Origin of the sequence: Lentzea sp. NPDC051213 (assembly GCF_044455585.1) — a bacterium.
GTDB lineage: Bacteria > Actinomycetota > Actinomycetes > Mycobacteriales > Pseudonocardiaceae > Lentzea.
This window is the reverse complement of the sequence record NZ_JBITEX010000006.1, coordinates 511712-569382: the sequence shown is the minus strand read 5'-3', so window position 1 is coordinate 569382 and position 57671 is coordinate 511712. Positions and strand designations below refer to the sequence as shown.

General features: G+C 70.1%; 10 protein-coding genes and 1 pseudogene (2 of these 11 running past the window's edge). 5 read left to right on the top strand and 6 right to left on the bottom strand.

The features are described 5' to 3' along the window. Positions 1-1056, bottom strand: partial view of an AAA family ATPase gene (locus tag ACIA8G_RS28230; protein ID WP_396421691.1) — the start only. Its footprint begins 1695 nt before the window's first position; the window shows 1056 of its 2751 coding nt (coding positions 1-1056); the start codon lies at positions 1054-1056; its stop codon lies beyond the left edge, outside the window. Between the two features lie 282 nt (positions 1057-1338). Between ACIA8G_RS28230 and ACIA8G_RS28225 the strand changes: the two genes are divergently transcribed. Genes ACIA8G_RS28225 through ACIA8G_RS28210 form a run of 4 tightly spaced genes read left to right on the top strand, consistent with a single transcriptional unit; the run spans position 1339 to position 5181 of the window. Next, the gene (locus ACIA8G_RS28225; protein WP_396421690.1) at positions 1339-2727 is read left to right on the top strand and encodes a glycosyltransferase; all 1389 of its coding nucleotides are present in this window, start codon (positions 1339-1341) and stop codon (positions 2725-2727) included. 7 nt (positions 2728-2734) lie between these two features. Next, positions 2735-3790 (top strand): DegT/DnrJ/EryC1/StrS family aminotransferase, encoded by a 1056-nt coding sequence (locus tag ACIA8G_RS28220; RefSeq protein WP_396421689.1) that lies wholly within the window; start codon positions 2735-2737, stop codon positions 3788-3790. A 1-nt stretch (position 3791) separates the two neighbouring features. Beyond that, positions 3792-4967: a cytochrome P450 gene (locus tag ACIA8G_RS28215; RefSeq protein WP_396421688.1), complete on the top strand. Its 1176-nt coding sequence runs from the start codon at positions 3792-3794 to the stop codon at positions 4965-4967. 19 nt (positions 4968-4986) lie between these two features. After that, positions 4987-5181 carry a ferredoxin gene (locus ACIA8G_RS28210; protein WP_396421687.1) on the top strand — a complete coding sequence of 65 codons (195 nt, stop codon included), beginning with the start codon at positions 4987-4989 and terminating at the stop codon, positions 5179-5181. On the opposite strand, the gene ACIA8G_RS28205 is transcribed toward ACIA8G_RS28210, so the two are convergent. Then, entirely contained in the window at positions 5178-5888 is a 711-nt protein-coding gene (locus ACIA8G_RS28205) for a LysR family transcriptional regulator substrate-binding protein (RefSeq protein ID WP_396421686.1), read from the bottom strand. The genes ACIA8G_RS28210 and ACIA8G_RS28205 overlap by 4 nt on opposite strands. Positions 5889-5945: 57 nt before the next feature. Here ACIA8G_RS28205 and ACIA8G_RS28200 point away from each other — a divergent pair, with 57 nt between their 5' ends. After that, the gene (locus ACIA8G_RS28200) at positions 5946-6305 is read left to right on the top strand and encodes a DUF5997 family protein (RefSeq protein ID WP_396421769.1); all 360 of its coding nucleotides are present in this window, start codon (positions 5946-5948) and stop codon (positions 6303-6305) included. 9 nt (positions 6306-6314) lie between these two features. On the opposite strand, the gene ACIA8G_RS28195 is transcribed toward ACIA8G_RS28200, so the two are convergent. The 4 genes and pseudogenes from ACIA8G_RS28195 to ACIA8G_RS28180 form a co-directional block, all read right to left on the bottom strand. Next, positions 6315-7499, bottom strand: coding sequence for a cytochrome P450 (locus ACIA8G_RS28195; RefSeq protein ID WP_396421685.1), 1185 nt, complete (start codon positions 7497-7499; stop codon positions 6315-6317). 46 nt (positions 7500-7545) lie between these two features. Continuing rightward, positions 7546-12636: pseudogene (locus ACIA8G_RS28190) on the bottom strand (SDR family NAD(P)-dependent oxidoreductase); the annotation flags it as partial. A gap of 40 nt (positions 12637-12676) precedes the next feature. Beyond that, the gene (locus ACIA8G_RS28185; protein ID WP_396421684.1) at positions 12677-32560 is read right to left on the bottom strand and encodes a type I polyketide synthase; all 19884 of its coding nucleotides are present in this window, start codon (positions 32558-32560) and stop codon (positions 12677-12679) included. Between the two features lie 141 nt (positions 32561-32701). Beyond that, on the bottom strand, positions 32702-57671 hold the 3' portion of the coding sequence (locus tag ACIA8G_RS28180; protein ID WP_396421683.1) for a type I polyketide synthase. 1790 nt of this gene lie beyond the right edge of the window; the window shows 24970 of its 26760 coding nt (coding positions 1791-26760); its start codon lies beyond the right edge, outside the window; the stop codon is at positions 32702-32704.

Genomic DNA, 57671 nt, shown 5'->3' with positions numbered 1-57671 from the left:
CGGGGCGACCTCGGTCGCGGGCGCGCCCTCGTCGTGCAGCAGCAGGGCCGCGCCGAGGTACATCTCCTTGCGGTCCTGAGTGGACAGATCGTCCAGCACGGCGCCGCGGGCCGCCGGGTCGCGGAACCAGCCGTCCGAGAGCAGGCCGGCCTCGTTCATCACGTCGAGCGCGGACACGACGGTGTCGGAATCGGCGCGGGCCAGGCGGCCCAGCGACTCGTGCGTCGCGTTCTCGCCTGTGACGGCCAGCGCCCGTGCGACGGGGAGGACGTGGTGATCGCTGCGATGCAGGCAGCTCACCAGGGCGCGGCGGTAGCTGGGGCCGATGACCAGGCCGCCGTCGTCGCGCGGCTTGCACAGCCGCTGGTCGTCGAGCAGTGATCGGATGAGCAGAGGATTACCACCGGTGAGCGCCATCGCGCCCTCGGCGTGCAGGGGTGTGTCGAACAGGTCGTCGACAGAAGTCATTGGTGCCAAAGAGATGTCGCGGCAATGCGGGTGCCGCAGCAGTTCGGTGTGCAGGGCGGTGTGGGCGGCGCGCGGGGAGGCGGTCTCGGTGAGCATCAGCAGCACCTTCGCCTGACCTAGCCGGCGGATCAGGTAGAGCAGCCAGTGCAACGACGACGAGTCGGCGTGCTGCACGTCGTCGATGCCTATCACCAGCGGCGTTTCCGCCGTCAGGTCCAGCAGCGCGATGCACAGGGCGTGCAGCTGGCGTGCCGTCGGCCCGTCCGCGGAGCGCGCGGCGGCGTCCAGCAGTTCGCCCACCTCGGCCGGGGCGTCCAGCGGGTGGAAGATCTGGCCCAGCACACCGAAAGGCAGGTCGCGTTCGAACGCCGAGCAGGTGGCCTTGACGAAGCCGACGCCGCAGGCCTCACCGAACGCGTGCAGCAGCTCTGTCTTCCCGCTGGCGACCGGACCGGTGAGCAGAGCGACCCTTCCGGATCCTGACAGGGAATCCGTCAACAGTGTCTCCAAGGTGACCCATTGGTCGTCTCGCTCGATCAGGCCCGCGAGCCTCGCCTTGGTCATGCTGTTGTCGTACGTCCCGGTCATGATGATGTACCTCTCGCCAGGAAGCCGACGTGCCGCAGCGCGGTGAGTGGTGTTGAGGCACCACCGCGTCCCCCGAGGTTCACGGGCACGACGAATCGAAATCGAGGGTGGCAGGCCGACGCATCCCCATGAAATCGATACGGCCCAGTTCTAAGTTTTCTTCTGGACTTGCGGTGCTTCCAACACTAGGGCTTCTTCTGGAGAACGCTCACACACCGGGACACACCCCTGAACCGTCCGGCAGGCTGCCCGTCATTGGCGTGGTGCAGAAGGGTGAAGTCCATGAGCGAGCGGCCGATCCTGTTCGTCAGTCTGCCGGAGAGCGGCCTGCTGAACCCGATGCTCGTGCTCGCGGAGGAACTGTCGCGCCGCGGGGTCGAGAACCTGTGGTTCGCCACGGACGACAAGGGCCGCGAGGAGGTGGAGGCGGCGGCGGTCGGTTCGCCGATCCGGTTCTTCTCGCTGGGGGACGTGATCGAGGAGATGTCGTCGGTCACCTGGGACGACGAGACCTACGCGAAAGTGACGCAGCGGTCGCGGTTCAAGGCGCGCAAGGCCGTCATCGACCAGACCCACCGGCCTTCGCTGCGAATTCCCAAGTACCGCAAGCTGGAAGAGGCGGTCGAGAAGATCCAGCCGGCATTGATGGTCGTCGAGTCGATGTGCATGTTCGGCTACGAGGTCGCCATCACCAAAGGCATCCCATACGTGATCAGCAACCCGTTCGTGGCGTCGAACCTCGTCACGTCCGCGGTGCCGATCGGTCCGTCGTACACGCCGAAGGACTTCCCGCGCCCGCACACCGGTCTGCCCGCGGGCATGTCGTGGACCCAGCGCTGGACCAACAGGATCTTCGGTCTGCGCACCCTCGCGACGGCGTTCTCCACGCGGAACAAGGAACGCAACGCCGAGAACGCGAAGGTGGTCGCCGAGCTCGGCATCTCCCCGGAGGCGGCCGGCCAGTTCGCGCGGGTCGAGAAGTCCGAGCTGGTGCTGTGCTACTCGATCCCGGAGATGGACTACCCGTTCGACATCCCGGAGAAGATCCGCACGGTCGGCGCGCTGGTGCCGCCGCTCCCCCAGGCGGAACCGGGGGAGCTGGGCGAGTGGCTCGACGCGCAGAAGTCCGTGGTGTACATGGGTTTCGGCACGATCACGCGGCTGACCCGCGACCAGGTCGAGGCGTTCGTGCAGGTCGCCTACTCCCTGGAGAAGGACCATTCGATCCTCTGGAAGCTGCCGCGCGACCAGCAGAAGTACCTGCCGGACAAGCTTCCCGGCAACCTGCGCATCGAGACGTGGGTGCCGTCGCAGCTGGACGTGCTGGCGCATCCGAACGTCAAGCTGTTCTTCACGCACGCGGGCGGAAACGCCTACACCGAAAGCATCTACTTCGGCAAACCGATGGTGTCCCGGCCGCTCTGGGTCGACTGCTACGACCAGGCCGTGCGCGCCACGAGCTTCGGTGTCGGGCTGACGCTGGACAAGCCGCACACCGTCGACCCGCGTGACGTCGTGGACAAGCTCACCCGCGTCCTGGACGACCCGCGGTACACCGAGAACGCCGAACGTCTCGCCGCGCTGCAGCACGCCGCCGGTGGCCGCAAGACCGCCGCCGACCTGATCCTCTCCCTGCCGGCGCTCGCCCAGATCTCCACAGCCTCGAAGTGAGTTGACGATGAGCTACCGATTCCCCGTGTCGATGCCGTCGTTGAGCGGCAACGAACTCGAATACACGACAAAGGCCATCACAGACGGCTGGATCTCCTCGCAGGGCCCGTACGTGCCGCGGTTCGAGGAGGCCTTCGCCGCCTACAACGACGTGAAGTACGGCGTCGCCTGTTCGTCCGGCACCACAGCGTTGACGCTCGCGTTGCGCGCGCTGGGCATCGGCCCGGGCGACGAGGTGATCGTGCCCGAGTTCACCATGATCGCCAGCGCGTGGGCGGTGACCTACACGGGCGCCACGCCGGTCTTCGTCGACTGCGGCGACGACCTGAACATCGACGTCACGAAGATCGAGGAGAAGATCACCCCGCGCACCAAGGTGATCATGCCGGTGCACATCTACGGCCGGCAGTGCGACATGGAGCCGATCCTCGAACTGGCCTACGAGTACAACCTGAGAGTCGTCGAGGACTCCGCGGAGGCGCACGGCGTCAAGCCGACCGGTGACATCGCGGCGTTCTCGCTGTTCGCCAACAAGATCATCACCTCGGGCGAAGGTGGTATTTGCGTCACGAACGACCCGCACCTGGCGCGGCAGATGGCGCACCTGCGCGGCATGGCGTTCACCCGCGACCACAGCTTCCTGCACAAGAAGCTCGCCTACAACTTCCGGATGACCAACCTGCAGGCCGCGGTCGCGCTCGCGCAGACCGAACGCCTCGACGAGATCATCGCAACGCGCGCACAGATCGAGAAGCGGTACGACGAGGGCCTCCGGGGCATCGGGGGCATCACCCTCATGCCGCCGCGTGACGTGTTGTGGATGTACGACCTGCGCGCGGAGCGCCGTGAGGAGCTCATGAGGTTCCTCGCGGAGAAGGGGATCGAGACCCGCCTCTTCTTCAAACCGATGAGCAGGCAGCCCGGCTATCTCGACCCGGTGTGGCCGACGCTGAACGCGAACCGGTTCGCCGAGGACGGCTTGTACCTCCCCACCCACGCCGAGCTGTCCGAAGACGACCAGGACTACATCGTGGGGCAAGTCCGCCAGTTCTACGAGGTATGACATGACGAGCACTGACGCCGACCTAGTCCCGTTCATGATGCGCCGCCCGGGCGTGTCCTTCCCTCCCCCCGAATATGAGGACTTCCGCACGAAACCCGGCCTGACGAAGGCCGCGTTGCCGTCCGGCGAGACGGTGTGGCTGGTCACGAGGCACGAAGAGGTGCGGTCGGTCCTGACCGATCCGCGCATCAGTTCCAACCCGACGCACGAGGGCTTTCCACGGCCATCGCGCACCGTGGGTGCGCCGTCCGCAGACGACGTGCCGGGCTGGTTCGTGTCGCTGGACCCGCCGGACCACAACAGGTTCCGCAAAGCGCTGATCCCCGAGTTCACCGTGCGCCGCATCCGAGCATTGCGGCCTGCGGTCGAGGAGATCGTCGACCGCGCGATCGACCAGATGCTGGCCAAGGGCAACACCGCAGAGCTCGTCGAGGACTTCTCGCTCACGGTGCCGTCACTGGTGATCTCGTCCCTGCTGGGTGTACCGAAGGTGGACCGCGACTTCTTCGAGGAGAAGACCAAGGTCCTGGTGACGCTGACGTCGACCGACGAGCAACGGGACAAGGCGTCAGAACACCTGCTGCGCTACATCAACCGGCTGATCACGATCAAGTCGAAGCGACCCGGCGACGACCTGATCAGCAAGCTGCTCCAGGGCGGTCTGCTGACGCCGCAAGAGCTTTCCGGTGTCTCGATGCTGCTGCTGATCGCGGGGCACGAGACTACGGCGAACAACATCTCGCTCGGCGTGGTGACGCTGCTGCAGCAGAAGCAGTGGATCGACGACGAGCGCACGATCGAGGAGATCCTGCGCTACCACTCGGTCGCGGACCTGGTGGCACTGCGCGTGGCGATCGAGGACCTGGAGATCGGCGGGCAGCTGGTCCGCGCCGGTGAGGGGGTCGTGCCGCTGGTGGCGGGTGCGAACCACGACCCGGAGATGTTCGAGCGGCCGCACGAGTTCGACCCGTCGCGATCGGCGACCGGGCACGTCGCGTTCGGCTACGGCGTGCACCAGTGCCTCGGGCAGAACCTGGTGCGGCTGGAGATGGACGTCGCCTACCGCGGCCTGTTCAAGCGGATCCCGACGCTCGAGGTCGCGGTCCCGCTCGAGGAACTGCAGTTCAAGTACGACGGAGTCCTCTTCGGACTCCACGCGCTACCAGTGCGCTGGTAACACTTCTGGAAGGAACGTCATGGCACGGATCAGTGTGGACACCGGCAAGTGCATCGGCTCGGCGCAGTGCGTGCTGGCCGCGCCGGACGTGTTCGACCAGGACGACGACGGGTTCGTCACCGTGCTGGACGACAACCCGTCCGGTGAGGCGGAGACGTCCGCGCGCACGGCCCGTGGCATCTGCCCCGCGCAGGCGATCACCGTGCAGGACTAGCGGCCGCGGCGGGGTTTCGCGCGCTTGGCCGGCTGCTTCTGCTGCCGGGGTGCGGGACTCCGCCGCTGTTGCTGCTGTTTGGGCGCCTGCTTCTTGGCGGGTTCCGGCGCGGGACCGCGCGTGCTGTTGACCGTCCGGCCGCGGACGATGCCGATCATGTGCTCGATCAGCTCGGGGTTCTCGTCGCGGATCGGGAACGACAGCGCCACGCGGGACTGCGGCGCGTCGCTCACCGGCACGTACTTGAGGTCTTTGCGGTGGTGCAGCCGGGCCAGCGACTGCGGCACGACCAGCATGCCGACGCCGGCGGCCACGATCTGGATGGCGTCCGCGGTGGTCTCCGGGCGTTCGACCGGCGGCTGGCCCGGGGCCGAGTCCCACTCCAGCGCGTCGTCCAGCGGCTGCCACAGGACGTGCGGCTTCAGGTCCTCAAGGGACAGTTCGTCGGCCGCGGCGAACTCGTGGTCCTTGGGGAACACGACGACGCTGATCTCGGTGTAGAGCGGGATCGCGTGCAGGTCCTCGCGGTCGCCGGGCAGCCTGAGCAACGCCGCGTCCGCCTCACCGGCCCGCACCTTCGCGGCGGCTTCGGCGACGGTCACCTGGACGAGGTGCAGCGGGGTCTCCGGCAGGCGCTCCTCCCAGACCCGTGCCCACTTGCCGGGCGTCACACCTGGGACGTACGCGAGCGTGAAAGAGCCGGTCACGTGCTGAGGCTACCGGACGAGACGGTTACTCTCTTCGGCATGAAGTCGCAGCAGACGATGAAGCCCGCCACCGCCGCGAAGAAGCTGGGCGTGTACCTCGAGGCCACCCCCGAGGAGTTCCAGGCCGGTGTCGTCTCGCGCGACGAGCTGAACGAGCTGCAGGCGAACCCGCCGGAGTGGCTGCGCGACCTGCGCCGCAACGGCCCCCACCCCAAGCAGCTGATCGCGCAGAAGCTGGGCATCTCGTCGTCGGGCCTGCTGCGGGCGGGCATCACCGACGCGCTGACCACGGACCAGATCAACGCGATCAAGGACGAGAACCCGGACTGGCTGGTCCGCGAACGCCAGGTCTACGTCGACTTCAAGGCCGAGGAAGCGCGCCTCGCGGAGAAGGCGCGCCTCGAAGAGGAGGAGTGACCCGGCCTTTCACCAGGTGAGCGGGAACTTCTCCAGTCCACCGGCCAGGCGGCCGCCGGGGTGCGTTTCGAGCGCCGATTCCGGCACGGCGAGACGCAGGCCGGGCAGCCGTTCGAACAGGGTCGTGTAGGCGACGGCGAGGATGATCCGCACCAGCGGGGCGCCAGTGCAGTGCCGCATGCCGTGGCCGAACGTGAAGTGGTGGTTGGGCGAGCGGGTGACGTCGAACCTGTGCGGCTCGTCGAACGCCCGCGCGTCGAAGTTGGCCAGGGAGAAGTCGAGCATCACGAGGTCGCCCTCGCGGATGGTGACGCCGCCGATCTCGATGTCCTCGCTCGCGTAGCGGGGCAGGACGGGTGAGCTGATGGTGGCGCGCATGACCTCGTCGACGGCGCGGGCCATGATCTCCGGATCGGCCAGGGCCTTCGCGAGCTGTTCGGGGTTGCGCAGGAACAGCAGCACCCCGAAGTCGAGGTGGCTCGCGAGGCCCGAGAGGCCGGTGAACAGCAGCGTGACGACGTGGAGGCCGATCTCCTCGTTGGTGAGGCCGGACTCGATGAAGCGGGAGATGACGTCGTCGCCGAGGTCGGACCGGCGCCTCTCGCCGATGTCGGCGCCGAACCCGAACAGCGGGTCCATGCCGGCTTCGGCCTGGTCCTGGTCGGACGCGCCGACGGTGTCCATCATGTCGAGGAGCTTGCGGCGGTCCTCCTCGGGAATGCCGACCATGTCGCACAGCGCCTGCTGCGAGTAGTCCATCGAGTAGGCGTCGTGCAGGTCGACGGGCGGACCGGCGGCGATGATCGCGTCGAGCTTGGCGTTCGCGATGCCGATGACGCGTTCCTTGCGCTCGATGACGCGGCGGGCGGCGAAGCTCTTGGTGTACAGGACGCGCTTCTGCTCGTGGCGCTCCTTCTCGACCTCGATGTCGTCGCTGGTGACGAGCATGTCGAGCATGGGGTTGCGCAGGAACCGCGGCGCGCTCGCCGGGTCCTTGTGGCTGCGGCCGAGTTTCTGGTTCTGCAGCAACGATTTCACCTCGGCGTGGCGCGTGACGAGCCAGCCCTCGTCGCCCGCCGGCGTCCGGATGCGGCACACCGGTGCCTGCTCCTGCAACTGCAAGCGCAGTTCGCTGAACGTCAGGATCGACGGCAGTTCGACCCCGATGAGCGGCAGTTCCTGCGATGTGGTCATGGACGCCTTCCAGGTTTTCTCGGTGCCGGTTTCTTGGTGACTGCTGTCAGGCCCTGACGAACGTGCCGAGCCAGTCCTCCATCACTTGCGCGACGATCCCGGCGTCCTCCTTGACCATCGCCATGTGGTCGGTGGGAACGACGCGGATCTCGTCGGCGGGCACGTCGACGTCCTGGTCGGTCGTGACGAGTTCGGTGCCCTTGACCTCGTTGCTGCAGCGGATGAGCAGCTTCGGCACGGTCGTCTGGAGGCCGGTGTCGATGATGAGCGGGAACCAGTGCGCCATGGCGGACAGCCGCGTGCTGTTCATGTTCACCGCGGGTGAGTCCATGGTGTTGAAGTAGTTCGTCGTGACGGCGTCGAAGTCCATGCCCTCGTTGGAGTTGTAGTTCATGCTCAGGGTGTCGAGCATGATCACCCCGTCCGGGGTGATGCCCCACGTCTCCTCGAGCACCGCGGCCGCGAAGTAGGCGAGCGTGCCGCCGGACGAGTGTCCGACCAGGACGAACGGGTCGCCGTCGGTGCCGTTCAGGACGCTCTCCGCGACCCACCTGGCGGCGGCCTCGGTGGTCCTCGGCAAGGCCTCGCCCTCACCGAAACCGATGAGCGGCAGTGCCGAGACGTGTCGCTTGCCGCGCAGGTGGGCGGCGAGCCGCGCGTACATGTGCACGCCCGCGGTCGCGCCGGGTGCGCTGATGCAGACGAGTTTCGGGAGCTGCGGGCCGTCGGCGAGCGTGATCGGGCTCGGCAGGTCCTCGAGTTCGGCCGGGCTGTCGAACATCGGGCGCAGGTTGGCGACCGCTTTCAGCATGCGCAGGCCTTCGACGACCTTGCCGTTGCTGAGGCTGTCCATGAACAGGCCGAAAACCGTGTCGCCGCCACCGGTTCCGGTGCTGTTCGCGGGGCCCGCGATCGTGCCGAGCTGGTCGTTGAGCGTCGCCGCCAGGTTCGCCGGGGTCTTGCTGTCGAAGACGACCGATCCGGCGAGCTTGAGGGCGAGCAGGTCGTTGAGCTGGTTGCGGAGTTCGACGGCGATGAGGCTGTCGAAGCCGAGTTCGAGGAAGTCCTTGTCCGGGTCGACGGCGGTGGGGTCGGGGTGGCCGAGGAGCACGGCGGACGTGCCGACGACGAGGTCGCGGATCATGGTCTCGCGTTCCTGCGGGTCGGCGTTGCGCAGCCGGTCGAGGACGGTGACGGCGGCCTTGTCCACCGGCAGGGTCGCTGCCTCGTCGACGATGCCGCTCATCAGCGGGGAGACCCGTTGCTGGTTGCGGTTGACGTGCATCGGGACGACGACGGGCCTGGCTTCGCCTAGTGCGGCGTCGAACAGTGCGAGGCCCTGCTCGGCGGCGAGCGGGGGCATGCCGGAGCGCTGGATGCGGTCCATGGCGGCGTCGCTGAGGCCCGCGGTCATGCCGCTGTCCTGCGCCCACGGGCCCCAGGCGAGGCTGATCGTTTTCGGACGGCTGAGGGCGAGGGCGTCGAGGTAGGAGTTGGCCGCGGCGTAGTTGCCCTGACCGGCGGCGCCCAGGACGTTCGCGACGCTGCTGTAGAACACGAGGAGCTTGAGATCGTTGCGCGCCAGGTGGTACGCGGCGTCGACCTTGGGCTTGAGGACCTTCTCGGTGCTCTCCGGGGTGAGCGAGTGGACGAGCGCGTCGTCCAGCACACCCGCGGTGTGGATCACGGTGGTGATCGGCTGCTCGGTGGCGGCGAACAGCGACCGGACGTCGGTGGCGTTCGCGATGTCGGCGGCCGCGATCGTGACGGTGGCGCCCTTGTTCTCCAGTTCCTGCTTGAGGTTCTGCGCGCCGGGGGCCTCTTCGCCGCGACGGCTGGCGAGCAGCAGGTGTTTGACTCCGTGCCGGCCGACGAGGTGCTTGGCGAGCTCGGCGCCGAGACCGCCGGTGCCTCCGGTGATGAGGACCGTCTCGTCCTCGGCCCACTCGTGGGTCTTCTCGGTGTTCTCCGGCAGTTCGGCGAGCCTGGCGACCGTGATCTGTCCATTGCGGACGATCACCTGCGGCTCGTCGCCGTTGACGAGCTCGGTGACGCGGGCGCCGGAGACGTCCAGGCCGTCGCTGTCGACGAGCAGGAACCGGCCGGGGTTCTCGGCCTGTGCGGTGCGGACCAGGCCCCACGCGGCCGCCGCGGCCAGGTCCTCGCCGGTGGCGGCGCCGCGGCTGACGAAGACGACCTTGGAGTTCTCGTAGTGGAGTGCTTCCTGGAGGAGCCGCAGGACGCGCTGGGTCTGGTGGTGGGCGCTTTCCGGGGTGTCGTCGCCGGTCACCGCGACGACGAACACGTCCGGTTTCGTGCTCTTCGCCGCTTCTTCCAGCGTCTCGCCGTAGCCGGTGACGGTCTGGCCCGCGCTGTAGAGGACGTGGGCGAGGTCGAACTCGTCGCCGCCGACGATGGCCCACCTGGCGCCGATCACTCCCTGGTTCGTGCCGGTGGCCTTGGCCCAGGTGACCTCGTAGAGGGCGGGGCGGCTGGCGTTGGGCTGGGTGCCGGGGGCCATGGTGCTCTTCGGCCAGAACCGCTCGGTGTCGAACGGGTAGGTGGGCAGCGCAGTCTTGGTCCCGGTCGTTGGCCAGCTGATCTTGGCGCCGGCGGTGTAGAGCTTGGCCAGCGCGGTGATGAACGCCGTGACCTCGTCCTTGTCCTTGCGCATCGTCGGGATGGCGCGGTCGACGAGGGCGGCCAGGACGGCGCTGGGGCCGATCTCGACGAACGTGGCGTCGCCGATGCTCTCGATGTTCTCGGTGAACCGGACGGTGTCGCGGACGTGGCCGACCCAGTACTCGGATTGTTGAACAATCCCACGAGTCAACAACGGGATCGTCGGATTGTTGAACGAAATGCCCGCGATCGCTTGCCGGAAGTCGTCCAGCATGGGCTCCATCAGCGGCGAGTGGAACGCGTGGCTGACCTGGAGCTGCTTGGTCTTGCGATCGTTGAATCGTTCAACAATCCTACATGCCTCTTGTTCAACACCGGCGATGACGACGGAGTCCGCGGCGTTGATGGCGGCCAGCGAGACGCCGCCGGTGAGGTGCGGGGTGATCTCGTCCTCGGTGGCCTGGATCGCGATCATCACGCCTCCCGCGGGGAGCGCCTGCATGAGGCTCGCGCGAGCGGTGACGAGCTTGGCGGCGTCTTCGAGGGAGAGCACGCCCGCGATGTGCGCGGCGGCGATCTCGCCGATGGAATGCCCAGCGACCTTGTCGGCCCTGAAGCCGTAGCTCTCCAGCAGCCGGTAGAGCGCGACCTCGAACGCGAACAGCGCCGGCTGGGTGTGACCGGTCTGGTCGAGCGCGGCCTCGTCCTCCCACATGACCTGCTTGAGGCCTGCCGGGAGGTGTTCCAGCGCCGCGTCGAGGGCCTTCGCGAACACCGGGAACCGCTCGTAGAGGTCCTTGCCCATGCCGACGCGCTGGGCGCCCTGGCCGGAGAACAGCGCGGCGACCGGTTTGCGCGCCACAGTGCCGGTGGCGACGACCTCGCCGTCGAGGAGCACCGCGCGGTGCTCGAACGTCGTCGGGCGGGTGGTGAGCAGCGAGTGGGCGATGTCCGCCGGGTCGCCTTCGAGGGCCTTGACCTGCTCGACTCGGGCATTCAGGGCGTTCTGCGACTTGGCCGACACGACCAGCGGGTGCCGGCCCGCCAGGCCCTGAATCGATCCCGCCTCGCCCCCTCCGGGGGAGACCGAGGTCCCCACTCCAATCGTCTCACCGGGGTCTGACAGTTCTGGCGGGGTCGGGTGCTGAGTGGACCGTTCAGGCGCGGGTGCTTCCTGGATGATCACGTGCGCGTTGGTGCCGCTCACCCCGAAGGAGGACACGCCCGCGCGGCGCGGTTTGGCGTTGGGGGGCCAGGGCGTGGTCTCGGTCAGGAGGGAGACGCTGCCCGTGGACCAGTCGACGTGGGACGACGGTTCGGTGACGTGCAGGGTCGGCGGGAGGGTGTCGTGGCGGAGCGCTTCGACGATCTTGATGATGCCCGCGACGCCCGCCGCGGCCTGAGTGTGGCCGATGTTGGACTTGATCGCGCCGAGGCGCAGCGGGGTCGCGCGGTCTTGGCCGTAGGTGGCGAGCAGGGCCTCGGCCTCGATCGGATCTCCCAGCGCCGTGCCGGTTCCGTGGGCTTCGACCGCGTCCACATCGGACGCGGTCAGGCCGGCGGAGGCCAGCGCGGCCTTGATCACCTCGCGCTGGGCGGGGCCGTTGGGGGCGGAGAGGCCGTTGGAGGCGCCGTCCTGGTTGACCGCGCTGCCGGCGACGACGGCGAGCACCGGGTGGCCGTTGCGCTGGGCGTCGGAGAGCTTCTCCACCAGCAGCACGCCGATGCCCTCAGCCCAGCCGGTGCCGTCCGCGTCGTCTGAGAACGCTTTGCAGCGGCCCGAGGTCGCGAGGCCACCCTGCCGGGTGAATCCGGCGAAATTCGAGGAAGTCGCCATCACCGTGACGCCGCCGGCCAGTGCGAGTGAGCACTCGCCGTTGCGCAGCGCAGCAGCAGCGAGGTGCAGCGCGACCAACGAAGAAGAGCACGCGGTGTCGATGGTGACGGCCGGGCCCTCGAAGCCGAACGTGTAGGAGATGCGGCCGGAGATGACGCTGGCGGCCGTGCCCATGCCGGCGTGGCCCTCGACGTCCTCCTGGGAGGCGATCAGGACGTGGCCGTAGTCCTGGCCGTTGGTGCCGACGAACACACCGGTGCGCGAACCGCGCAACGTCGTCGGGTCGATGCCCGCGCGTTCGACGGCTTCCCACGTGGTCTGCAGCAGGAGCCGCTGCTGCGGGTCCATCGCGAGGGCCTCCCGCGGCGAGATGCCGAAGAAGCCGGGATCGAACTCCGCCGCGTCGTAGAGGAACCCGCCCTGCAGCGTCGCGCTGGTGCCGCCGGCCAGCGTGCCGAGGTCCCAGCCGCGGTCGGTCGGGAACCCGGTGATGGCGTCGCGGCCCGCGGAGACCAGTTCCCACAGGTCTTCCGAGGAACGGACGTCGCCGGGGAACCGGCAGGCGATGCCGACGATCGCGACGGGCTCGTGCTTGCCGGCCTCGACCTCCTCCAGCCGCTGGCGGGTCTGGGCGAGATCAGCGGTGACCCACTTCAGATACTCAACGATCTTCTCTTCGTTCGGCATCGCCGGGAAACCTCTCCGTCTCGAGGTGGGGTCAGCGCTCGGTGCGTCGGCCGAGTTCGTTGTCGATGAAGGCGAACACGTCGTCCACGCTCGCCGTGTTGATGCGGTCGGACACCGCCTCTTCGGTCTGGGCGGTCCCGCCGTACTGGGCGAGCAGGTTGCGCAGGCGGGCGGCGACGCCGTCGCGGGCCAGGTCGTCCGGTGTGCCGGCGGCCAGTGCGGCCTCCAGCCGGTCGAGTTCGCTCGTGATCGACGGCCCGGCGTCGTCGCCGAGCAGTTCGCCCGCGAGGAACCCGGCCAGTTCTCCGGGGGTCGGGTAGTCGAAGACGAGGCCGGCGGGCAGCTTCAGCCCGGTGGCCGACGCGATGCTGTTGCGCAGCTCGACGGCGGTGAGCGAGTCGAAGCCGAGGTCGCGGAACTGCTTGTCGTCGTCGATCGCCGCGGGTGAGGAGTGCCCGAGCACTCCCGCCGCGTGACCTCGCACGAGATCGACGAGGTACTTCGCGCGTTCTTCCGCCGGCAACACGTTCAGGGTCACGGAGAAGTCCACAGTGGACGTATCTCCGGCGCCCGCCGCGCGCTTTCCGCCGCGCACCAGGCCACGCAGGACCGCCGCGACCGGGCCGTTGGCGCGACCGGTGTTGATGCGTGCAGGGACGAGCACCGCGTTTTTGCGTGAAGTCGCGTCGTCGAACAACGCCATGCCCTGCCGGACGGACAGCGGAGGCATGCCGGTGCGGCCGATGCGGTCCATCGCGCCGTCCTGCAGATGTGCGGTCATGCCACCGGTTTGCGCCCACGGTCCCCACGCCAGCGACGTCGCGACGAGGCCCTGTGCGCGCCGGTGCTCGGCCAGCGCGTCGAGGAACGCGTTCGCCGCGGCGTAGTTGCCCTGACCGGCGCTGCCGAGCACTCCCGACACCGACGAGTACAGGACGAACGCCTTGAGCTTCTGCTTTTTCGTGGCCTCGTGCAGGTTCCAGGCGCCGTCGACCTTGGGCCTGAGCACGGTGGCGAGCCGCTCCGGCGTGAGCGAGCCGATGATGCCGTCGTCGAGCACACCGGCGGTGTGGATGACGGCGGTGAGCTTCAGTCCCTTCACCACCTTCTTCACCGCTTTCAGGTCCGCGGCGTCGCAGGCGGCGATCGTGACATCGGCACCGTGCGCGGTGAGTTCCGCCTGCAGTGCAACGGCTTCCGGCGCATCGCCGCCGCGCCGGGACACGAGCAGCAGCCGCGTGACGCCGCGCTCGGCGACGAGATGCCTGGCCAGTTCCGCGCCCAGACCGCCGGTGCCACCGGTGATCAGCACGGTGCCGTCCGGGTCCCACTCGGTCGTCTCGACGGTGTCGGTGACGCGGGCAAGGCGAGCGACGTAGGTCTGACCGTCGCGGACGCGGGCCTGGGTCTCCCCCGCGTCGAGCAGACCGGTGGGCAGCGGCGCGCTGCCGTCGGTGTCGACGAGCAGGAACCGGCCGGGGTTCTCCGACTGGGCCGTGCGGACGAGGCCTTCGACGGTCGACGCCGCCAGGCCGCTCGTCACGAACGCCAGCCGGTCTTCGGAGTGCTGCACCAGCTCAAGAGCCTTGGCCGCCAAGGCATGCGCTTGCTCGACGACCTCGCCGTCGCCCGTGAACCGGACCTCGGCGACGTCCGCGGCAGGCCGGGTTTCGGGTGCGGGCACCCAGCCCAGGTGGAACAGCGAGTCCTGCTGCTGGTGCGCTTGCAGTGGCGCGCCGAAGACGATGTTCCGCGCCGACACGACGGGTGCTCCGCTGGTGTCGACCGCGGCGAACTCGGTGCCGCTGAGCCGGACCCGCACCGTGGCGGCACCGACCGCGTGCAGACTGACGCCGTGCCACTCCAGCGGCACCCTGGTCTCCTCGGTGACCCTGGTCGCGCAGTCGAGCAGTGCCGGGTGGACGCCGTAGAACTGGGCGTCCGCAACGTCTTCCGGCAGCGTGACCTCCGCGTACACGGCGTCGCCCAGCTGCCAGATCTGCTCGCCGATCGCCGTGGCGCCCTTCGGCGGCCACTCGCTGACGGTGAAGCCGGCCCGGTACTCGCCCTCGGCGAGGACACCGGTCGCGATCTGGGTGAACGGCTGCTCGTCGTTCGGTCGCGTGTAGACGGTGAGGGTGCGCTTTCCGTTGTCCGGCGCGCCGATCCACACCTGCAGCACGCCGGGCGTGAGCGGCCCGGTGATCACGAGTTCCTCGACCGTGCCGTACCCGACCTGGTCGGCGGCCCGGAAGGCGATCTCCGCGAACGCCGTCTCGGGGAACGCGACCGCGAGCCGGTTCGTGAACACGACGGCGTCTTCCTGCGCGACGGTCATCGCGGCGCCGAGCAGCGGGTGGTCGGCGGGCCCGAGGCCGAGCCCGGACGCGTCGGCCGCCTGAACCATCGGCGTCGGCCAGTAGTGGTCGTGGTCGAACGCGTAGGTCGGGATCTGGACGCGCTGGGCGCCGGTGCCTTCGAACGCGGGCGCCCAGTCGACGGTGGTGCCCGCGACGTGCAGCCGGGCGAGCGCCGTGAGCCACGCCGTGGTCTCGTCACGGTCCTTGCGCAGTGCGGGAATCGCGCCGTCCACGAGTGCCGCGAGCACGCCGTCCGGCCCGATCTCCAGGAACGCGTTGACGCCCGCGCCTTCGAGCGCCGTGACGCCGTCGGCGAACCGCACGGTCTCCCGGACGTGCCGCACCCAGTACTCCGGCTCGGTGAGCTCGGCGCCCGCGATGCGGCCGGTCAGGTTGGACACGACGGGGATGCGCGGCGCGGCGAACTCCAGCGCCGTGACCACATCGCGGAAGTCCTGCAGCATCGGCTCCATCAACGGCGAGTGAAACGCATGGCTGACCGGCAAACGCTTAGTCTTGCGGCCCTGCGCGGCGAATCCGTCAGCGATCTGGCGGACCGCCTCCTCGTCGCCGGCGAGCACCAGCGACGTGGGCCCGTTGATGGCCGCGATGGACACCGCGGCGGTCGTGATGACCTCGTCCTCGCGCGCTTCGACCGCGATCATGGCGCCCCCGCCGGGCAGCGCCTGCATGAGCGCGGCGCGGGCGTTGACGAGCTTGGCCGCGTCCTCGAGGCTCAGCACCCCGGCGACGTGCGCCGCCGCGATCTCGCCGACGGAGTGCCCGCCGACGTGATCGGGCTCGAGGCCGAACGCCTCGGCGAGCCGGAACAGCGCGACCTCGACGGCGAACAGCGCGCGCTGCGTGTTGCCGGTCTGGTCGAGTGCCTCCGCGTCCTCGCCCCACATGACGTCGCGGACGTCGACGAGTTCCAGCACCTCGTCGAGCGCCTTCCGGAAGGCCGGGAACCGCTCGTACAGCTCCCTGCCCATGCCCAGCCGCTGCGATCCCTGCCCGCTGAACAACACCGCGAGCTTGCGCCGTGATGCCTGCCCCTGGGCGACCTCCGCGCCGTCCAGCACCACCGCGCGGTGCTCGAAGCGCGACCTCTTGAGCAGCGAGAACCCGACGTCGAACGGGTCGCCCTCGAGCGCCCTGACCCGGTCGACCTGAGCGCGCAGCGATGCCGGGGACTTCGCCGAAAAAACGAGCGGGGCCCCCTTGGGGGGACGCGAAGTCCCCACTCCAATCGTCCCACGCAGGTCTGACAGTTCTGATGCGGTCGTGTCGTGAGTGGACCGTTCAGGCGCTTCCAGGATCACGTGCGCGTTCGTTCCCGAGATGCCGAACGAGGAGACGCCCGCGCGCCACGGCCGGTCCACGGCCGGCCACGGGGTGGTCGAGGTCAGCAGCGACACCGCGCCCGCCGACCAGTCCACGTGGGTCGACGGCTGCGTCACGTTGATCGTGCTCGGCAGCACACCGTTGCGCAGCGCCATCACCATCTTGATGACACCGGCAGCACCCGCCGCGGCCTGCGTGTGGCCGATGTTCGACTTGATCGACCCCAGCAGCAGCGGTTCCGCCCGGTCCTGGCCGTAGGTCGCCAGCAGCGCCTGCGCCTCGATCGGGTCGCCCAGCGTCGTGCCGGTGCCGTGCGCCTCCACGGCGTCGACATCGGCGAACGCCAAACCGGCCGACGCCAGCGCCTGACGGATCACCCGCTGCTGCGAGGGACCGTTGGGGGCGGTCAAGCCGTTGGAAGCACCGTCCTGGTTGACCGCCGAACCACGCACGACCGCCAGGACCTCATGCCCTGCAGCGACGGCGTCGGACAGACGCTCGACCACGAGCACACCGATGCCCTCAGACCATGCCGTGCCATCGGCGGTGTCGGAGAACGGCTTGCACCGGCCGTCACGCGCAAGACCGTCCTGCAGCGAGAACTCCATGAACGCGCCCGGCGCCGACATCACCTGCACACCGCCGGCCAACGCCAGAGAACACTCGCCGTTGCGCAGCGCCTGCGCAGCCAAGTGCAGCGCCACCAGGGCCGACGAGCACGCGGTGTCGATCGTCATCGACGGGCCCTCGAGCCCCAGCGCGTACGACAGCCGACCGGCGATCACGCTCGGCGAGGTGCCCGTGCCCGAGTAGCCCTCCAGGGCCTGCTCGGAGTTCAGCATCAGATGCGCGTAGTCCTGCCCGGACGCGCCGACGTAGACACCGGTCCGCGACCCGCGCAGCGCCAGCGGATCGATGCCCGTGCGTTCCAGGGCCTCCCACGAGGTCTCCAGCACCAGCCGCTGGTGCGGGTCCATCGACACGGCCTCCCGCGGCGAGATCCCGAAGAACGCCGGGTCGAACGAGGCGATGCCCTCGATGAACCCGCCCTGCCCGGTCACGGACTGGCCGGCGCCGTCCCCGACGAGGTTCTCGTCCCAGCCGCGATCCGCCGGGAATCCACCGATCGCGTCCCGCCCGCCGAGCACGAGCTCCCACAGTTCCTCTGGCGAGGTGACGCCACCGGGGAACTTGCAGGCGATGCCGACGATCGCGATGGCCTCGTCGCTGACCTTGACCGAATCCTCGACCTCAGCCGTCCCACCGAACAGCTCCGCGATCAGGTGCTCGGCCAAAGCGACAGGGGTCGGGTAGTCGAACACCAGCGTCGCGGGCAACGTCAGCCCGGTCGCCGTGCCGAGCCGGTTGCGCAGCTCCACCGAGGTCAGCGAGTCGAACCCGAGCTGCCGGAACTCGCGATCGGCATCGATCGCGTCCGGGGACGAATGCCCGAGCACGGCAGCGGCCTCACCCCGCACCAGGTCGACCAGCGTCCGAACGCGCTCAGCCGGGCGCACGTCCTGCAGTCCTTGCAACGCCACGGTTCCCTGAGCACGCGCGGCGGTCCGACGTCCGCCGCGCAGGAGGTTGCGCAGCAGTGGTGGCACCATCGTGGTGCTGGCCCCGGTGATGATCCGGGCGGGTACGACGAGCGGTTCGTCCACGGTCACCGCCGCGTCGAGCAGCGCCAGGCCGTGCTCCAGCGAGATCGGCGGCATCGACGACTTCTCCAGCCGTTCCAGCGCGGCCGCGTCCATGGTGCTGGTCATGCCGACCTCGGACGTCCACGCGCCCCACGCCAGTGACACCGCCGGCAGTCCTTGCGAGCGCCGGAATGCCGCCAGTGCGTCGAGGAACGCGTTGCCCGCCGCGTAGTTGCCCTGGCCGGCGGTACCGAGCACGCCGGACACCGACGAGTACAGGACGAAGTGCGCGTCCGGCACGAGCGAGTGCAGGTTCCAGGCGGCGTCCACCTTGGGACGCAACACCTTCTCCAGCCGCTCGGGCGTCAGCGAGGCGATGACACCGTCGTCCAGTACACCGGCCGTGTGCACGACAGCGGTCGCGTCGTGTCCACTGAGGACTGAAGCCAGCGCGTCCCGGTCGGTCACGTCGCAGGCCGCGATCGTCACGTCCGCGTCCAGCTCGATCAGCTCCGCCGCACCGGGCGAGTCGGGACCACGACGGCTGAGCAGCAACAACTTCCGGGTTCCCTGCGCGACGAGGTGCCGCGCCAGCTCCGCACCGAGGCCACCGGTGCCGCCGGTGATCACGACGGTCCCGGACGGGTCCCAGCCGGCCGGAACCGTGATGACGATCTTGCCGATGTGCTGGGCGCGGCTCATGAACCGGAACGCGTCCCGCGCCCGCCGCACGTCCCAGGACGCGATCGGCAGCGGTTCCAGGACGTCGCGCTCGAACAGCTCCACGAGCGCGACGAGCATCCGCTGGACGTGGTCGGGGTGCGCCTCGCCGAGATCGAACGGCCGGTAGAAGATGCCCGGCACGTCCTCCCGTAGGTCGGTCTTGCCCATCTCCAGGAACCGGCCGCCCACGCCGAGCAGCCGCAGCGACGCGTCGATGAACTCGCCGGTCAACGCGTTGAGCACGACGTCGACCCGCGGGAACTTCTGCTCGAACGAGGTGTCGCGGGAGTTGCCGATGTGCCCGTCGTCGAGGCCGAGGCCGCGCAGCACGTCCCACTTGCCCTCGCTGGCGGTGGCGAACACCTCGGCGCCCAGGTGCCGGGCGACCTGGATGGCGGCCATGCCGACACCGCCGGCGCCGGCGTGGACGAGGACCTTCTCCCCCGGCTGGACGTTCCCGAGCTCGATCAACGCGTAGTACGCGGTGAGGAACACCAGCGGGACCGAGGCGCCCTGCTCGAACGTCCACGCGTCCGGAAGCCTGGTGAGATAAGGCTCTTCGATGACGCCGACCGGTCCCATGCCGCCGAACAACAGGCCGAACACCGGGTCACCGACCTGGAGCCCGGTGACCTCGGGGCCGACTTCGGCGACGACACCCGCGGCCTCCGCACCGAACGAGCCCGCCTCGCCCGGATACATACCGAGCGCGTTGAGGACGTCGCGGAAGTTGAGGCCTGCCGCCCGAATGGCGACGCGAACCTCGTTACCCTGCAACGGCTCCGGCGTCCACGGCGCGAGGACGAGATTGTCGAGGCTGCCCTTCGCGGTGGTGTCCAGCCGCCACGTGCCAGCGGGCGGCACCAACGTCGGCCCCGGCTGCAGGCGCGCCAACCGTCCAGCGTGGACGGTCCCGTCACGCACGATCAGCTGCTGTTCCTCGGTAACGAGCATGCCGGGCGTCAGCTCGCTGGTGTCGTCAAGATCGACGAGCAGGAACCTGCCAGGATTCTCAGCCTGCGCGGACCGCACGAGCCCCCACGCGGCCGCCGCACCGAGGTCGGTGATCGGTTCGTCGCCGATCGCCGCGGCACCACGCGTCACGAACACGACGCGCTCTTCGGCGTTCTGGAGGATCTCCAGCACCCGCTTCGTCGTGTCGTGGGCCGCCGCCGCGTCCGCGCCGCCGGTCAGTTCCACGACCTGCGCGTCGATCTCCTGCGCTTCGCCGACCTGGACCGGTACCCAGTCGACGCGGAACAGCGACTCCTGCACGGGATTGCTGGGCGCGTTGACCGACGGCGTCCTGACCACCAGCGACTTCACTGAAAGCACGGGCGCGCCTTCGACGTCGACGGCCGTGACCTCGACGGCGTCGCCGCCGGTGTGCTTGAGCCGGACGCGCAGCCGCGACGGTCCGATGGCGTGCAGGGAGACGCCGTTCCACTCGAACGGCAACCCCTGGCCGGCGCCGTCGACGAACGTGATGGCGTGCAACGCGGAGTCGAGCAGCGCGGGGTGTACGCCGAACGTGGCCGCGTCGTCGACGGTGTCCGGCAGCGCGACCTCGACGAGCACCTCGTCGCCGTGCCGCCAGGCCTGCTGGAGGCCCCGGAAGATCGGCCCGTAAGCCAGTCCGCCTTCCGCGAGCGTATCGTACAAGCCTTCGAGGTCAAGCACTTCGGCGTTCGCCGGCGGCCACTCGGTGGTGTCGAACTCGGCCTGGTGCGGCCCTTCGGCGAGGGTGCCGCTGGCGTGCTGGATCCACTCGTCGGAGTCGGTGTGCTGCGAGTGAACGCTGACGGACCGCCTGCCGTGGTCGTCCGGCGCGCCGACGCGCACCTGAACGGCGACGGCTTCCCGTTCCGGCAGCACGAGCGGCACGACGATGGTGAGCCCGTCGACCCGGTCGCAGCCGACCATGTCGCCCGCGCGGATCGCGAAGTCGAGGAATCCGGTACCGGGGAACAGAACCGCGCCGCCGACGACGTGGTCCGCGATCCACGGGTGCGTCGAGAGGCTGAGGCGTCCGCTGAGCACGAGTTCGTCTGTGCCCGCGACCGCGATGGCCGCGCCGAGCAGCGGATGCCCGCCGGACCTGAGCCCGTAAGCGGCGGGGTCGCCCGCGCGGCCGCCGACGGTGGACTTGGGCCAGAACCGCTCGTGGTCGAACGGGTAGGTGGGCAGGTCGATGAGCCGTCCGCCCCGCAGCCACGGCGTCCAGTCAACGTTGATTCCGTCGACGTGCAGTTGACCGAGCGCGGTGGCCAGCGCGGTTTCCTCGGTCTTGTTCTTGCGCTGTGCGGGAATCGCTTGATCGACGAGCGCGGACAGCACGCCGTCCGGCCCCACTTCGAGGAACTTGGTCGCCGGGATCTTCGCGACGTTGTCGGTGAACCGCACCGCGTCCCGGACGTGGCTGACCCAGTACTCGGGGTCGGTGACGTCGCCGCTCGCGCTGATCGGGATCTTCGGGGTGGTGAAGGCAAGGTCTTGGATCGCGGTGCGGAAGTCGTCGAGCATCGGCTCCATCAACGGCGAGTGGAACGCGTGGCTGACCTTGAGCCGCTTGGTCTTCTCGTAGCGGCTCGCGATGGCCTCTATCTCTGCTTCGTCGCCCGCGATGACGATCGAGCGCGGTCCGTTGATCGCCGCGATCGACACCTGGCTCGTGAGGTGCGGGGTGACTTCTTCTTCGGCGGTCTGCACGGCGACCATCGCGCCTGTCTGGGGCAATGCCTGCATGAGTCCGGCACGGGCCTGGACCAGCTTCGCCGCGTCCTCCAGGCTGAGCACGCCCGCGACGTGCGCCGCAGCGATCTCGCCGATCGAGTGGCCGGCGAGGTGGGCGGGCTTGATCCCGAACGCTTCGAGCAGCCGGTAGAGGGCAGTCTGGAACGCGAACAGCGCCGGCTGCGTGTGGCCGGTCTGGTTGAGCTTCTCCTCGTCGTCGCCCCAGATGACGCTCTTCAGTTCGGGGTCGAGGTGCGCCAGCACGTCGTCGAAGGCGTCCGCGAACTCCGGGAACCTCTCGTACAGCTCTTTGCCCATGCCGAGGCGCTGCGAGCCCTGCCCGGAGAACAGCACGGCGAGCGTGTGCTCCCCCGCCACGCCGCTGGCGACCTCGGCCCCGTCGAACAACACCGCCCGATGCTCGAACAGCGCCCGCGACTTCACCAGCGAGTACGCGACGTCGGCTGCGGGCTCCTGCAGTGCGCCGATCCGCTCGACCTGAGCCCTGAGCGCCGCCGCCGATTTCGCCGACACCGCGAGCGGAATCGATCCGGATTGGCCGGCCCCCTGGGGGGATCCACCCCCCATCCCAATCATCTCAGGGAGGTCTGACAGTTTCGGCGCCTCGAGGATGACGTGGGCGTTCGTTCCGGAGATGCCGAACGACGAGACGCCCGCGCGCCACGGCCGATCAACCGACGGCCACGAGGTGTTCTCGGTGAGCAACGAGACCGCGCCCGCCGACCAGTCGATGTGCGAAGAGGGCGTCGTGACGTGCAGGGTCTGCGGCAGCAGGCCGTGCTGGAACGCCAGCACCATCTTGATCACGCCCGCCGCACCGGCGGCCGCCTGTGTGTGGCCGAGGTTCGACTTCACCGAACCCAGCCACAGCGGGTCGGCGCGATCCTGCCCGTAGACCGTCAGCAACGCCTGCGCCTCGATCGGGTCGCCCAGCACGGTTCCGGTGCCGTGCGCCTCGACAGCGTCCACATCGGACGGTGCGAGGCCGCCGGACGCAAGCGCTTGCCGGATCACCCGCTGCTGCGACGGGCCGTTCGGTGCGGTGAGTCCGTTCGACGCGCCGTCCTGGTTGAACGCCGAACCCCGCACGACCGCCAGGACCGGGTGCCCGGCGGCGACGGCGTCCGAAAGCCGTTCCACGACCAGGATGCCGACGCCTTCCGACCAGCCGGTGCCGTCCGCGGACTCGGAGAACGCCTTGCACAGGCCGTCGGGCGCGAGTCCGCCCTGCCGGGAGAAGCCGGAGAAACTGGTAGGCGTCGCCATCACCGTGACACCGCCGGCCAGCGCCAGCGAGCACTCACCACCGCGCAACGCCTGCGCAGCGAGGTGCAGCGCCACTAGAGCGGACGAGCACGCCGTGTCGATCGTGACCGCAGGCCCCTCCAGCCCCAGTGCGTAGGAGATGCGGCCGGAGATCACCGAAGCCGCGAGCCCGGTGCCCGCGTGGCCCTCGAGGTCTTCGTTGGAGGCCATGACGACGTGCTGGTAGTCCTGCCCGTTGGTGCCGACGAACACGCCGGTCCGCGAGCCGCGCAACGAGGCCGGGTCGACACCGGCGCGTTCGACCGCCTCCCAGGAGGTCTCCAGCAGCAGGCGCTGCTGCGGGTCCATCGCCAGGGCTTCGCGCGGCGAGATCCCGAAGAAGGCCGGGTCGAAGTCCGCGACACCGGGCAGGAAGCCGCCGCGCAGTGTCGAGCTCTGCAGCGACGCCAGGTCCCAGCCGCGATCGGCCGGGAAGTCCGACATCGCGTCCTCACCCGAGACCAGCACCTGCCACAGATCCTCCGGCGAGTCGATGCCGTCCGGGAAGTGGCAGGCCATGCCGACGATCGCGATGTCGTCGGTGGTCTGCACGACCGACACGTCGTCGAGGCCGGTGCCCTCGCCGAGCAGTTCGGCGAGCAGGTGCTCGGCCAGCACGCGCGGCGACGGGTAGTCGAACACGAGTCCGGCGGGCAGCGCGAGGCCGGTGATCTCGGTGAGCTGGTTGCGCAGCTCGACCGCGGTCAGCGAGTCGAACCCGATGTCCCGGAAGGCCTTGTCCGGCGCGACCGCTTCCTTGCCGGAGTGGCCGAGCACCGCCGCCGCCCGCGTCCTGACGAGTTCCAGGACAGGCTCGAACCGTTGCGCGGCAGGCAGTTCCCGCAGGCTGTGACGCAGCTCGGACGCTGCCGACTCGCTGTCACGACGCGCGGCGGCCAGCTCGTCGAGCACCTCGCGGGCGCCGGGCAGCTCAGCCAGGACGGGCGAGGGCCGCAGGCTCAGCAACGCGCCGAGCAGCTGCGGGTGATGGATGTCCGCGATCACGACGGTCGGCGCGGACTCCGCCGCCACGCCGCGCATCGCCGCCACCGCCAGCTCCGGGTCCAAAGTGGACGCACCGACGGACTTGATGGTCCGCGCGACGCGTTCCTCACCTGCCATGCCGTCGCCGGTCCACGCACCCCAGGCGATCGAGGTGGCGGCGAGCCCCTGTGCACGGCGCTGCACGGCGATCGCGTCCAGCACCGCGTTGGCGGCGGCGTAGTTGGCCTGGCCGGGGTTGCCGATCGCACCCGCGACCGACGAGAACAGGATGAACGCGTCGAGATCCAGCCCTCGCGTCAGTTCGTCGAGCAGGAACGCCGACGTCACCTTCGCCTGGAACACCTCGGTGAACCGTTCCGGCGTGAGCCCGTCGAGCACACCGTCGTCCAGCACACCGGCCGCGTGCACAACGGCTTTGACGTCCGGCGTCAGCACTGCGGCGAGTTCCGCACGGTTCGCGACGTCGCACTTGACGACCTCGACCCCCAGCTCCGCCACGATCTCCGCCGCGCCTGGTGCGTCCACGCCCCGACGGCTGAGCAGGAGAACCTTTTCAGCACCGCGCGCAACAAGATCGCGCGCAACGTGTTTGCCGAGCGCACCCGTGCCACCGGTGATCACCACGGTGCCGCTCGGCTGCCACTCCTGAGTCCCGCGCGGCGCAACGAGAATCCGCCGCCCGAACACACCCGACGCCCGCACCGCGACCTGGTCCTCGTCACTGCCCAGCACCGCCACGAACCGTTGCGCCGCCCGATCGTCCAGCTCGGCGGGCAGGTCGGCGAGGCCGCCCCAGCGGTTCGGGTGCTCCAGCGCCGCGACTCGGCCGAGCCCCCAGACACCGGATTGCCATGGATCGCTGACCGCGTCGGCGCGCCCGGTCGACACCGCACAGCGCGTCACCACCGACAGCGGCGCCATCACACCCGCGTCACCGAGCGCCTGGATCAGCGCGGTGGTGCTGATGATCGGCGCATCGCCCAGCGCCAGCAACGACACCACGCCCGTGAACGGCACCGGCGCGAACTCGCCGAGCTGTCCCGCGAGATGCTCGCGATCCGGCTCCGCGACCGCGATCTCTGTGACGTCACCGAGCGCCCGGACCAGCGTCCGCACCCACTCATGTTCGAGCCCCGCCGGCCGGACCAGCAGCCACTTGCCGGGCTTCGCGGTCAGCCCCGACACCGGCTGCCAGTTCTCCCGATGCAGCCACGAGTCCACAGTGGACTGCGCTTTGCGCTTGCCGCGCCACGCGGACAACGCGGGCAGCACACCCGCGAGCGTCTCGCTGTCGAGGTCGAGCGTGGCGGCGAGCGACGCGACGTCGTCCTGCTCGACCGCGGTCCAGAACGCGGCGTCGGCCGGATCCGCGGCGACCGCACCGGTCGCGGCCTCGGGCCAGAACCGCTCGTGCTGGAACGGATAGGTCGGCAGATCGACCCCGCGCCCACCCGCGTAGAAGCTCGACCAGTCGACGTCCACACCGCTGACGTGCAGGCGGGCGAGGGCCGTCAGGAACGCGGTTCGCTCGTCGCGGCCTTTGCGCTGCGCCGGGATCGCGCCGTCGACGAGCGCGGCCAGCACGCCGTCCGGGCCGATCTCCAGGAACGTCCGGTCGCCGATGCCCTGAACAGCGTCGTGGAACCTGACGGTGTCGCGGACGTGCCGGACCCAGTACTCGGGATCGGTGACATCACCGGCGGTCGCGATCGGGATGCTCGGCTCGGTGAACGTGAGGTTCTGGATCGCGTTGCGGAACTCGTCGAGCATCGGGTCCATCAGCGGTGAGTGGAACGCGTGGCTGACGGCCAGCTGCTTCGTCTTGCGCCCAGCGAAGCTCGCGACGATCGCGCGTGCTTCCTCTGCCACACCCGCGATGACGAGTGAGTCGGCCGCGTTGATCGCCGCGATCGACACACCTGGGGTCAGGGTGATCTCGTCCTCGGTGGCCTGCAGCGCGATCATCACGCCACCGGACGGCAACGCTTGCATCAGTTTCGCGCGGGCGCTGATCAAGGCGCAGGCGTCCTCGAGGCTGAACACGCCCGCGACGTGCGCGGCCGCGATCTCACCGATCGAGTGCCCGGCGAGCATCCGCGGGGCGAGGCCGAACGACTCCATCAGCCGGTACAGCGCGACCTCGAACGCGAACAACGCGGGCTGCGTGTTCCCGGTCTGGTTCAGCGCCTCGGCATCGTCGCCCCACATGACCTCGCGAACACCTTCGAGGTGCTCCAACACCTCGTCCAACGCGTCCGCGAACACCGGAAACGCCTCATACAGCTCACGCCCCATGCCAAGCCGCTGCGCCCCCTGCCCGGAGAACAACACGGCCAGCGTCTTCCCCGACGTCTCACCACTGGCCAGCACCTCGCCGTCCACCAGCACGGCGCGGTGCTCGAACAACGCCCGTTGGTGCACCAACGAGTACCCGACGTCGCGAGCGTCCGCTTCCAACGCCCAGACCTGCTCGATCTGCGCGTCCAACGCCGCCGAGGACTTCGCCGACACCACCCACGGCGTCGGAATCGATCCCGTCTGGGCCCCCCAGGGGGAGACCGAGGTCCCCACTCCAAGCGTCTCACGGGAGGCCGACAAATCCGGGGCGGCAAGATCGACAACGGGCGGGTTGTCCACAGGCACCGAGTTGTCCACAGAAACGGAAGACGGGGTTGCGGCTTCCAGGATCACGTGGGCGTTCGTGCCGGAGAGGCCGAAGGAGGACACGCCGGCGCGCGCCGGGCGGTCCGCGACTGGCCAGGGGGTGTTCGAGGTGAGCAGTTCGACGGCACCCGCCGACCAGTCGACGTGGGAGGACGGCGAGGTGACGTGCAGGGTCTGCGGCAGCAGGCCGTGCTGGAACGCCAGCACCATCTTGATCACGCCCGCGACGCCTGCGGCGGCCTGGGTGTGGCCGAGGTTCGACTTGATCGCGCCCAGGTACAGGGGCGCGCCGGAGCGGTCGCGGCCGTAGGTGGCGAGGAGGGCCTGGGCCTCGATCGGGTCGCCCAGCTTGGTGCCGGTGCCGTGGGCTTCGACGGCGTCGACGTCCGAAGTGGACAGTCCGGCGTTGGCGAGTGCCTGGCGGATCACGCGTTGTTGTGCGGGGCCGTTCGGGGCGGTCAGGCCGTTCGAGGCGCCGTCCTGGTTCACGGCCGAGCCTCGCACGACGGCGAGCACGCGGTGATCGTGGCGCAGCGCGTCCGACTGGCGTTCGACGACTAGCACGCCGACGCCTTCGGCCCAGCCGGTGCCTTCGGCGTTGTCGGAGAACGCCCGGCAGCGCGCGTCCGCCGCGAGGCCGCCCTGGGCGTTGAAGCCGGCGAAGTTCATCGGCGTGGACATCACCGTCACGCCACCGACGAGGGCCAGCGAGGACTCGCCCGACCGCAGCGACTGCGCGGCGAGGTGCAGGGCCACCAAGGAGGACGAGCAGGCGGTGTCGATCGTGAGGGCCGGGCCCTCGAAGCCGAACGCGTAGGAGAGGCGGCCGGAGATCACCGCGGCGGCGAGACCCGTGGACGCGTGGCCCTCGATGTCGCCGCGCGCCCGCAGCACGAGGTTCGTGTAGTCCTGGCCGTTCGTGCCGATGAACACGCCGGTCTTCGAGCCGCGCAACGTCGTCGCGTTGACCCCCGCGCGTTCGACGGCCTCCCAGGCGACCTCGAGCAACTGGCGCTGCTGCGGGTCCATCGCGAGAGCCTCGCGCGGCGAGATGCCGAAGAACGCGGGGTCGAACTCCGCTGCGCCGTAGAGGAAACCGCCCTCGACAGTGCCGCCGGCGGCGAGCCCGTCCTGCTCCCAGCCGCGATCGGTCGGGAAGCTCGCGATCGCGTCGGTGCCGTCGGCCAGCAGCCGCCACAGGTCTTCCGGGGTGGCGACGCCGCCGGGGAACCGGCAGGCCATGCCGACGATCACGATCGGGTCGTCCGCGTCCGCGATGCCTTGCGCGGCAACGTCGAGATCGGCGCCGTCGCCGGTCAGGTCGGCGAGCAGGTGCTCGGCCAGGACGAGCGGCGTCGGGTAGTCGAAGATCAGCGTCGCGGGCAACGTGAGGCCGGTGGCCAGAGCCAAGGCGTTGCGCAGCTCGATCGCGGTCAGCGAGTCGAACCCGAGCGCGCGGAACTCCTTCTCCGCCCCCACGGCGTCGGCGTTGGCGTAGCCGATGACCTTCGCAGCCTCGGCGCGCACGACGTCTACGACGATCCGGAGGCGTTCAGCAGCGGGAACTCCGGCGAGCCTGGCGAGCAGGCCGCCGGCCACGACCTCGCGTGCCGCCGTGCGCCTGCCCTGTCGGACCAGGCCGCGCATGATCGCGGGAACATCACCCTGTGCCGCGCCACCGCCCGAGGCGAGCGGCACGAGCAGCGATTCGCCGGAAGCGACCGCCGCGTCGAATAGCTCCAAGCCCTGCGACACCGACAGCATCGGCATCCGGCGCAGGTCGCCTTCGTCCAAAGTGGACGTCATGCCGGTGTCCCAGGCGCCCCAGGCGAGTGACAGCGCGGGCAGGCCGAGGCCGTGCCGGTGCGCGGCGAGGGCGTCGAGGAAGCTGTTGGCGGCGGCGTAGTTGCCCTGGCCTGCGGCACCCATCACGCCGGACACCGACGAGTACAGGATGAGCTGCGCGTCGCCTGCGAGTTCGTGGAGGTGCCAGGCGGCGTCGACCTTTGGCCGCATGACCGCGGAGAGCCGCTCGGGCGTGAGTGAGCCGATCACGCCGTCGTCCAGCACACCGGCGGTGTGGATGACCGCGGTCGGGTGGACGCCGTCGAGCAGTTCCGCTACGGCGGCGCGTTCCGTGACGTCACAGGCTTTCACCTCGACGTCCGTGCCCAGCGCGGCCAGGTTGTCACGCAGGTCGGCGGCGCCGGGTGCGTCGAGGCCGCGACGGCTGACCAGTAGCAGTTTGCGCTGGCCGCGCGTGGCGAGGTGGCGGGCAAGGACGGCGCCGAGGCCGCCTGTGCCGCCGGTGATCACGACTGTGCCGCTGGAATCCCATGTGTGCTCAGCACCTTCGGCGCGGGCGAGCCTGCCCGCGAACACCTCGCCCGCGCGCACGACGACCTGGGTCTCCCCCGCGTCGATCAGTCCGCCGAGGCCGGGCAGCAGTGCCTCCGACTCGGGGGCGTCGTCGAGGTCCACGAGCAGGAACCGGCCGGGGTTCTCGGTCTGCGCGGACCGCACCAGGCCCCAGACGGCCGCGGCCGCGACGTCGTCACCGGTGACAGCACCGCGCGTGACGAAGACCAGCTTTCCGGTGGATTTCTGAAGCGTGTCCAGCGCTTCCGCGGCCAGCGCGTGCGCGGACTCTGGCGTCTGCTCGCCGGTGACGTGCACGAGCGGCACGTCACCAGGCGGGTAGCTGACGGGCACCCAGTCGAGGCGGAACAGCGAGTCGACGGCGTTCTGCTCGGTCACTTCACCGAGCGGCTCGATCCGCACGGTCGCGGCAGACAGCACCGGGTCTCCGGCGACGTCGACCCCGGCCAGCGCGACCCCACCGTCCACAGCGGACAGCTTTACTCGAACGACCTCCGCGCCGTTCGCGTGCAGGGAAACGCCTCGCCAGTCGGTGGGAACGCCCTCGAATCCGAGGAACGCGGCGGCGTGCGTGGTGGCCTCGAGCAGCGCCGGGTGAACGCCGAAGCCCTTGGCGTCAACGGGCAGCGCGACCTCGGCGAAGATCTCGTTGCCTCGCCGCCACGCCGCGCGCAGACCCTGGAATGCTTCTCCGTAAGGCGTTTCGTCGTAGAAGCCGTCGAGATCGACGACCGTGGCTCCCTTTGGCGGCCATTCGGTGTCGTTGGCCGGCGGCGCGATGCCTTGCCCGAGCAGGCCTTTCGCGTGCTCGACCCATTCCTGGTCGCCGCGCCGCGCGTGGAACCGGAACGCTCCGTCGCGCCCGACCTGGAACTGCACCTGGACGGCGCTGTTGTCCGGCAGCACCAGAGGCGTGATCTGGACGAGTTCCTCGACGCGTTCGTAGCCGGCGAGATCCGCGGCGCGGAACGCCAGCTCCAGCACGCCCGAGGTCGGGAACACGACGTGGTCGGCGAGCCACGACGTCCTGGCCAGCGTGCCGGTGAGGATCAGCTCGCCGGACCCCGCGACGGTCATCGCCGCGCCCAGCAGCGGGTGGTCGGCCGAGGTGAGGCCGAGGCCGGCCGCGTCGCCCGCGCTGACCGAGACCGACGGCCAGTAGCGGTCGTGCTGGAACGCATAGGTGGGGACGTCGACCCGTTTACCGTTGGGGTAGAACGGTTTCCAGTCGACCTGGACACCCGCGACGTGCAGGCGGGCGAGTGCGGTCAGGAACGCGGTCCGCTCGTCGCGGCCCTTGCGCTGTGCCGGGATGGCGCCGTCGACCAGCGCGGACAGCACGCCGTCGGGGCCGATCTCCAGGAACGTCTTGTCACCCAACGCCTTCACTGTGTCATAGAACCTGACGGTGTCGCGGACGTGCCGGACCCAGTACTCGGGGCTCGTGACGTCGCCGCTCATCGGGATCGCCGGGCTGTGGAAGGTGATGCCGCCGATGGCTTCGCGGAAGGCGTTGAGCATCGGGTCCATCAGCGGTGAGTGGAACGCGTGGCTGACGGCCAGTTGTTTACTCTTGCGGCCTTCGAACTTCGCGACGATCGCGCGGACTTCCTTCTCGACGCCGGCGATGACGAGTGAGTCGGCTGCGTTGATTGCCGCGACGGACACGCCTGGGGTCAGGGTGATCTCGTCCTCGGTGGCCTGCAGGGCGATCATCACGCCACCGGATGGCAACGCCTGCATGAGTTTCGCGCGGGCGCTGATCAGGGTGCAGGCGTCTTCGAGGCTGAACACGCCGGCGATGTGCGCGGCGGCGATCTCGCCGATCGAGTGGCCGGTGACGTGGTCGGCCTTGATGCCGAACGACTCCAGCAGCTTGTAGAGCGCTACCTCGAACGCGAACAGCGCGGGCTGGGTGTTGCCCGTCTGGTTCAGCGCCTCCTCTGCGCCCCACATGACGTCGCGGACGCCTTCGAGGTGCTGGGCAACCTCGTCGAGCGCGTCCCGGAACACCGGGAACGCCTCGTACAGCTCGCGGCCCATGCCGGCGCGCTGGGCACCCTGCCCGGAGAACAGCAGGGCGAGCTCGGTCCGCCGTGCCAGCCCGCTGGCTATCTCGGCGCCGTCGAGCAGCACCGCGCGGTGCTCGAACAACGCGCGCGTGGTCACCAACGAGAACCCGACGTCCACCGGGTCACCGTCGAGCGCGCGCACCCGCTCGACCTGGGCCGCGAGAGAGGCCTCCGACTTGGCCGACACGAGCCACGGCACGCTCGGAATCGATACGGATTCGCGGGCCCCCTGGGGGGAGCCACCCCCCACTCCAATCGTCTCAGAGGGGTCTGACACTTCCGGGACGGGCGGGCCTTCCAAGATCAGGTGAGCGTTCGTGCCCGACACACCGAACGACGAGACGGCGGCGCGGGGAGCGCGGTCGGCTGCGGGCCAGGCCACCGCGGCGGTGGCGAGTTCGACCGAGCCGGCGGTCCAGTCGACGTGTGTGGAGGGGCGCGAGACGTGCAGCGTCGCGGGCACGACGCCGTGCTGCATCGCCTGGACCATCTTGATGATGCCCGCGACGCCCGCGGCGGCTTGGGTGTGGCCGAGGTTCGACTTCACGGAGCCGAGCAGCAGCGGCGTCGGCCGGTCGGTGCCGTAGGTGGCGAGCAGGCTCCTGGCCTCGATCGGGTCACCGAGTGGGGTGCCGGTGCCGTGGGCTTCGACGACGTCCACGTCGGCCGGCGAGAGGCCTGCGCGGTCGAGGGCGGCGCGGATGACGCGTTGCTGCGCACGGCCGTTGGGCGCGGTGAAGCCGTTGGAGGCGCCATCGGAGTTGACGGCGGAACCGCGCACCACGGCGAGAACCGGATATCCCAGCGACACGGCGTCGGACAGGCGGGCCAGCGCGAGCACGCCGACGCCTTCGGACCAGCCCGTGCCGTCCGCGTCGTCGGAGAAGGCCTTGCAACGGCCGTTGCGTGCCAGACCGCCCTGGCGCGAGAACTCGACCAGGGAGCCGGGCGTGCACATGACGTTCACGCCGCCGGCCAACGCCAGCGAGCACTCCCCCGCGCGCAACGCGTGCACGGCCAAGTGGAGTGCGACCAAAGAAGAAGAGCAGGCCGTGTCGACGGTCAGCGTGGGGCCTTCGAGGCCGAGGGCGTAGGAGATGCGGCCGGACTCAGCGGAGGCGGCGATACCGGTGCCGACGTCGCCCGTCGCGTCGTCGAGGCCGCGGATCAGCAGGTGTTCGTAGTCCTGGCCGTTGGTACCCACGAACACACCGGTCCGTGAACCACGCAAAGAAGAAGGATCGATGCCCGCGCGTTCGATGGCCTCCCAGGACGTCTCGAGGAGGAGGCGCTGCTGCGGGTCCATCGTGACGGCTTCGCGGGGCGAGATGCCGAAGAACGCCGGGTCGAAGTCGGCGATGCCGTGCAGGAACCCGCCCTGGACGCTGATGCTGTGGCCGCGGTCGTCGGTTCCGCTGCCGAGCAGGGCGTCCACGTCCCAGCCGCGGTCGGCCGGGAACCCGGTGATCGCGTCACGACCCGAGGCCACCAGCTCCCACAACGCCTCCGGCGAGTCGATGCCGCCGGGGAACCGGCAGGCCATCCCGATGATCGCGATCGGTTCGGTGGCAGCGGCGACCAGTTGCCGGTTCTGCTTGCGCAGCCGCTCTGCCTCCTTCATCGCGGCCCGGAGAGCCTCGACGACCTTCTCGCTGGAGGTGTTCATTCATCAGCTCCGTCAGTCCAGCCGGACACGGTTATCCCGTCGGTAATTCCAGCAGCACAAGCGGTAGCGATTTCCTCAGAAAACCTGCACATGCGAACGGCCGGCCACCCTCGTGAGGGCAGCCGGCCGCAGAGCACCCTCTTAGTCGGTTTGACCGTCGAGCGCCGCCTGGATGAGGTCGTCGACGCTCATTTCGTCGATGCCGCCCTCCGCCTGATCGTCGGCGGTTCCCTTGCCCATGAGCTGCAGCAACGGTTCCAGCACGCCGATCTCCCGCAGCTGGGCGAGCGGTACGCGCGCCAGCAGGTCGCGGATCTCCGTCTCCTCCGAGTCTCCGCCCGAACTGTCCGGAATCAGCTCGGTCAGCACGTGCGACGCGAGCTCTTCAGGTGACGGGTGGTCGTACACGAGGGTTGATGCGAGTGCGAGGCCCGTGGCGGCGTTGAGCTGGTTGCGCAACTCCACCACCGCTAGAGAGTCGAACCCGAGGTCGCGGAAAGGCCGGTCTGGGCGCACCGCGTCGACGTCGGCCTGTCCGAGCACCTCGGCCGCCCGCGTCCGCACCAGCTCCAGCACCTCGTCGAGCCGCCTCGCCGCGGGCAGCGCCAGCAGCTTCTGCCGGAACGCCCCCTCGTCGACCGGGGCCTCGGCAGGTGCGTCCGCGGCCAGTTCGCGCAGCAACGGGTTCGGGCGGAACCCGCCGGAGAACCGGCCCTTGTCCACGGCCGCGACCACCGCGGTCGCGAGGCCTTCGCCGACCAGCTGACGCAGCGCGACGCACGCCAGAACCGGGTCCATCGAAGCGATGCCGGCACGTTTGGCGTTGGCCAGGGCGTCCTCGGTGTCGGCCATGCCGCCGCCACCCCAGGCACCCCACGCGATCGACGCCGCCGCCAGGCCGGCCGCACGACGCCGGTCCGCCAGCGCGTCGAGCATCGCGTTCGCCGCCGCGTAGTTCGCCTGGCCGGGGCTGCCGACCGAGGACGACGCGGAGGAGAACAGCACGAACGCGTCCAGGTCGGAAGTCAGCTCGTCCAGCAACAACGCCGAGGTGACCTTGCTGTGGAACACCGCCTCGAACCGTTCCGGCGTCATCTTGTCCAGCACGCCGTCGTCGATGATGCCGGCGGTGTGCACGACACCGGTCAACGGCGCGGGGATCGCGGAGAGCAAGGCCTGCAACGACTTGCGGTCCGCCACGTCGCACGCGGCGATCGTGACGTCGACGCCCAGGCCGACCAGCTCGGCCCGCAACTCGTCAGCGCCCTCGGCCTTCATGCCGCTGCGGCTCACCAGCACCAGGTGCTCGGCACCCTCCCGGGCCAGCATGCGGGCGACGTGACCGCCCAGCGCACCGGTACCGCCGGTGATCAGGACCGTGCCGCGCGGCTGCCAGTCCTGCGCCGGAACGGGTGCCGGCGCGGCGACGAGCCGCCGGCCGAACAGTCCGCTGGCCCGCGCGGCGACCTGGTCCTCGCCATCGAGTCCGGAAAGGACGGACGTGAGCCCGTTGGCCACCCTGTCGTCGATCACGGACGGCAGGTCGATCAGGCCACCCCAGCGTTCCGGGTGCTCCAGCGTCACGACCCGGCCGAGGCCGTGGATCGCTGCCTGCGTCAGGTCTTCGAACGCCGTGCCGTTGACCGCCACGCCGTCGCGGGTCACGCACCACAGCGGTGCGTTGATGCCCGCGTCGCCGAGCGCCTGGATCAGCGCGGCGTTCAGCAGCACACCTCGCGGGGCACTGCCGGAAGCCTCCTCGGCACGGCCGAGCAGGGACAACACGCCGGCGAACGACGTGCCCAGCGACTTCAGTTCGTCAGCGATCGCCTCACGATCAGGTGCGGCGACGTTGATCCGGACCACGCTCACGCCGAGCGCCTCGATGACCGCGTCGCTCCAGTCGTCGTCGACGGTGACGGCGAGCCACGTGCCGGTCAGTTCGCCGGACCTGGTGGCGTCCAGGGGCTTCCAGGTGATCCGGTGCCGCCAGCTGTCGACCAGTGCGAGGTCGGTGCGCTGCTTGCGCCAGTCCAGCAACGCCGGCAGCACCTGCGACAGCGCGCCGGTGTCGACGCTGAGCACGTCCTGCAGCGATCCGAAGTCCTCGCCTTCGACCGCCGCCCAGAACGCCGCGTCGTCGCTGCCCGGCGAGGCCGGCACGGGCCTCGCCGAGCCGATCATCGTCGACGGCCAGAACCGCTGGTGCTGGAACGCGTAGGTCGGCAGCGTGATCTTACGACCGGGGCCGAAGAACCCGGCCCAGTCGACCTTCACCCCGCGGGTGTGCAGGCGGGCGAGCGCCGAGACGATCGACTGCTCCTCGTCGCGGTCCTTGCGCAGCACCGGAATGCCGCCCTCGACCAGTCCGGACAGGGTCGCGTCCGGGCCGAGCTCGACGAACGTTGTCACGCCGCGCTCGGTGAGCGTGCGGACGTTGTCCGCGAACCGCACGGCCTCCCGCACGTGCCGCACCCAGTAATCCGGGCTCGTGATGTCGCCTTCCGCCACCACCGGAATCCGCGGCTGGTGGAAGGTCAGCGACTCCACAGTGGACCGGAACTCGTCCAGCATCGGGTCCATCAAGGGCGAGTGGAAGGCGTGGCTGACCCGGAGGCGCTTGGACTTCCAGCGCTCCGCGATCGCCACGACTGCCTGTTCGGGTCCGGCGATGACGACCGACTCGGGGCCGTTGACCGCCGCGATCGTCACGCCGTCGGTGAGGTGCGGCAGCACGACGTCCTCGCTGGCCTGCACCGCGACCATCGCGCCGCCCTCGGGCAGCGCCTGCATCAGCGCCGACCGCACGGTCACGAGCTTCGCGGCGTCGGGCAGGCTGAGCACTCCGGCGACGTGGGCCGCGGCGATCTCACCGATGGAGTGGCCTGCCAGGAAGTCCGGCTTGAGGCCCCACGACTCGACGAGCCGGTAGAGGGCCACCTCGACGGCGAACAGCGCGGGCTGCGTGGTGCCGGTGAGGTTCAGCCTCTCCTGGTCGTCGCCCCAGATGACGTCGGCGAGCCCGGCGTCGAGGTGGCCGAGGACCTCCTCGAACGCCGCCCTGAACTCCGGGAACCGGGCGTGCAGGTCGCGGCCCATGCCGATGCGTTGCGAACCCTGGCCGGCGAACAGGAAAGCGAGCTTGCCGGAGCGTGCCACCTCGTCGCGGACCACGAGCGGGTTGCGCACGTCGGACGCGATCGCCGCCAGTGCGTCGGTGAGCTCGTCGCGGCTGCTCGCCAGGACGACCGCGCGCTGGTCGAACGAGGCCCGCGTCGTGGCCGCGGCCCGGGCGATGTCGGCGAGGTCGGCGTGCACGTCGAGCAGGCGCGCGGCCTGGTCGCGCAGGGCGGCCGGGGTGCGGCCGGACACCAGTACCGGCAGCACACCGGGGTTATCCACAGATTTCTCCGCGGCCCCTTGACCAGCGATTTCAGCAGGTACGCTGGAAATCGGGGGGATCCCCGGCACCCCTTCCAAGATCACGTGCGCGTTGGTGCCGCTGGCGCCGAACGACGAGACGGCGGAGCGGCGCGGCCGGTCGGCCGAAGGCCACGGCGTGCGCTCCTGCAGCAGGCGCACGGCGCCGCTGCTCCAGTCGACGTGCGAGGACGGCGACGACGCGTGCAGGGTCTGCGGCAACTCGCCCGCCCGCATCGCCATCACCATCTTGATCACGCCCGCGACACCGGACGCGGCCTGCGTGTGGCCGATGTTCGACTTGACCGCACCGAGGAGCAGCGGTTCCGCGCGGTCCTGCCCGTAGGTGGCGAGCAGGGCCTGCGCCTCGATCGGGTCGCCGAGCTTGGTGCCCGTGCCGTGCGCCTCCACGGCGTCCACTTCGGACGGACGCAGGCCGGACGATGCCAGCGCCTGCCGGATGACCCGCTGCTGGGCCGGTCCGGACGGGGCGGTGAGACCGTTGGACGCGCCGTCGGAGTTGATCGCCGAGCCGCGCACGACCGCGAGGACCTCGTGGCCGTTGCGCTGAGCGTCGGAAAGCCGTTCGAGCACCAGCATGCCGACGCCCTCTGCCCAGCCCGTGCCGTCGGCGCTGTCGGAGAACGCCTTGCAGCGGCCGTCCTCCGAGAGCGCGCCCTGAGCGCTGAACTCGATGAACCCGACCGGCGTCGACATCACGCACACACCGCCGGCGAGCGCCATCTCGCACTCACCCGTGCGCAGCGCCTGGGCCGCGAGATGCAGCGAGACCAGCGACGACGAACACGCCGTGTCGACCGAGACTGTCGGGCCCTGCAGGCCGAACGTGTAGGCGAGGCGGCCGGACAGCAGCGACGCGGACTGCGCGGTCTGCCACTCCAGGCCGGTCTCCTCCGGAGACGGCCGGTACTCGCCGCTGCCGCCACCGACGAACACGCCGGTCACCGAGCCGCGGATCGTGGCCGGGTCGACACCCGCGCGTTCCAGTGCCTCCCACGCCGTCTCGAGCACGATGCGCTGCTGCGGGTCCATGACCATCGCTTCGCGCGGCGAGATCGAGAAGAAGTCCGGGTCGAAGTTCGGCACGTCGTAGAGGAAGCCGCCGTTGCGGGTGACGCTCTGTCCACTGTAGAGGGTGGCGAGGTCCCAGCCGCGGTCGGCGGGGAACTCCCCGATCGCGTCGACGCCGTCGAGCAGCAGCTTCCACAGGTCTTCCGGCGACCGGACGCCACCGGGGTAGCGGCAGGCCATGCCGACGATCGCGATCGGCTCGTCGGTGGTCGTCCTCGCGATGAACTGGACGTCGTCCGCGCCGCCGAGGAGTTCGGTGAGCAGGTGCTCGGCGAGCTCGTCCGGCGTCGGGTAGTCGAACACCAGCGTCGCGCTCAACTGCAGGCCGGACTCGGTCTGGATCTGGTTGCGCAGGTCGACCGCGGTGAGCGAGTCGAAGCCGAGGTCGCGGAACGGCACGTCCGGTTCGATCGCCTGCGTTCCGCTGTGGCCCAGGACGAGGGCCGCCTTCTCGCGAACGAGGGTGAGCAGCGTGCCGTGCCGTTCGTACTCGGGCAGCTTCAGCAGCGTCTGCTTCAAAGCCGGTTCCGTCACCGGCTTCTGCTGTTCGAAGTTGGTGAACAGCTTGTTCTGCTGCTGGAACGTGTCCCATTTGACGTCCGCGACGACGACGTTCGTCCGTCCACTCGCGACAGCACTGTGTAGGGCGGCGACGGCGTTCGTCGCGTCGAGGACCGGGATGCCGCTCATCCGCAGATGCGCGGTCATGCTCTGGTCGGTCGTGCCCTCCCACGGCGAGTACGCGATGGAGGTCGCCTTGAGGCCGCGTGCCTTTCGCTGTCGCGCGAACTCCTCGACGATCGCGCTGTGGGCGGCCTGCTGGGCCTGGCCGCGGAAGCCCCACGTGCCGGCGACCGAGCCGAAGACGACGAACGCCTCCAGCTCACGATCACCGAGCTGCTCGTCGAGTTGGTGCAGGGAGTCGAGATCGCCGAGGTGGATCACCGCGGTGACGTCGTCGGTGAGGGTGTCGGTGGTGTTCAGCAGTTCCCGGATCTGGTCGCCCATCGGCCCTTCCGCGCCGGAGAGCAGGATCTGGCCGCTCGGCGTCCACGGGGTGGTGTTCTCGATGCGGCGCAGGCGCGGGACCGACGTGCCCTCGTCGTGGAAGACGACTTCCTGCTCGCCTTGGGGGATCTCCCAGGTGTCGGTGTCGACGCGGATGAGGCCACCCCAGCGTTCCGGCTGCTCCAGCGCGGCGACGCGGCCTTCGCCCCAGACTGCAGGGCTGGCCGAGACGCACCACAGCGGGGCGGTGATGCCGTGCTGTTCCAGGATGTCCAGGACCTCGAACGGGCTGGTGTCGCCCGCCGAGATCACACCGGCGTAGTCACCGGGCACGAGCTCGGTCGTCGTCGCCCCCGCGAAGCCTGCCGCGTTTCCGATCGTGAGCCAGGTGCCTTCGGTCGTGGTGCTGACCGGCTGCCGCTCCCACACGACCTCGTACAGCCAGTCGTCGGTGACAGACTTCGGCGTGGTCGTCGGCCAGTAGCGCTCTCGCTGGAACGCGTACGTGGGCAGCGCGATCTTCCTCGCACCGGTGCCCCGGTAGTACTCCGTCCAGTCGACGTCCGCGCCCTTGACGTGCAGGGTGCCGAGCGCGAGGGCGAAAGCGCTGACCTCGTCGCGGTCCTTGCGTTGCGTCGCAACGGCTCCGTCGACCATCGCGGCGAGCACACCGTCCGGGCCGATCTCGACGAACGTGTCGACGCCGCTGAGGCTCTGCACGTTGTCGTGGAACCTGACCGTGTCGCGGACGTGGTTCACCCAGTAGTCGATGGTCGTGACGTCGCCGTTGGTGGCGAACGGGATCCGCGGCTGGTTGAACGTGATCGTGGCGATCGCGGCGCGGAAGTCGTCGAGCATCGGGTCCATCAGCGGCGAGTGGAACGCGTGGCTGACGGTGAGCTGCTTGGTCTTCTCGAACTTCTTGGCGATCTTGGCCACCTGGGTCTTGTCGCCGGCGATCACGACGGACGTGGGTCCGTTGACCGCGGCGATCGAGACCTTCTTCGACCTGCCGAGCTGCTTTTTGACCTCGTCCTCGGTGGCGAGGATGGACACCATCGCGCCGCCGGCCGGGAGGGCCTGCATGAGGTTCGCGCGGGCGGTGACGAGCCTGGCCGCATCTTCGAGGCTGAGCACGCCCGCGATGTGGGCCGCGGCGATCTCACCGATGGAGTGGCCGGCGACGTGGTCGGGCAGGACGCCGAGGCTCTGGACCAGTTTCGCCAGTGCGACCTCGATCGCGAAGAGCGCGGGCTGGGTGTTGCCGGTCTGGTTGAGCCGTTCCTCGTCCTCGCCCCAGATGATGGTGCGGAGTTCCGGGTCGAGGTGGCCGAGCACCTCGTCGAGGGCGGCCTTGAACACCGGGAACCGCTCGGAGAGCTCGCGGCCCATGCCGAGGCGCTGCGAGCCCTGGCCGGTGAACAGGAACGCCGTCGTGCCCGCCTTGCGCGCCACACCGCTGATGATTTCGGCGCCGTCGATCAGCAACGCGCGGTGCGCGAACTGCGCGCGCGTCGTGGCTGCCGAGAACGCCAGGTCGAGCTGGTCCGCCTCGACTGCGCGGAGCTGCTCGATCTGAGCGCGCAGCGCATCGGAGGACTTCGCCGAAACGACGACGGGGGCCCCCTTGGGGGGACGCGAGGTCCCCACTCCAATCATCTCACTGGGGTCTGACAGTTCTGGTGCGGTCGGGTTGTGAGTGGACCGTTCACCTGCGGGGGCCGATTCGAGGATCACGTGCGCGTTCGTGCCGGAGAGGCCGAACGCGGAGATGCCCGCGCGGCGCGGCCTGCCGTCCGAAGGCCAGTCGGTGTTCTCGGTGAGCAGCGAGACGGGACCCGAGGTCCAGTCGACGTGCGAGGTCGGGGCGTCGACGTGGAGGGTGCGGGGCAGCACGCCGTGGCGCATCGCCTCGACCATCTTGATGACGCCGGCGACACCCGCCGCCGCCTGGGAGTGGCCGATGTTCGACTTCACCGAACCCAGGTAGAGCGGTGCGGTGCGGTCGGCGAAGGTGGCGAGCAGGGCCTGGGCCTCGATCGGGTCGCCCAACGTCGTGCCGGTGCCGTGTGCCTCGATCGCGTCGACATCGCCGACGGTGAGACCGGCGTCCGCGAGAGCGCGGCGGATGACGCGCTGCTGCGAGGGGCCGTTCGGGGCGGTGAGGCCGTTGGAGGCGCCGTCGGAGTTGACCGCCGAGCCACGCACCAGTGCGAGGACCTCGTGGCCGTTCTTGAGAGCATCCGAAAGCCGTTCCAGGACAAGGATGCCGGCGCCCTCAGACCACGCCGTGCCGTCGGCGCCGTCTGCGAACGCCTTGCAGCGGCCGTCCGGCGCGAGGCCGCCCTGGGTGGTGAACTCGACGAACGAGTCGGGGCTCGACATGACCGAGACACCGCCCGCCAACGCCAAAGTGCACTCACCGGAGCGCAGCGCGCGCATCGCCCAGTGCATGGCGACCAACGACGACGAGCACGCCGTGTCGATGGTGACCGCGGGTCCTTCCAGTCCGAGGACGTAGGAGAGGCGGCCGGACATCACCGACGCGGTGTTGCCGGTGGCCAGGTAGCCCTGGATGTCGGGGTCGAGCGAGCGGCGCAGGACGTTCTCGTAGTCCTGGCCGTTCGTGCCGACGAACACGCCGGTCGGGCTGCCCTTCAACGACTGCGGGTCGATGCCGGTGCGTTCCAGCGCCTCCCAGGCCGTTTCGAGGATCAGGCGCTGCTGCGGATCCATCGCGAGCGCTTCCCGCGGTGAGATACCGAAGAAGTGCGCGTCGAAGTCCGCGACACCGTTGAGGAAACCGGCTTCCAGCGACGCCGAGGCACCGGCGCCGAGCGCGGCCAGGTCCCAGCCGCGGTCCGCCGGGAACGAGCTGATGCCGTCGCCGCCGCTCGAAACGAGGTCCCAGAAGCCTTCCGGTGACGTCACGCCGCCAGGGAAGCGGCAGCCGATGCCGACGATCGCGATCGGGTCGTCGTCTGCGCGTGCCACGACCACCTCGGCCGGCACGTCACCGACCTCGCCCAGCAGGAAGTCCGCCAGGTCGTAGGGCGTCGGGTAGTCGTAGAGGAGCGAGGCGGGCAGCGTCAGCTCGGTCGCGGCCTGCAGGCGGTTGCGCAGTTCCAGGGTCGTCAGCGAGTCGAAGCCGAGGTCGAGGAACGCGCGGTCCGGTTCGACGTCGGTCGCGGCCCCGTGACCGAGGACGGCGGCGATCTGGCCGCGCACCAGGTCCAGCACGGCGCGGTTGCGCTCGGCCTTCGACAGGCCCGCGAGCGCCTTGCGGAACTGCGGCTGCTCGGTCTCAGCGATCTGCTCGGTGGTGTGGAAGCGCTTGACCTCGGGCAGGTCGCCGACCAGCGGCGCCGGGCGCAGACCGGCGAGCGCGGGCAGGAACCGTTCCCAGTCGATCTCCGCGATCATGACGGCCGCGTCGCCGTGCTCGATCGCCTGCTTGAGCGCCTGCAAGGCGAGCGGTGGCTCCATCGGCGTGAAACCGCCGCGCTTCAACCGTTCCGCGACGCCGCCCGCGACGGCCATGCCCGCCGCGGCCCACGGTCCCCACGCCACCGACGTGGCCGGAAGACCTTGCAGGCGGCGGTGTTCGGCGAACGCGTCCAGGAACGCGTTGGCGGCGGCGTAGTTGCCCTGGCCCGCGCCGCCGATGACACCGGCGGTCGACGCGAACAGCACGAACGCGTCGAGATCGGCGGTGAGCTCATGGAGGTTGCGGGTCGCGTGCACCTTGGCGCGCAACAGGTTCGTGAACGACGTGGCGTCCATCGACTCGACGAGGCCGTCCTCGACGACGCCTGCCGCGTGGAACACCGATGTCACCGGGTACTCGGCCAGGAGGTTGGCCAGCGCGTCCCGGTCGGCGACGTCGCAGGCCTTGACGATCACCCGCGGGTCGTCGAAGTCCGCGGTGCCGGTCCGGCTCACGAGGACGACCTGCTCGGCGTCGTTGTCGAGCAGCCAGCGCGCGACCTGCGTGCCGATCGCGCCCGTGCCGCCGGTGACGAGCACGCGGCCCGGCCGGTAGTCACGGTGCAGCGCGCTCGGGGTGCTGTGGATGAGGCGGCGGCCGTAGACGCCGGACGGGCGCACCGCGACCTGGTCCTCGCCCGTGCCGGCCAGCACGCCGGGGATGCGGCGCGCGGTGTTCCAGTCGAGCTCGGACGGCAGGTCGATCAGGCCGCCCCAGCGCTGCGGGTGTTCCAGCGCGATCACGCGGCCGAGGCCCCAGACCGCGGCGCTGCCGGGGTCGGCGATCTGCTCGCCGCCGCCGGCCGACACCGCGCCCTGCGTCGCCACCCACAGCGGGGCGTCGACACCGGCGTCGCCGAGTGCCTGCACCACAACGGAAGTGCGCACCAGCGCGGCTTCCTCGCCGGCGCCGATCGCGAGCAGCGACAGCACGCCCGCGTACTCGCCGCGGACCTGCTCGGCCAGTTCGGCCCTGGTCGCGGCGGCGTCGACGACCACGGTCTCGACGCCGAGTGCTTCGATCAGTTCGGACGCGTCGTGGTTCGTGAGTACGAGCCACGGACCGGTCAGGGTGGCGGACACCGTGATCGGCTTCCAGGTGACGGCGTATCGCCAGGAGTCCACTGTGGACTGCTGCTTGCGGGTGCGCCACTGCGCCAGTGCGGAGAAGTCCTCGCGCTCGACGGCGGCCCAGAACTCGTCGTCGACGAAGTCGCCGTCGTTCGTGCCGGTCGCGGTGACGGGCTCCGGCCAGAAGCGCTGGTGCTGGAACGGATAGGTGGGCAGCTCGACCGTCGCGTTGACGCCGGCGAAGTACTTTGCCCAGTCGACGGTCGTGCCGCGGACGTGCAGGCCCGCCAGCGCGGTCAGCAGCGTCACGGCCTCGTCGCGGTCGCGGCGCAGCGCGGGCACCAGCGTCGCTTCCTCGGTGAGCGACTCCTGGGCCATGCCGGTGAGCACGCCGTCCGGGCCGAGCTCCAGGAACGCCCGCACGCCGCGGCTTTCCAGCTGCGTGACGACGTCGGCGAACCGGACGGCGTCGCGGACGTGCCGCACCCAGTACTCGGATTGTTCAACAATCCCACCAGTCAACAAGGGGATCGTGGGATTGTTGAACGAAAGTCCGGCGACCACGGCGCGGAAGTCGTCCAGCATCGGCTCCATCAGCGGCGAGTGGAACGCGTGGCTCACCGTGAGCGGCTTGGACTTGCGATCGTTGAATCGTTCAACGATCCCACAAACCTCTTGTTCAACACCGGCGATGACGATCGAGCGCGGCCCGTTGACGGCGGCGATCGAGACACCGGCGGTGAGGTGCGGGGTGATCTCGTCCTCGGTCGCCTGGATCGCGACCATCGCCCCGCCCGTCGGCAACGCCTGCATGAGGCGGGCGCGGGCGGAGATCAACGTGCACGCGTCGTCGAGGCTGAGCACCCCGGCGACGTGCGCGGCGGCGATCTCACCGATGGAGTGGCCCGCCAGGTAGTCCGGCGTGACACCCCACGACTCGACCAGCCGGAACAGCGCCACCTCGACCGCGAAGATCGCGGGCTGCGCGTAGCCGGTCTGGTTGAGCAGGGCAGCGTCGTCGCCCCACATGACGTCGCGCAACGGCCGTTCGAGGTCCGCGTCGAGGTAGGCGCAGACCGCGTCGAGGGCGTCGGCGAACACCGGGTAGCTCGCGTAGAGCTCACGGCCCATGCCGAGGCGCTGCGAACCCTGACCGGTGAACAGGAACGCCGTGCGGCCGCGCGAAGTCTGACCCCGCGTGACCGAGGCGTCCGGCTGGTCGTCGCGCAACGCCGTCAGGCCGCGCACCAGCTCGTCGTGGTTGCTCGCGACGACGACCGCGCGCCGTTCGAACGTGGACCGCGTGGTGGCGAGCGAGGCGGCCAGGCTGACCAGGTCCGCGTCGACGTCGAGGAGTTGACCGGCGACCTGCTTCAACGCCTCGTCGGCTCGCGCTGACACGAGAACGGGCATCGGAACGCTGGTGTCAGCCGCCGTTTCCTCGGCGACGTCCTGCGTGGGGGCCGCCTCCAGCACCACATGGGCGTTCGTGCCGGAGAGACCGAACGACGAGACGCCGGCGCGGCGCGGGTGGCCGGTTTCCGGCCAGGCTTCCTCGGCGGCGAGCAGCTTGATTGCGCCGGAGGACCAGTCGACCTTGGTCGAGGGCTGGTCGACGTGCAGGGTCCTGGGCAGGACGCCGTGCCGCAGCGCCAGCACCATCTTGATGATGGAGGCGACACCGGAGGCCATCTGGGTGTGGCCGATGTTCGACTTCATGGAGCCGAGCAGCAGCGGGCGTTCGCGGTTCTGGCCGTAGGTGGCGAGCAGCGCCTGGGCCTCGATCGGGTCGCCCAGGGCCGTGCCGGTGCCGTGGCCGTCGATGGCGTCCACTTCGGACGGTTCGAGGCGGGCGTTGGCGAGGGCCTGGCGGATGACGCGTTGCTGCGAGGGGCCGTTCGGGGCGGTGAGGCCGTTGGAGGCGCCGTCCTGGTTGACCGCGGAGCCCCGCACGACGGCGAGAATCCGGTGGCCGTTGCGGACCGCGTCGGACACTCGCTCCAGCAGGACCAGGCCGACACCTTCGGCGAGGGTCATGCCGTCGGCGGCGTCGGAATAAGCCTTGCAGCGGCCGTCGCGAGCCAGAGCGCGCTGGCGGCTGAAGCCGACGAACGCGCCGGGCGTCGCCATGACCGAGACGCCACCGGCCAGGGCCAGTGAGCTTTCGCCGTCACGCAACGACTGGCAGGCCAGGTGCAGTGCCACCAAGGAAGAAGAGCAGGCGGTGTCGAGGGTGACCGCGGGGCCTTCGAGGCCGAACAGGTACGACACGCGGCCGGACAGCACGCTGGAGAGCGTGCCGGTGATCATGTGGCCCTCGTCGCCCGGCTGGTCGGAGCCGCCCGCCGAGTAGTCCTGATAGGACGCTCCGATGAACGCGCCGGTCAGGGTTCCCTTCAGCGCGTGGGGGTCGATGCCTGCGCGTTCGATGGACTCCCAGGCGGTTTCGAGCAGCAGGCGCTGCTGCGGGTCCATCGACAGGGCCTCGCGCGGGCTGATGCCGAAGAAGCCGGGGTCGAAGTTCGCGACGTCGTGCAGGAAGCCGCCCTGCACCGAGTAGGCGCCGCCGGGGGCGTCCGGGTCGGGGTTGTAGAGGGAGTCGCCGTCCCAGCCGCGGTCGGCGGGGAAGCCGGAGATCGCGTCGACGCCGTTCATCACGACGTTCCAGAGGTCGTCCGGAGTCGTGACACCGCCCGGGTAGCGGCAGGCCATGCCGATGATCGCGATCGGTTCGTCGGACGCCACCGAGGCGATGACCGGAGCGCTGGACGCGACGTCGGCGCCCAGCAGTTCGCCGAGCAGGAACTCGGTGAGCGCCAGCGGGCTCGGGTGGTCGAACACCATCGTCGTGGGCAGGCTGAGACCCGTTGCGGCGGCGAGCTTGTTGCGCAGGTCGACCGCGGTGATCGAGTCGAAGCCGACCTCGCGGAACGCCCGGTGCTCGGTCAGCGCGTCGGTCGACGACATGCCCAGCACCGAAGCGGCTTCGGCGCGCACGAGGTCGAGGAGCTGCTGCTCGCGTTCGGCCGGCGGCAGTGCGCGCAGGCGGGCCGCGAAGTCACCGTCGGCCGCCGACGTGGTCTGCTCCGCGGCGACCGTGAGTGCGCGGACCTCGGGCAGTTCCTCGAAGAGCGTGGTCGGGCGCATCGCCGTGAAGACCGGGTAGTAGCGGTCCCAGGCGATGTTCGCGATGGCGATCTCGGTGTCGTCGTCCTCGATCGCGCGCTGCAGACCGGCCAGTGCCAGCCGAGCCTTCATGAACTCCAGGCCGCTGCGGCGGATCTGGTCGGTGTCGATGCGGCCGAGGCCGATGTCGTCGGACCAGATGCCCCACGAGATCGAGGTGCACCGCAGGCCGCGCGCACGACGCTGGGCGGCCAGGGAACTCAGGTAGGCGTTGCCGGCGACGTAGGAGGCGTGGTTGCCGGAGCCCCACATGCCGGAGATCGACGAGAACAGCACGAACGCGTCGAGGTCCTCGGTCAGCAGCTCGTCCAGGTGGGCGGCGCCGTCGACCTTCGCGGCGAGGATCTCGCTCAGACCCTCCACAGTGGACCCGTCGATCGAGTGCAGTCCGATCACCGCGGCGGTGTGGACGACCGAACGGATCTCGCGGCCTTCCGCACGCAGGTCGTTGAGCATGCGTTCGACGTCGTCGCGCTGGGCGATGTCACACGCGACGACCGTCGTGGGAGTGCCGAGTTCTTCCAGCTCTGCCACGAGTTCACGGGCGCCGGGTGCGTCGAGGCCGCGGCGGCTGGTGAGCACCAGGTGCTCGGCGCCCTTGTGGGCGAAGAAGCGTGCGACGTGCGGGCCGAGCGTGCCGGTGCCGCCGGTGATGATCGTGGTGCCGCGCGGGGTGAACTCCGCGGGCGTCGGACGCGACGGTGCGCGGACGACGCGGCGGGCCAGCGTGCCCGACGCGCGGATCGCGAGCTGGTCTTCCTCGCCCGCGTTGACGAGTGCCGAGACGAACCGTTGCGCGGCACGCTGATCGAGCTCTTCCGGCAGGTCGATAGAGCCGCCCCAACGCTGCGGGTGTTCCAGCGCGGCGGTCCAGCCGATACCGACCGCCTGCACCTGTGCCGGGTGGTCCACGGTGTCGGCGCGGCCCGTCGAGAGGGCGTTGCGGGAGATGTTCCAGATCGGGGCGGGGTGGCCGGCGTTGATCAGGTTGACGGTCAGCAGCAGGCCGGTGGGCAGACCGAGGGCCGCGGGGCGTTCGTCGGTGGGCAGCAACGAGATGATGCCGGTCGCGTCGGTGAGTTTCGACGCGATGGTGTCGCGGTCGTCGGCCGGGTCGAGCACGATGCGCTGGACGTCCACACCGGTGAGGGCGTCGAGGACGTCGGTGTCGTCGATGCCGTCCGTGGTGACGACGAGCCAGGTGCCGGTGAGCCTGCCCTGGTCCAGGCCGCGCAACGGCTTCCACGTCGTGCGGTAGCGCCAGGAGTCCGTTGTGGACTGATCACGGCTGGACTGCCGCCAGGTCGTGAGCGCGGGCAGGACGGCGGCGAGCGTCGCCTCGTCGAGGTGCAGGCTCTGGGTGAGCGTGGCGAGGTCGGACTGCTCGACGGCCTGCCAGAACGCGGCGTCCGCCGGGTCTGCCTCTGGCGCGCCGACGGGGTGCTGCGGCGGGCCGATCCAGAAGCGCTCGTGCTGGAACGGGTAGGTGGGCAGATCGACGCGGGTGCCCTCGAGGTGCCACTTGACCGGGAGGCCGCGGACCCAGACCTCGGCGAGGCTGGTCAGGACGCGGTGCAGGCCGCCGAGGTCGCGGCGCAGCGTGCCGGTGACGACGCCGCGCTTGCCTTCGAGCGCGTCCTGCACGCCCGGCGTGAGCACCGGGTGCGAGCTGACCTCGACGAACACCTGGTGCCCGCTGCCGATGAGCTGTTCGACGGCTTCGTTCAGGTGGACGGTCTGGCGGAGGTTCGTGAACCAGTACTCGGCGTTGGTGGTGGCGTCGTTCCACTCGCCGGTGACCGTGGAGAGGAACGGCGTGTGCGGGGTGAGCGGGGTGACGCCGGCGAGGTCATTCAGGATGTCGTCGCGGAGGTCCTCGACCTGGGCCGAGTGCGAGGCGTAGTCGACCTCGATGCGGCGGACCCGGACGCCCTGCTCGACGAGCTTGCCGCAGAACGCGTCCAGCGCCTCGAGATCGCCGGAGACCGCGACGCTGCGGGGGCCGTTCGTGGCGGCGAGGCTGAGGCGGTCGCCCCATTCTTCGAGATGTGGCTGGACTTCTGGCGCGGAGAGCCCGATGGACACGATGCTGCCGCGGCCCGACATGACCCGGCCGATGGCCTGGCTGCGCAGGGCGACGACCTTGGCGGCGTCCTCGAGGCTGAGCGCGCCGCTGACGGCCGCCGCGGCGATCTCGCCCTGGGAGTGGCCGATGACGGCGTCGGGGGTGACGCCGTGGTCCTTCCAGACCTCGGCGAGCGACACCATCATCGCCCAGCTCGCGGGCTGGACGACGTCGACGCGGTCGAGGCTGCCCGCGCCGCGGATGACCTCGAGGAGGTTCCAGTCGGTGTGGGGCCTCAGGGCGGCGGCGCATTCGGCCATGCGGGCGGCGAACACCGGCGACTCGTCGAGGAGTTGCGCGCCCATGCCGACCCACTGCGAGCCTTGGCCGGGGAAGATGAACGTGACCTTGCGCTCCAGGTCAGCGACGCCGCGCGCGACCTCCACGCCGTCGATGAGGACCGCGCGGTGGTCGAAGTCCGGCCGCAGGCCGAGGCTGTACGCGATGTCGGCCGGGCCGGCGTCGAGGCCGCGCACGCCGTCGATCTGGGCGCGCAACGCCGGTTCCGACTTGGCAGAGACGAGCCACGGAATCGATCCCGCCTCGCCCCCTCCGGGGGAGACCGAGGTCCCCACTCCAATCGTCGCACGGGGGTCTGACGATTCCTGGTCGGGAAGATCGACAACTGCCGAGTTGTCCACAGGCGACGAGTTGTCCACAGATTCCGGCTCGGCGGCCACGGTGAGGGGCGCGGTCGATACGCTGGAAATCGGGGGGATCCCCGCGGCCTGCTCCAAGATCACGTGGGCGTTGGTGCCGGAGATGCCGAACGATGAGACGGCGCAACGGCGTGCACGGCCCGTGTCGGGCCATTCGGTCGTGTCCTGCAGCAGCGAGATGGTGCTGGGGCTCCAGTCGACGTGCGTGGAGGGCTCACCGGCGTGCAGGGTGCGGGGCAGGACGCCGTGCCGCAGCGCCATCACCATCTTGATGACGGAGGCGACGCCTGCCGCGGACTGGGTGTGGCCGATGTTCGACTTCACCGAGCCGAGCAGCAGCGGGCGGTCGGCGTCGCGGTCGCGGCCGTAGGTGTTGAACAGGGCCTGGGCCTCGATGGGGTCGCCCAGCGAGGTGCCGGTGCCGTGCGCGTCCAAGGCGTCGATGTCGCCGGGGGTCACGCCGGAGTTCGCGAGGGCCTGCATGATGACGCGCTGCTGCGACGGGCCGTTCGGGGCGGACAGGCCGTTCGAGGCGCCGTCCTGGTTGACCGCCGAGCCGCGGATGACAGCCAGAATCGGGTGTCCGGCGGCCAGAGCGTCCGACTGGCGCATCAGCAGGAGCATGCCGATGCCCTCGGAGAGGATCATGCCGTCGGCGGTGTCGGAGAACGACTTGCAGCGGCCGTCGCGAGCCAGCGCGCGCTGGCGGGAGAAGGCGATCAGCGGCTTCGGGTTCGGCATGATCGTCGCGCCGCCGGCGACCGCGAACGCGGACTCGCCCGTGCGCAGCGACTGGCACGCCAGATGCATTGCCACCAAAGAGGAAGAGCAGGCGGTGTCGACCGTGACGGCCGGGCCTTCGAAGCCGAACACGTAGGCGACGCGGCCGGACAGCACCGACGGCGACGTGCCGGTCACCTGGTAGCCCTCGGAACCGCCGTCACCGCCGCCGTACTCGATGTACGAGGAGCCGATGAACGCGCCGACCTTCTTGCCGCGCAACGCGGCCGGGTCGATGCCAGCGCGTTCGACGGCCTCCCAGGTCGTTTCCAGCAGGAGCCGCTGCTGCGGGTCCATGCCGGTGGCCTCGCGCGGCGAGATGCCGAAGAACGACGGGTCGAAGTCGCCCGCGTCCGGCAGGTAGCCGCCGGCCGTGGTGTAGGTGGTGCCGGGACGATCGGGGTCCGGGTCGTAGAGCTGCGCCATGTCGAAGCCGCGGTCGCCGGGGAACTCCGTGATCGCGTCCGTGCCGGCGAGCACCATCTCCCAGAACGCCTCGGGGGTGTTCGCGTCGCCCGGGAAGCGGCAGCTCATGCCGACGATCGCGATCGGCTCGTCCGAGTCGACGTTCGCCGTGTAGGTCAGGGCTTCTTCGGCTGAGCCGAGCAGTTCGGCCAGCAGGTGGTCGGCGAGAACGAGCGGGGTCGGGTAGTCGAAGACCAGGGTCGCGGGCAATGGCAGACCGGTGGCGTCGGACAGCTTCTTGCGCAGCTCGACGGCGGTCAGCGAGTCGAAGCCGATGTCGCGGAACGCGCGGTTCTCCCCCACCTCCTCGACCGAGCTGTGGCCCAGGGTCGCGGCGGCCTCGGCGCGGACCAGTTCGATCAGCTTGCGCTTCTGGTCCTCTTCGGACAGTGAACGGATCTTGCGTGCGAACTCGGAGTCGTCGCGGCGGACCTCCTCGACGACGGTGAGCGCGCGGACCTCGGGCAGGTCGGACAGCAGCGGCGATGGGCGGACCGACGTGAAGAGCGGGAAGTAGGTGTCCCAGTTGATGTCGACGACGGTGACGCAGGTGTCGTCGTGCATCACGGCCCGGTTCAGTTCGGCGACGGCCTGCCCGGGCTGCAGGAACGTCAGGCCGCGGCGCGCCAGGTTCTCGGACATGGCTTCGTGCGTGGCCATGCCGACCTCGGCCCACGGGCCCCACGCGATCGACGTCGCCCGCAGGCCACGGGCGCGGCGGGCCTCGGCGAGCGCGTCGCAGTAGGCGTTCGCGGCACCGTAGGCCGCCTGGCCGCCGCTGCCCCACACACCCGCGATCGAGCCGAACAGCACGAAGAGGTCGACCTCGCCGACCAGTTCGTCGAGGTTCCGCGCGCCGATCACCTTGGCGGACAGCACATCCGCGAAGTCCGTGAGTTCGGTCAGTTCGAGCGGGGCGTGTTGTGCGGCTCCGGCGGTGTGCACGACACCGGACAGGTCGGTGATCTCCGAGATGACCGCGGCCAGTGCGTCGCGGTCGGCGACGTCGCAGGCGACGATCGACACGCGCGGGCCGAGTTCCTCCAGGGAGGCCTTCAGTTCGGCGGCGCCCGGCGCGTCCATGCCGCGGCGGGAGGTCAGCACCAGACCGGAAACACCGCGCTCGGCCAGCCACTGCGCCGTCGTGGCGCCGAGACCGCCGGTACCGCCGGTGATCAGCACGGTGCCGTGGGCGGTGTAGTCGGACGGCAGGGCATCGACCGGCCGGTGCGCGAGCCTGCGGCCCATGACGCCGGACGACCGGACGGCCAGCTGGTCCTCACCCTCCAGCCCGGCGACGCAGGAAACGAAGCGGCGCAAGGCGTTCTCGTCGAGCACCTCGGGCACGTCGATCAGACCGGCCCAGCGCTGCGGGTACTCCAGCGCGGCGGCACGGCCGAAGCCCCACACCGCGGCCTGCGCGGCGGACCGCACCGAGTCGGAGGTCTCCGCCGCGACCGCGCCGGACGTGACCGCCCAGATCGGCACGTCGACCGACTTGACCAGCAGGATCGACTGCTCCAGGCCGGTGGTCAGCACCGCGGAGGGCGACTCGTCGAGAGCCACCAGGGACACCACTAGGTCGCACTCGGGCACGTCGGCCACGGACGTCACGACGGTGACCTCGGCGCCGTATGCCGCCAGCACCGCGCGGTAAGGCTCCGCGTCCACCGCCGGCGTCGTCAGCACCGCGATGTGGCCGGACAGGACCGGTGTGCCCGTGATGCGGACCGGTGCCCACAGCACCCGGTACCGCCACGAGTCGAGCAGTGACTTCTCCTGGTTGCCGGCCCGCCACGACGACAGTGCCGGGATCAGCGAGTCCAGCGACGAACGCTGCTCCTCCCCCAGCCGCAGCAGTGCGGCGAGTTCGCGGGCGTCGCCACGTTCGATGGCCGCCCACAGCTTGGCGTCGGCCGGATCCGCGTCCGCGATCACCGGAGCGGCGGTTCCCAGCGGCCAGTAGTACTCGTGCTGGAACGCGTAGGTCGGCAGCGTCACGCGCTGAGCCGGCCCGTAGTAGGTCTTCCAGTCCACGGACACGCCGGACGCGAACAGGCGCCCCAGCGCCAGCGCGACCGCGGCCTCTTCCGGACGGTCCTTGCGCAGCACCGGAATCGCGCCGTCGACCAACGCCGACAGCGCGCCCTCCGGCCCGATCTCCACGAACGTCGTCACGCCGGCGGCACGGGCCGCTTCGACGGCGTCGTGGAAGCGGACCGCCTCCCGGACGTGCCGAACCCAGTACTCGGGTTGTTCAACGATTCCTTCGTTGGATTGTTCAACGATTCCATTGGAGGATTGTTGAACGATCCCACCAGTGAACAAGGGGATCGTGGGATTGTTGAACGAAAGGCCCTCGACGACGGCGCGGAACTCGTCGAGCATCGGCTCCATCAGCGGTGAGTGGAAGGCGTGCGAGACCGAGAGCTGCTTGGTCTTGCGATCGTTGAATTGTTCAACGATCCTACGAACCTCTTGTTCAACACCGGCCACGGTCACCGACGACGGGCCGTTGATCGCGGCGATCGAGACGCCGGGCGTGAGGTGCGGGGTGATCTCGTCCTCGGTGGCCTGGACGGCGACCATCGCGCCGCCGGTCGGCAGCGCCTGCATGAGGCGGGCGCGGGCGGACACCAAGGTGCAGGCGTCGTCGAGTGAGAACACACCGGCGACGTGCGCGGCGGCGATCTCGCCGATCGAGTGGCCGATCACGCCGTTGACCTTCACGCCCCACGAACGCACCAGGCGGAACAGCGCGACCTCGAAGGCGAACAGGGCCAGCTGCGCGTTGCCGGTCTGCTGCAGCTCCTCCTCGGAGGAACCCCACATGACGTCGCGGACCGGCAGCAGGTCCAGCACCTCGTCCAGCGCGGCGGCGAACACCGGGTAGCGCTCGTAGAGCTCACGCCCCATACCGAGCCGCTGAGAACCCTGACCGGAGAACAGGAACGCCACCTTGCCCGACGCGACCTCGCCCTCGACCACGGCGGCGTCGGAGTTCTCCGTCGCCAGCGCTCCCAGCGCCCGCAGCAACGACTCCCGGTCGGCGGCGACCACCGCGGCCCGCTGCTCGAACGCCGAGCGCGTCGTCGCCAGCGAGAAAGCCAGGTCGCGCACCGAAACGCCGGAAGACTCGACGAACGAACGCAGCCGCGCCGCCTGACCCCGCACCGCACGACGGGTGCGGCCGGACAGCACGACCGGCACGACGGCGTCAGAAGGCGCGGAAGACGGAACCTCGACAACAGGTGGCTGCTCGATGATGACGTGCGCGTTGGTGCCCGAGATGCCGAACGACGAGACGCCGGCACGACGGGGACGTTCCGCGGAAGGCCACTCGCGCGAGGAGGTCAGCAGCTCGACGGCGCCCTCGGACCAGTCGACGTGCGAGGAAGCAGTGGTGACGTGCAGGGTCTCCGGCAGCACACCGTGCCGCATCGCCTGCACCATCTTGATCACGCCCGCCACACCGGCGGCGGCCTGCGTGTGGCCCATGTTCGACTTGACCGAGCCGAGCAGCAGCGGTTCCGTGCGGTTCTGCCCGTAGGTCGCGAGCAGGGCCTGCGCCTCGATCGGGTCGCCCAGTGTCGTGCCGGTGCCGTGGGCCTCGACAACGTCCACATCGGACGACACCAGGCCGGCGTTCGCCAGGGCAGCGCGGATCACGCGTTGCTGGGCCGGGCCGTTCGGTGCCATCAGGCCGTTCGACGCGCCGTCCTGGTTCACCGCGGAGCCGCGGATCACCGCCAGCACGGGGTGTCCGTTGCGCACGGCGTCAGACATGCGCTCCAGCACCACCACACCGGCGCCTTCGGACCAGCCGACGCCGTCGGCCGAGTCGGAGAACGCCTTGCAGCGGCCGTCCGGGGACAGGCCGCGCTGCCGGGAGAACTCGACCAGCGCGGTCGGCGTCGACATGACCGTCACGCCGCCGGCCAGCGCGAGCGAGCACTCCCCCGCACGCAGCGCCTGCATCGCCCAGTGCATTGCCACCAAAGACGAAGAACACGCGGTGTCCACCGTGACCGCGGGACCTTCCAGTCCCAGGGTGTAGGAAACGCGACCGGACACAATGGACGGTGAGGTGCCGGAGCCCTGGAAGCCCTCGAAGTCACCGCCGGCGAGGCGGGCGCCGTAGTCGTTGTACATGACGCCCGCGAACACGCCGGTCTGCGTGCCGCGCAACGAGACCGGGTCGATGCCCGCGTGCTCGATCGCCTCCCACACGACCTCCAGCAGGATGCGCTGCTGCGAGTCCGTCCCGAGAGCTTCACGGGGAGACATGCCGAAGAACCCGGCGTCGAACTCGCCCGCGTCGTGCAGGAAGCCGCCCGACCGCGAGTAGGTCGTACCGGGGTGGTCGGGGTCGGGGTGGTAGAGGTTCTCGAGGTCCCAGCCGCGGTTCGACGGCAGGCCGGAGACCGCGTCGCCGCCCTCGGACACCAGGCGCCACAGGTCGTCCGCGGAACCGATGCCGTCCGGGTAGCGGCAGCCCATGCCGACGATCACGATCGGGTCGTCGGACGCGGCGGCCTGAACCGCCACCGGCACAACGACATCCGCCTCGCCGTCGAACAGCTCGTCCAGCAGGTGCGCGGCCAGCACGTCGGGCGTCGGGTAGTCGAACACCATCGTCGCGGGCAGGCGCAGTCCGGTCACCGCGGTCAGCTGGTTGCGCAGCTCCACGGCGGTCAGCGAGTCGAAGCCCAGGTCCTGGAACTGGCGGGACGGCTCGATCTCATCGCCGGACGCGTGCCCGAGGACGGCCGCGACCTGGCCGCGGACCAGGTCCAGCACCGCGTCCATGCGCTCTTCCGCACCCAGACCCGACAGCCGGCGGATGAGCGTGTCCGCGGTCTCCGAACCGGAGGCCGCGCGCCGCGTCCGCACCCGGATCAGGCCGCGCAGCAACGGCGGCACCTCGCCGCGTTGCCGCAGCGTGGCCAGGTCGAGGCGCGCCGGGACCAGGACAGGAGCAGAAGATGCGACACCGCGGTCGAACAGTCCGAGGCCCTGGTCGACGGTCAGCGGAGGCATGCCGGTGCGCGTCATGCGTTCGGCGTCCGCGTCAGTCAGCATGCCTTCGACAGCCCACGCGCCCCACGCCAGCGAGACCGTGTGCGCGCCCTGCGAACGCCGGTACTCCGCCAGCGCGTCCAGGAAGTGGTTGCCCGCCGCGTAGTTCGCCTGACCGGCCGTGCCCCAGGTGCCGGCCAGCGACGAGAACAGCACCAGCGGCACGGAAGGCAGTGCGGTGGCCAGGTTCCAGGCGGCGTCGACCTTGGGCCGCAGCACCGAGTGCAGTCGTTCCGGTGTCAGCGACGTGATCACACCGTCGTCCAGCACGCCGGCGCTGTGCACGACGGCCGAGATCTCGTGCTCAGCGACCAAAGCAGCCAGTGCCTGAGCGTCCGCGACATCGCACGCGACCACGGAAACGGTGGCGCCGAGGTCTTCCAGCTCCGACACGTCACCCGTGCCGCGCCGGCTGACCAGCACCAGCTCGCGAACACCGTGCTCGGCGACCAGGTGCCGGGCGAAGATCTTGCCCAGACCGCCGGTACCGCCGGTGATCAGGACCTTCGAACCCCACTCGACCGGGGTCTCCTCGACCTCGGCGCGGGCCAGTCGTGGCGCGTAGATCTCACCGTCGCGCACCGCCAGCTGCGGTTCCTCGGAACCGGCGGCGGCGGCGAACGCGGCCAGCGACGCCTCGGTGCCGTCCAGCTCGATCAGCGAGAACCGGCCGGGCGACTCGGACTGTGCCGAACGCACCATGCCCCACACCGCGGCGGAGGCGAGGTCGGCGCTGCTCGTCACGAACACGACCCGTTCGTCGCGTTCCTCCTGCAGCAGCCCAAGAACCCGTTCGGTCAGCTCGTGCACCGACGCGACGACGTCCTCGGATCCCAGGACTGGCACGACAACGACGTCTGAGCCGTCAGTTCCGCCGAGTCCGAAGACGTCTTCACCCAGCACGGTGAACGCGATGTCGGCGGCGGGGACCGTCACCGGCACCCAGTCGACCTGGAACAGCGTGTCACGGTCCACAGAGGACTCGGCCGCGACGGCGCGCACCACCAGCGAGTCGACCGTGGCGACAGGCACGCCCGCACCGTCGACCGCGGCGATCGCGTAGGCGTTGTCGCCGGAGCGGGTCAGGCGGACCCGCAGTGAGGAGGCGCCGGTCGCGTGCAGCGACACGCCTTCCCACGAGAACGGCAGCCCGGCCTCGCCCTCGCCCGAGATGAGGGCCGCGTGCAGCGCCGAGTCGAGAAGTGCCGGGTGCAGGCCGAATCCGGCCGGGTCGACGCCGTCGGGCAGCGCGACCTCGGCGTAGACGACGCCGTCGTCACCACGCCAGGCGGCTTTCAGACCCTGGAACACGGGCCCGTACTCGAAGCCCATCGCGGCGAAGTTCTCGTAGCAGCCTTCGACGTCGAGGGCGGTGACTCCGGCGGGTGGCCACACCGACGTGTCGAACGCTTCCTCACGCGCGGGTGCGCCCAGCACACCGATCGCGTGCTGCGTCCACGGTTCGTCGTCGGCGCCGTCGGCGCGCGAGTAGATCTTGACGGTGCGGCGGCCGTTCGCGTCGGCGTTGCCGATCCACAGCTGCACCTGCACGCCGCCGCGTTCCGGCACGATCAGCGGTGCCGTCAGCGTCAGTTCCTCGACGCGGTCGCAGCCGACCTCATCGCCGGCGCGGATCGCGAGCTCCAGATAGGCCGTGCCGGGCAGCAGAACCGCGCCGCGCACGGCGTGATCGACCAGCCACGGGTGGGTCTGGCGGGTGAGGCGGCCGGTCAGCAGCGCGCCGTCCTGGTCGGCGAACGAGACGGTCGCGGTGAGCAGCGGGTGGTGTGCCGCACCGAGGCCGGCGGCGCGCGGGTCGTGGAAACCGCCGCCGCCCTTGGGCCAGTATCGCTTGGCCTGGAACGCATACGTGGGCAGGTCGATCGCGCCGGCGCCGGTACCGGCGAAGTAGGTGGACCAGTCGACCTTGGTGCCGCGGACGTGCAGGCTCGCGAGCGCGGTGGTGATCGTCTCTAGTTCGTCGCGGTTCTTGCGCAGCAACGGGATCGCGGTGACGTCGGCGGTTTCCTGTGCCATCGCGGACAGGATGCCGTCCGGTCCGATCTCCACGAACTGCGTGACGCCGTGCTGGACCAGCCAGGTGATGCCGTCGGCGAACCGGACGGCCTCGCGGACGTGGCTCACCCAGTAGTCGGGTGAGGTGATCTGCTCGACGCGGGCCTGCTCGCCGGTCAGGTTCGAGACCAGCGGGATGATCGGGGCGGTCAGGGTGAGTCCGGCGACGGTGGCGCGGAACTCCTCGAGCATCGGCTCCATGAGCGGCGAGTGGAAGGCGTGGCTCACCGTGAGGTGCTTGGTCTTGCGGTCTTCGAAGTGTGCGGCGACGGCGCGGGCTTCGTCGTCCACACCCGCGATGACGATGCTGTTCGGGCCGTTGATCGCGGCGATGGAGACGCCGGCGGTCAGGTGCGGGGTGACCTCGTCCTCGGTGGCCTGCAGCGCGATCATCACGCCGCCCTGCGGCAGCGCCTGCATCAGGTTCGCGCGGGCGGTGACGAGCTTGGCCGCGTCCTCCAGGCTGAACACGCCCGCGATGTGGGCGGCGGCGATCTCGCCGATGGAGTGGCCCGCCACGAAGTCGGGTTTGAGGCCCCACGACTCGGTCAGGCGATACAGCGCGACTTCGATCGCGAACAGCGCGGGCTGGGTGTGCTTGGTCTGGTCGAGCTGGTCCGCGCCGGTCCAGATGATGTCTTTCAGCGCTGGGTCGAGGTGCTGC

What these genes read in the sequence shown, in the direction of transcription:
- ACIA8G_RS28185 (WP_396421684.1), bottom strand. Translation starts at nt 32,560, where the DNA reads ATGAACACCTCCAGCGAGAAGGTCGTCGAGGCTCTCCGGGCCGCGATG.
- ACIA8G_RS28210 (WP_396421687.1), top strand. Translation starts at nt 4,987, where the DNA reads ATGGCACGGATCAGTGTGGACACCGGCAAGTGCATCGGCTCGGCGCAG.
- ACIA8G_RS28220 (WP_396421689.1), top strand. Translation starts at nt 2,735, where the DNA reads ATGAGCTACCGATTCCCCGTGTCGATGCCGTCGTTGAGCGGCAACGAA.
- ACIA8G_RS28215 (WP_396421688.1), top strand. Translation starts at nt 3,792, where the DNA reads ATGACGAGCACTGACGCCGACCTAGTCCCGTTCATGATGCGCCGCCCG.
- ACIA8G_RS28200 (WP_396421769.1), top strand. Translation starts at nt 5,946, where the DNA reads ATGAAGCCCGCCACCGCCGCGAAGAAGCTGGGCGTGTACCTCGAGGCC.
- ACIA8G_RS28195 (WP_396421685.1), bottom strand. Translation starts at nt 7,499, where the DNA reads ATGACCACATCGCAGGAACTGCCGCTCATCGGGGTCGAACTGCCGTCG.
- ACIA8G_RS28225 (WP_396421690.1), top strand. Translation starts at nt 1,339, where the DNA reads ATGAGCGAGCGGCCGATCCTGTTCGTCAGTCTGCCGGAGAGCGGCCTG.